Genomic DNA, 57,671 nt, shown 5'->3' on the forward strand with positions numbered 1-57,671 from the left:
AACAAGAGCCCTTAGTAGTGATGCTAAGGGTTTTTTGCGTTTGGCGGATGGAAAAATAAGGAAAGGGCAAACAAGAAGAAAAGGAAAAGTCAAAGTACTGTTGATCGCCCTTTGATGTTGTTGCCGTTAATTTGATAATTCAAGCTCAAAAAAAACCGCACTTCAAACCCAGAAATAAAGGCATGGTATTTTAAATACCGCACTTTGCGCGTTGATCGGCAAAGTGCGGTTGAGATTACTCAATACATCTAAGCATTCAAAATCTGTTTGATTTCCGCGATACTTAAATGGAATTGGCGCGGGCATTTGTGCCAGACGTCCAGCATTTTGCTGTATTTGTCCCACATTGGGGTTTGGGCATCGCAGCCGTTCGGGCAGTGGATCAGCTCACGGTATTTTTTATCGTTTTCGGCGATAAAGCCTAAATAATTCAGGTATTTTTTCTCACGGATACCGCAATAGCCTAAGAATTTCAAACGGTGCGGCGTTAAATCTTCGGTGTTATGCAGGTTGTTATATGACACTTGCAGTGCTTGATACATTTCTAGCGTATTGATGACGGTTTTGCACTCATCTTCGCTTAGGTCGCTGAATTGGCCGTATAACTCTTTTAATTCCAGTTTGTAGCCGCCCTTGATAATGCTTTGATAACGGTGATATTTGGCGGCATTGTCTTTGTCGAGTAATGCCATCAATTCATATTGATTCACCAGAATCAGGCGCTGGGTCAGGGTCATTTCCATGTTGTATTCCTTCTTAAATGATTAATCGATCTCTTTTAGTTCATCTTCGGATAAGGTTTCTTTAATTTCTGAGCCTTGTTTACCGTCGCTGACTTTAAATTCCAGATTTTGGAAATAGGCCTCGCGCACGGTGAGATAGCTGTCTTGCGATTGTTCTAACAGTGCATCTTGACTGAGCAGGTTGGCGCGTTTATCCACCGCTTGCAGTCCGCTTTTTACCAATGTCCAAGGACCGAGCAAGGATAATACCGGGTAAGTCTGATCGACCAAGCCGCCCAGATCTTGCCGTGGCGTTGCCGGGCCATACAACGGCACCATCACATAAGCACCGGTGCCGACCCCGTAGCTGCCGAGCATATCGCCGAACGAACGCGATCCGTCGGTTTGCAAGCCGTCGATCGCACTGGCAATATCCATGAAACCGGCTAAACCGAATACCGAGTTGATCCAGAAGCGGTTAAAATGCACCATTGCTTTGTTGAACTCACCTTCAAGCAGGCGGTTGACGAAGCTGGCGGGCTCGTCCAAATTGTTGGCGGCGTTGATCAGTGCGGTTTTTGCCGGTTGCGGCACATACTCTTTCCAGCCGGTGGCGACCGGTTTCAACACATAGGGATCGGCGACGTTATAGTTAAAATCCCACATGGTACGGTTGAAACCTTCAAGCGGATCTTGCCGTTGCCCCGTGGTTTCGTCGATACTTGAGCAGGCGCTTAACGCCGTTACCAGCAGCAGGGGCAACCATAATTTCGCGGAAATGGATTTTTTCATGTTATTGTCCTGTTTTCAGATTTAACGGTTTCATTTTAACAACTTTAAAATCAAAGCATAGTATTATTTATTGCAATTTTGAGCTGGGTCAACTTGCTCGAAAGTGAATTTTTATGCATAATATTGCATTATTTTTCAAAAATAACGCATCATGCCAATTATTGGGCTTGAATTGTCGTAGTGGCTCAATTACAATAATTTGCTCATTTCTGCTACACTTCCGATACGATTCCGTACAGGGCTATTCGTGAATAGAGTAACGAGCAACATATTGGCAAGCCCGATATTTAACCCAAGATTGAACATAAACAGGATTATCCCGGGAGCAATTCATGTTTGAACCAGCCATCTTAGTCTTAGCTGACGGCTCAGTTTTCCACGGCACTTCCATTGGTTATCAAGGCCATACCATCGGCGAAGTGGTTTTTAATACCTCTATGACGGGCTATCAAGAAATTCTGACCGATCCGTCCTACACTAAACAAATTGTCACCCTCACCTATCCGCATATCGGCAACACCGGTGTGAATCAAGAAGACTGCGAATCGGATAAAATCTATGTTTCCGGTTTGGTTATTCGCGATTTACCGTTAATTCACAGCAATTTTCGCAGCGAACAAAACCTCACTGATTATTTAACCGCCAATAAAATCGTGGCGATTGCCGATATTGATACCCGCCGTTTGACCCGCTTGTTGCGTGATAAAGGCGCGCAAGCCGGCTGCATTATGGCAGGGGAAATTGACGAGGCCAAAGCGCTGGAACTGGCGAAAAGCTTCGGCAGCATGGCGGGCAAGGATTTAGCGCAGGAAGTGACGTGCGATAAAGTCTATCGCTGGGAACAAGGCGAATGGAAATTGGGACAAGGCTTCAGCCAGAAAACCAACGGACGTTATCACGTTGTCGCCTATGATTTCGGGGTAAAGCATAATATTTTACGCATGCTTGCCGAGCGCGGCTGCCAAATCACCGTTGTTCCGGCGAAAACCAGTGCGCAAGAGGTGTTGGCGTTAAATCCGGACGGGATTTTCCTCTCCAACGGGCCGGGCGATCCGGAACCGTGTGATTATGCTATCACAGCTATCCAGCAATTATTAGCCAGTAAAAAACCGATTTTCGGCATCTGTTTGGGACACCAACTGCTGGGCTTGGCGGTGGGCGGCAAAACCAAAAAAATGACTTTCGGACATCACGGCGCCAACCATCCGGTGCAAAATCTTGCCACTGAGCAGGTGTATATCACTAGCCAAAATCACGGTTTTGAAGTGGACGAAGCCAGTTTGCCGGACAATGTGACCGTGACGCACCGCTCTTTGTTCGACAATTCGGTGCAGGGCATCGAACTGACTACCCAATCGGCGTTTTCTTTCCAAGGCCACCCTGAAGCCAGCCCCGGACCGCACGATGTTGCCGAACTGTTCGACAAATTTGTGCATGAAATGGAAGTGGTGCGCCACACCCATACGCCGCAGGTTGTGGTTTAAGCAGGAATATAACCATGAAAACCTATGCTTATCAGTTGGTTAATGTGTTTGCCGAAAGCCATTTCGACGGCAATCCGTTGGCGGTTTTCCCGCAAGCGGACGGGCTGAATCAGCAGCAAATGCAACTGATTGCCCGTCAATTTAATTTGTCGGAAACGGTATTTATACAACCCAGCGATAGGCAAAGTGCGGTCAGAAAACTGAAGATTTTTACCCCTGAGTATGAAATGCCGTTTGCCGGACACCCGACCATCGGCGCGGCATTTGTGTTACAACAGCAGCTGGAATTGTCTGGCAACTATCAGCTACAAACCGAGGCGGGCTTAGTCAGGCTGCAACATCAAACCGATAACATCACTTTTGCTTTAAGTAACGGTGCGCAGTTAAAGCCGTCGGCATTAGACAAAGCCGACTGTGCCGAGATGTTAGGCTTGCAACAGAATGATATTGCCGCCGAACCGGTTTGGGTGAATACCGGCACGGAACAACTGCTGTTGCGATTAAATTCGGCGCAAGCGGTGGCAAATTGCCGTATCAATACCGCACTTTTCCTGCAAAAAGCCGTATCGCAAAGTGGGGAAGCGCAGTTGTACGTGTGGTTTGAACAGCAGAATAAAGTCAAAGTGCGGTTGTTCTTCTCCGCACACGGCGAAGTGCGTGAAGATCCGGGCACAGGCTCTGCCGCCGCCAATTTAGGCGGTTGGGCGCTTCACAACCAACGCACGCCGTTAAGTTGGCAGATCATGCAAGGCGATGAAATCGGACGACCGAACCGGCTGAGTTTAACTGTGGACGAACAACAGACGATTTATGTCGGCGGCAAGGTAATCCCCGTCGGACAAGGTGAATTTTGGGTTCCTGAAGATTAACGAGAATATTAGCAAGAGAAAAACTATGCCAAAACGTACCGATATAGATATGTCTAATGGCGCTTATATCAACGATATTAAATATATTCTTGCAACGGCTCGTCAGCAGACTTATATCGCCATTAATTCCGCAATGGTCGATGCCTATTGGCAAATCGGCCAACGGATCGTGCAAGAAGAACAGCGTGGACAAGCACGAGCAGATTATGGCAAAGAAGTGATTAAGCAAGTTTCCCAAGTGCTGAGCCAAGAGTTTGGTAGAGGATTTGGGGAACGAAATATTCGTAATTTTCGCCAATTCTATTTGATGTTTTCGGATTTGGACATTTGGAAATCAGTGATTTCCAAATTAACGTGGACCCATATTCAGCGGGTATTAAAAATTCAGAATGAGCAGGCTAGACGTTATTATTTAATTGAAGCCGCTGAAAACCATTGGTCGGTCAGAGTGTTGGATCGAAATATTTCAACGCTCTACTATGAACGTTTACTTGCTAGCGCAGATAAAGAACCCGTGCATACGGAAATGCAACAGAAAAGTGCGGTGTTACAGCCTTACGATTTTATTAAAAATCCGACCGTTTTAGAATTTCTTCAATTACCGACGCATTATAGCCATACCGAAGCGGAACTGGAAAAGGCATTAATCGATAATGTACAGCAGTTTATGTTGGAGCTCGGTAAAGGGTTTGCGTTTGTGGCGCGACAACAGCATATTCGGACAGAAAACAGCGATTTTTTTATTGATTTGGTTTTTTATAATTATCTGATTAAGTGTTTTGTGATTGTAGAGTTAAAAACCGATAAGCTGACACACCAAGATATTGGGCAATTAGATATGTACGTCCGAATGTACGATGATTTGAAAAAACAACAAAATGATAACCCGACAATCGGATTATTGCTTTGCACTGAAACGGATAGCATTGTGGCGAAATATTCAGTCTTAAAAGACAACGCTCAACTTTTTGCCAGTAAATATATCCCTTATTTACCTACGGAAGATGAATTGGTACGTGAAATTGAACAACAAAAATTACTGCTGGAATTACAACGTTAGCGAATACGGATTTAGGGAAGAATTTTAAAGAGCGGTTAAATTTATAATTAAGCGTTTTCAGAAACAGATTTAAAACAAAGAGAGAGAGCTATGCCAAAACGTACAGACATAAACACGATTTTGATTATTGGCGCAGGTCCGATTGTGATCGGGCAGGCGTGTGAGTTTGACTATTCCGGTGCGCAGGCGTGTAAGGCGTTGCGGGAAGAGGGTTACAAAGTGGTGTTGGTGAACTCCAATCCGGCAACGATTATGACTGATCCGAATATGGCGGACGTGACCTATATCGAACCGATTCACTGGCAAACGGTGGAAAAAATTATTGCCAAAGAGCGGCCGGACGCAATTCTGCCGACCATGGGCGGACAGACCGCACTTAACTGTGCGCTGGATTTGTCCAAACATGGGGTGTTGGCAAAATATAACGTTGAACTAATCGGTGCGAAAGAAGATGCGATTGATAAAGCCGAAGATCGCGGGCGTTTTAAAGACGCCATGACCAAAATCGGCTTGAATACGCCGAAATCGTTTGTCTGCCACAGCTTTGAAGAGGCATTGAAAGCACAAGCGGAAGTCGGCTTTCCGACCTTGATCCGTCCGTCGTTTACCATGGGCGGTTCCGGCGGCGGGATTGCGTATAACAAAGATGAATTTAATGCGATTTGCGAACGCGGTTTTGATGCTTCCCCGACCCATGAATTGCTGATTGAGCAATCGGTGCTGGGCTGGAAAGAGTATGAAATGGAAGTGGTGCGCGATAAAGCGGACAACTGCATTATCATCTGTTCGATTGAAAACTTCGACCCGATGGGCGTGCATACCGGCGACTCGATCACCGTTGCCCCGGCGCAAACCCTGACCGATAAAGAGTATCAAATTATGCGTAACGCCTCGTTGGCGGTGTTGCGTGAAATCGGCGTGGATACCGGCGGTTCGAACGTACAATTTGCGATCAATCCTGAAAACGGTGAGATGATCGTGATTGAAATGAATCCGCGCGTCAGCCGTTCTTCGGCGCTGGCTTCGAAAGCGACCGGTTTCCCGATTGCCAAAGTGGCGGCGAAACTGGCGGTCGGTTACACCTTAAACGAACTGCGCAACGACATCACCGGCGGTTTAATTCCGGCTTCATTTGAGCCGTCGATCGACTATGTGGTGACCAAAGTACCGCGCTTTGCCTTTGAAAAATTCCCGAAAGCGGACAACCGCTTAACCACCCAGATGAAATCGGTGGGCGAAGTGATGGCGATGGGGCGCACCTTCCAAGAATCGTTGCAAAAAGCCCTGCGCGGTTTGGAAACCGGCATTTGCGGTTTCAACTTAAAAACCGAAGACATGGAAAAATTGCGTACCGAAATTTCCAATCCGGGGCCTGAACGGATTCTGTATGTCGCCGATGCGTTCGGTATCGGTTGGAGTTTGGAAGAGGTGTACCACTATTCCAAAATTGACCCGTGGTTTTTGGTGCAAATCCGCGATTTGGTGCAAGAAGAACTGGCATTGGAGAAGAAAACGCTGGCGGATTTGGATTATGCCGAACTGCGCCGCCTGAAACGCAAAGGCTTTGCCGACCGTCGTATCGCCCAATTGGTGAAAAGCACCGAAAAAGAAGTGCGCGATTTACGCCATCAGCTCAACTTGCACCCAGTGTATAAACGCGTTGATACTTGTGCTGCCGAGTTTGCTTCCGATACCGCTTATCTCTATTCCTGCTATGAAGAGGAGTGCGAAGCCAACCCGACTGACCACAAGAAAATCATAATTTTAGGCGGCGGGCCAAACCGCATCGGACAAGGGATCGAATTCGATTATTGTTGCGTTCATGCTGCCCTTGCCTTGCGTGAATCGGGCTTTGAAACCATTATGGTCAACTGTAATCCGGAAACCGTTTCCACCGATTTCGACACCTCTGACCGCCTGTATTTCGAGCCGCTGACGCTGGAAGAGGTGCTGGAAATTATTCACGTTGAAAAACCGTACGGCGTGATTGTGCATTACGGCGGACAAACCCCGTTGAAACTGGCGAATGCGCTGCACGAAAACGGCGTGCATATTATTGGTACATCGGCGGATAGCATTGATGCCGCCGAAGACCGCGAGCGTTTCCAACAAGTGCTGCACAAACTGAATCTGAAACAGCCGCCGAACCGCACCGCGCGTAACAGTGAAGAAGCGCTCACATTGGCGAACGAAGTCGGTTATCCGCTGGTGGTGCGCCCATCGTATGTGTTGGGTGGACGTGCAATGCAAATTGTGTATAACGATGAAGAGCTGCAAACCTATATGCGCGAAGCGGTGCGTGTCTCCGACGACAGCCCGATTCTGCTTGATCACTTCCTCAACGACGCGATTGAAGTCGATGTCGATTGTATTTGCGATGGTGAAGACGTGGTGATCGGCGGCATTATGCAGCATATCGAACAAGCCGGTATCCACAGCGGCGACTCGGCGTGTTCCCTGCCACCGTATTCTCTAAGTGCGGAAATCCAAGATGAAATCCGTCGTCAAACCGCAGCAATGGCGTTCGAACTGAAAGTGGTCGGCTTGATGAATGTCCAGTTTGCAGTACAAAAAGACACGATTTATGTGTTGGAGGTCAATCCGCGCGCCTCGCGTACCGTACCGTTCGTGAGCAAAGCCACCGGCGTACCGTTGGCGAAAATCGCCGCACGGGTGATGGCGGGCATCAGCTTGAAACAGCAGGGCGTGAGCAAAGAAGTGATCCCGAATCTGTATTCGGTGAAAGAAGCGGTGTTCCCGTTTATCAAATTCCCGGGAGTAGACACGATTTTAGGACCGGAAATGCGCTCGACCGGTGAAGTGATGGGCGTGGGTAAAACCTTCTCCGAAGCGTTTTTGAAAGCGCAAATCGGTGCAGGCGAGCGTTTACCGAAACTGGGCAAAATCTTCTTATCGGTCGAAAATGCCGATAAACCGAAATTGGTGAACATCGCCAAACGCCTGCAAGATCTGGGCTACGGCTTATGTTCGACATTGGGAACGGCAAAATTCCTGCGTGAACACGGCATTGGCGTGCAGATCGTAAACAAAGTGCGCGAAGGCCGTCCGCATATCGTCGATGCGATCAAAAACGGTGAAATTGCCATGGTGATCAACACCGTCGGCAGCATGCCGGAATCGGTCTCCGACAGCCATTCGATCCGCAGCAGTTCGCTTCAGCAACGCATTCCGGTGTACACCACCATCGCCGGCGCAGAAGCGATCAGCCAAGGGCTCAAAAGTCTGAACGATACCGAAGTTTATCGTTTGCAAGAGATGAATTAATCGGTTGAAGAAAAGCAAAGAGCGGTTCTGCTATTTAGTAGAACCGCTCTTTTGATCTCTTCTTACTTTTAAAAAAGTGAAACAGTACCATGAAAAAAGCCGCTTAAATGGGAGTAAGCGGCTTTTTAAGCAAAATGAAATATTAAATAATCCGTGAAAACTGCTGTCTTTTCGCCAACTGGCGCGAGTAGGTGTCGAAGCAGAGGCAGATGTTGCGGATCAGTAAGCGGCCTTTGGCGGAAACAATAAGTGCGGTGTCGCCAATTGTTAGCAACCCGTCTTCTGCCAACGGTTTCAGTAGCGCCAGATCTTCGGCAAAATGGGTTTTGAAATCAATGCCGTATTGCTGTTCCAATGGTGCGTAATCTAAGCGGAAGTTACAGATTAAGGCTTTGATTACATCGCGGCGCAGGCAGTCTTCTTGGCTCATGGCGAAGCCTTTGTGCAGGGCGTTGCCGTGATCTTCCACATCGGCGTAATATTGTTTCAATTCTTTCTGGTTTTGTGCGTAATGATCGCCCATTAAGCTGATCGCGGAAACGCCTAAGCCGAGCAGATCCGCCTCTTCCTGCGTGGTGTAGCCCTGAAAATTGCGGTGCAGCACGCCGTTTTGTTGTGCAATTGCCAGTTCGTCGTCCGGTTTGGCGAAGTGATCCATGCCGATAAAGCGGTAGCCGGCGCCGGTCAGGGTTTCAATGGTTTTTTGCAAAATAGTCAATTTGCTGTTTGGCGGCGGCAAGGTGGCGTCTTTGATTTTGTGCTGGCCGGCAAAGCGCGACGGCAAATGCGCATAATTGAACACGCTCATGCGATCCGGATTAAGTTCGCTGACCCGTTGTAAGGTCGCCATAAAGCTGTCGACGGTTTGGAACGGCAAGCCGTAAATCAAGTCGATATTGGTCGAGGTGAAGCCCAGTTCGCGCGCTTTTTTCATCAGCGAGAAGATAAATTCTTCATCTTGAATGCGGTTGATTGCCGCCTGCACGTCTTTGTTAAAATCTTGAATTCCCATGCTGATACGATTAAAACCGATTTTACGCAGGTGATCGAGCATCGATAGTTCGATTTCGCGCGGATCCATTTCAATGCTGATTTCCGCCTCCGGCGAAATGCGGAAATTGTCGCGCAACATCTGCATTAAACGGGAAGATTGCGCTTCACTTAAATAGGTTGGTGTGCCGCCGCCCCAGTGAATTTGAGTCACTGTACGCTCGCGGAATAAGGTGGCGCGCGCTTTGACCTCTTTTTCCAAATAATCCAGATAAATATCCGCTTTGTGTTGATGACGGGTGATAACCTTGTTGCAGGCGCAGAAATAGCACAGTTTATGGCAAAATGGGATATGCACATACAGCGACAACGGACGCTCAGGGTAGCGGTTCGCTGCCTGTAAAAAATCCTGCTCGCTATAGGCATCGTTAAATTCAAGTGCGGTCGGATAGGAGGTGTAGCGCGGTCCGGACTGGTTATATTTTTGAATTAAATTCAGATCCCACTCAATTTCTGACATCTTGTTTCCTATTATCTATTTCAATATCACTCAACAATTGGCGTAGTTCCAATTTAATTTTTTGTTCTAATTCCACTTCGCTGCTCTCGCGGGTTAAATCCAAGCGCATGCGCTGGTTTTTCGGCAAGGCACGACGCGCTTCGTGGGTCGGCATCTCCATCACCACCTGATACAGCTGTTGCATGGCGTGGTATTTATCCAGCGCCTGCGGTTTTAAGCCGGGCAATAATGCGTTTAAACGAATCACGCCTTCGGACAAATTGCAGTCGCCGTTTAACATCGCTTTGGCGATAATTTGCACGCTGTCAAAGGTGAAATTTTTGCATTTTTGCCGTGCGGCGGCAATTTTTTGTTTCTGCTTGCGTAACGCCAACAGTAGCCAAGCGGCATAACTTGCCAAACCCACGACAATGGCGATGGCGGCAAGCAGTAAAATAAACGACCAGTTCATTAGCGGAATTTATTAATATCAATAGTGTTGAAAGTGCGGTACAGCGCGTCGTCGCTGTCCTCGTCTTCTTCCTCGCTCAAGCCCAATTCCTGCATCAGCTGCTCAATGCGGCTTAAACACTCGTCAACAAATTGTTGATCTTCGGCGGAAAGGGTTTTGCCGGCGTCCAATTGATCCAGCAAATCGTTCAAACATTCGTTGTTTTCCAACTGTTCCAGTTCCAACATCGGGTCGATTTTTTTGACTTCCACTGTTTCAGCCAGCGTTTCAGGTTTGATCGGGGTGATGATTTTGCCTTTTTCCGGTTTATTCACCATTTCGATCATTAACGGAATTTTTTTACGGCTACCGACGCGCGGATCGCCTTTGACCGCACTTTGCTTCTGATTATTGCTTTCCGCGGCACTGTGGCGCGAACCGGCGCTTAAGCCTTTGCGTTTTTTCTTGCGTTTCTCTTCGCGTGCCAACACGTCCAGCTCATAACGGGTCGGCTTGCGGCCTTTTTTACTTTTTACTGTTGCCAGCGGCGGTGCTTTGTCGGTTTTGCGCACCGGCATCACGTCGCTGATTTTACGGGTTTTCTTTTGGCGAGCCATGTTGTTCTCATTTGATCAAATAAAATAATGGCGAATTGTACCATTCATAGCGATTTTTCACACGGAATTAAACCGGCTAAATGCAGAAATTGTCGCGGACTATTGATTGGGGGGAAAAGACATAAAACCGCACTTTACCTGCCGAAAACAGCGGAAAAGTGCGGTTGGTTGTCAAAGTGCGGTGAGGTTATAACAAAATGCTGCCGATACAGGCGATGGCAAAACCGACGAAGCCGATGAGGGTTTCCATTACCGTCCAAGTTTTCAAGGTGGTTTTGGTATCCATTTCCAAGAAACGGCTGACCAACCAGAAGCCGGAATCGTTGACATGGGAGAATGCGGTTGCGCCGGAAGCAATGGCGATGACGATAAAACATAAATCGAAAGCGCTTAAGCCGGTGGTTGCCGCTACAGTCGGCGCAATCAGCGCAGACGCGGTGGTTAAGGCAACTGTCGCCGAACCTTGCGCTACGCGCAATGCCAACGAAATGATAAAGGCGGCAACAATTACCGGCATACCGGTATCCGACAACATGCCTGCCAAGACATCGCCGATACCGCTGGCACGCAACACACCGCCGAACATACCGCCGGCACCGGTGACTAAAATAATCGCACAAATCGGACCGAGCGCATTGTCACAAATTTTTTCGATTTGTTCATAGCTGCGTTGCCCTTTCAGTTGGACAATTGCAACAAGCAATGTGATTAATAAGGCAATCGGGGTTTTGCCGAAGAAGCGTAGCGTTTCTACCCAAATTTGCGAACCGTCAATCACCTTGGCCACGCTTAAGGTGTTCAACACCGTGTCTAACATAATCAGCACTAACGGTAACAGCAAAATTGTTAATACTTTTCTGAAACTCGGCGGATTTTGCGCTGCGGTTTCGCTGATGGCGTTGGCGTTTAAAAAGGCTTTCGGCAGATCCAAGTGCATTTTTTTGCCCAAGAACGTACCGTATAAATAGGCGGCGATATACCACGTCGGAATCGCACAAATCAAGCCGACAATCACTAACAGACCGATATTCGCCCCCAATAGATCACCGGAAGCAACCGGACCCGGATGCGGCGGTAGAAAAGCGTGCATAACCGCAAACGCACCGGCTGCCGGAAACGCATAGCGGAACAGAGAGCCGCCGAACTGTTTTGCCACACTGAAAATGATCGGCAACATCACCACCAAACCGGCATCGAAGAAAATCGGAAAGCCGAACAGCAGCGAGGCGATACCTAATGCTAACGGCGCTCTTTTCTCGCCGAATTTATTGATTAACGTATCTGCCAGAACTTTTGCGCCGCCGGTGATTTCAAGCAAACGTCCGATCATCGCGCCCAAACCAACGAGCAAAGCAACGGAAGCCAGCGTGCCGCCGAAGCCGCCCAGCAGCGTCGGCAGAATTTTATCGACCGGAATGCCGGTGGCAAGTGCGGTCAGCAGGCTGACGATTAAAAGTGCGACAAAAGCATGGACTTTGAATTTGATGATCATAACCAGTAATAACAAAATGGCTACGAGCAGGGTTAAAATTAACATAATGCGATCCTTTTAAAAAAGTGCGGTTAAACAGCCGCTAACATACCGCCATCGACAAACAGCAGATGGCCATTGACAAAATCAGAGGCTTTGGAAGATAAGAAGACGGCTGCACCAATCAACTCTTCCGGATTTCCCCAGCGCGCCGCCGGAGTACGTTTACATAACCAACTGCTAAATTCTTGATTTTCGACCAGCGGTTTGGTTAATTCGGTTTTAAAGTAGCCGGGGGCAATGCCGTTTACTTGAATGTTATATCGCGCCAATTCAACGCACATTCCGCGCGTCAGCATTTTTACCGCACCTTTGGAGGCGGCGTACGGCGTGATGGTGTCGCGCCCCAATTCGCTTTGCATTGAGCCGATATTGATGATTTTCCCGCGTTGGCGCGCAACCATATATTTGGCAACTGCCTGCGAAATAATGAACACGGCTTTTTGATTGACGCTCATAATGTCGTCATAATCTTTTTCCGGAAACTCACAGAACGGGTGGCGGCGTTGGATTCCGGCGTTGTTGACCAAGACATCGATTGCGCCGATGGTGTTTTCAATCAAATCAATCGCATTACGCACGGCTTGCGAGTCGGTCACGTCAAACGCCAGCGCATGGGTGTTGAAGCCCTTCGCTTGCAGCCGGTCGGCGATAGCTTGCGCTTTATCTTGCTGCGTGCCGTGTATAATGATTTCCGCACCGTGTTCCGCTAACCCTTGGGCTAACAGTAAACCGATGCCGCGTGTTGAGCCGGTGACCAGAACCCGCCGGTTGCGGAGGGAAAATAAATCGCTCATGATCTTGTCCTTTATTACCAATGTTTGTCTCTATTCAAATGTGATTTGCACTTTTGAAATTTCATTTTTATTGCCGGCGGTTTCCAACGCTTGCTGCAATTGCTGAAACGGAAATGTGGCGGAAAGCAGGGGCAGCGGATCGATTTTGCCGCTGCTGAGCCAGTCAACGGCGGTGTTGAACTCTTCGACAAAACGGAATGAACCGACGAATTTGATCTCTTTGGCAATTAACGTCATCACCGGAAAATCAGGGATATTGCCGCCCATTCCGACCTGAACGACAGTGCCGCGCGCTTTGGTTACGCCTAAGCAACGCTCAATGGACGAAGGGTGTCCGGAGACTTCGAAAGAAACGTCGAATTCGCCTTTATGGGCTAAGTATGCGGAAAAGTCGTCTTGCGCGTGCAACGTTTTGTCAGCGCCCATTTTCGTGGCGAGATCCAAGCAGCGCTGGCTGATGTCGGCGCAAATAATCTCTTGTGCGCCTAAGGCTTTCACCGCCGCCGTAATCAAGCAGCCGATAGGCCCCACGCCTGAAACAAAAACCCGTTTACCGTTCAGATCACCCGCCTGTTTCGCGGCATGAATCGCAACCGCCAACGGTTCGGCGAAAACCATCACCTCATCGCTGAGTTGTTGTGGATAGGCAATGCATTGGCTGGTGTCGACGACTTTATATTGCGTGAACCCGCCGTCGACGTGCGGATTATACATCGCACTGCCGAAGAAGCGCATGTGCTCGCATTGGTTGGTGTCGCCGTCCAAACAGTATTTGCAGCTCAGGCAAGGTTTGCTGGGATTAATCGCCACTTTTTGCCCGATCTGGAGCGTGTCGGAGTCGGTTTTCACAATTTTCCCGATCACCTCATGCCCCAAAATCATCGGGTGCTGAATGGCAAAATTGCCCACTTTACCGTGTTGGTAATAATGCAAATCAGAGCCGCAAATTCCGCCGCGTGTGATCTGAATCAGCGTTGTGCCCGAATTTTCAACAAACCGCACTTGTTGCGGAATAACATCAACATCTTTTTTACCTTTCACGACACAAGATAGGGTTTTCATTTCCATAGCAGCTCCTTGTTGGCTTAAAGATGAATTGTTAAACAATGAGAAGTTACCGATAACATACTTTTTATTGTTTATCGGGTAAAGGAGTATTTGTGATGAGAATGTAAAATTGAGATCTAGTTCAAATAATCAATGGAAAAGCGGTTGATTTAATTTTTTAAGCGAAATAAATTTGTGATCAAGTTCACTATATTGTTTGTTATCGGTAACTATTTTCTTGGTTTTACGCTATGGTAATAGAAAAATCATAACAGAATCGAGGAGAACGCAATGGAACGGACAAAAGGCAAAAGTTTTATTTTAATGGGCGTGTCCAGCACCGGAAAAACATCAATCGGCACCGCGCTTGCGCAACGCTTGCAGATCAAATTAATCGACGGCGATGATCTGCACCCGCGTGCCAACATCATCAAAATGGGATCGGGACAGCCGTTAAACGACAATGACCGCGCCCCTTGGCTGGAGCGGATCCGCGATGCGGCGTTCAGTTTGGAGCAGAAAAGTGAAATCGGCATTATCGTTTGCTCTGCCTTGAAAAAACAGTACCGCGATCTGATTCGTGACGGCAATGACAATGTGAAGTTTTTATTTCTGGAAGGCAGTTTCGAGCTGGTGCTGGAAAGAATGAAACAGCGCAAAGGGCATTACATGAAAACCGAGATGCTGAAAAGCCAGTTTGATACGCTGGAAGTGCCGCAACAAGACGAACCCGACGTGATCCATATCGATATCGACGGCTCGTTTGAGGAAGTGGTGGGGCGATGTGAGACGGCATTGAAGCCGTATTTGTAGGATATAATCAAAGTGCGGGGGAAACCGCACTTTGAAAACATTTGAAATTATATACTTTTTATATACATTTCATATAACACGGAATCACTAAAATCAAAGTCATCTAAGCTAAATATAGATCCTTTCTTGATATCTCGAATTAGCTTTTTATTAGACATTAGATAAAATGGTGCAAAATGTTTTGAATTTATATCAGTATTCATGAGTAACGGTCTGATATCTTTGATAACATGATGATGTCCTCCCATTGTAAGAGTTTCACCTTTATTAAAATCTCGCTCAGCCTTTCCAATCATAATTGCAGCGCTTTTTTGATTAGGGTTACCACTAGCTCTATTGTGTAATACGGCAGAGAAAATTGAAATTGGCGATTCGACACCCATTAAGTGATAGGGGAGGATTATTGCTGCATATTTATTGTTTTTGCTGACAATATGTCCTTTTTCTTTTAAGGTATTCCATACAGATTCATTGTGACATTTAACAATTACAAACTCACCACCGGCAAAACTGAGTTCGTCCTCTTTTCTTAGACAGTTGAATACGTCAACCACACCGGTATTGGATAAAATCCCTCCATCTTCTTTAGGAATAAATATATCGGCTAATTCTGTTATTTTACAGATTGGATAATGTAGCTCGGGTTTATCCACTGATAAATTCAAAGAGTTTGCAACTACATTCATTTCACAGTAATCTGGTGTTGCATATTGGGGCAATGAATTTAATAAGGTAGACCGATTCTTTAATATTTCTTCTGTGTTGTTTAAACTAGTCCAATAATTTTTAAATTCTGGAACAATAACTTCATTAGCCAAATATTTAATAGAATCTTTTTCAGGATCCCATATGTAGTCATATTCGCTGGATTTTCCGGCGGCAATGATTTCTAAGCCTAAAGCTTCAATCCATGTGTATAAGTGAATTAAATTACTCGGTTGATCACCATCAACAGTTGTATAGACTACTCCATTTTCTTTGGCAATATTCGCTAAATACGGACCAATGACAGATTCTGTTTCTTTTGATACCATTCCCACATGTTGCCGGTTAATTAATGCTCTTTCCGCAATTTTTGCGCCTAGTTCTGGATTGCCCGTAGATTCAATTAACATATCAACAGGACAATATGGCAATAGAGCAGGATCGCTAATGATCGCGGTTCCATTTTTAGATATGATTCTTTCGATATCATCTAAATTTGAACAGATTAATAAATTGTTAGAATCCCATCCTAATCCTTCTAATATTCTTTTAGTAGCATTAGCATCAATATCACAAACAACACTAACTGATAATTTATCAATTAATTTACATTGTGCTAATAAAGAATAGCCAAAGCCACCATTCGCTCCTAAAATAGAAATTCGGATTGTCCTATCAATATTAAATAATTCTTTATAATACATAACTATTCTCCTTTTAAATTAAATTACTTATTTCTAGAATTACAACGATAAATCCTGATACTAAACCGCTGATTGCGGTTGCGCCGCCCACGGATTTTAACCCTTGAGCTAAATCCATATTTGATAAACTTACAGTTACCCAAAAGCCACTGGAGTTCGAGTGTTTAAAAATTTGTGCTCCTGTAGCACAAGCTAAATAGGCCGCTAGAGGTGAGATATCAAGATTATTTAGCATGGGTTGTATTATTGCTGCGCCGGTTAAAACACCTAATGTATTAGAACCTGTAATGGTATTTACTAAGGCGGCTATAATAAATGGAATAAGAATTGGAGGAATACTGATTTGTGAAATACTGTTAGCGATACTTTCGGCAACTTTTGTATCTTTAATAATTAAGGCTAAACTCCCACCCAAACCGGTAACGATAATTGGCATTGCTGATAATCGAAGTCCTGTTTCTACCCAATCATTTAATACCTCTTTACTTTTCCATTTGGTTCCGGTTAGCGTTAGTGAATAGGCAACGGCAATTAGCATAGCAACAATAGGGTTTCCCAACGTCATAATGAATTCTTTGATTGTTGAGTTCATATCGACATTTCTAAAAAAAGAACTGATCATAATTAATAGGATAGGCAATATGATCGGTGCCATAGATTGAAATAAAGACAATTTACTTACTTCAACATTTTTGGATAAAAATTCCTCTTTAGGTAAAACATCAATTTTTAAATATTTGCAGTATAAAGTCCCTGCAAATATTCCGGGAATAGAGATTATTATTCCCCATATGATAGCCTGAGATAAATCCAGATTTAGGAAAGCTGCAGCAGCTAACGGACCCGGAGTAGGAGGGACGGCAGAAGCGGTTACATATGCACCTAAGTATAAGACAGTGCCATATTGAGCCATTGAGGCGCCGGTTTGGATAGCTAAATTAGATATGATTGGCATTAAGACAATGACGATTGTATCGGCTAAGATGGGAATGCCCAATATGGCTGAAGCGACTGCAATAGCCCAAATTGCTCTTTTCTTACCAAAAACTTTATACATAAAGTTAGTAATTTTTATTGCCGCCCCAGTTCTTTCCAGTAACTTGCCTAATACACAGCCTAGGAAAAATAATAACCCAACTTTGCCGATAGTATCTCCAAATCCTTTTGTTAAGAGCGTCATAGTTTGTTCGCCACTTAGACCTATGGATAGCCCCAGTGCGATTACAACTAACAATAGTGTTATTGCAGGGTGGACATTCCATTTTGATATCATTAATATCATGATTGCGATTGCAATGACAAAGATTGCTAATATATAAATATTATTCATATTGATCTCCTCATATGTTGTGAATTAACTTTATAGATAAGTCATTAAATTATTTTCCTCTGTTTTAAGATCATTTATTTCATCGTCATTCAGGTAAAGCACCGGCTGTTTTTCCAGTTATTGATTACTTGGAACAGCTCACCGCCGTATATGACTGCAGTATGATTGGTCAGTCGTAAGATGTTGACCCAACTGTTATTGCGTTATATGTTCATGAATATTTTCTCCCTCCTAGCTTGATGTTTCTGCTAAAACCGTAACTTGCGCGCTGTCAATCCCTTTTACCAGCAGCGGCAGGGCAAAAATCCGCCGTAGATTTTGGGCGTTAAGTGCGGCTAATTTCATATCCTCGATAATGCAAATGAAGTTTTCACTGAACATACCGAGCATAATTTGATGTGCTTTAATGCCGTGTTCCGGGTTGGCTGGGGAAGCCAGCGAGATAAAATCAAAGCCGATAGCTTTCAGATTTGGGGTCTGGTCAATCAAATATTGAGCGGCGGCGATGCTGACGGCGCAACCTTGTGCGGCGTACTGCTGCGGGTGTTCAGACCGCACTTTTTCTAATCCGGTACGGATAATCAAAAAATCTGCTTGTCGGATTTGGGGTAAATGGGGTTTTAAGTCATCTGGTTCAATTAAACCGGCTTTCTCTTTCGGAATATCGATCAACAGTGGTTTTTCATAGATAAATTGTTCCAATGGCAATTCAGAGATGGTTTTACCACTCGGGTTAAAGTGATTGGGCGCATCAAAATGAGTACCAAAGTGATTAAATAAGTGAATTTTTGAACTGTTGTAAACATCACCGTTGTTTATATTCGTACAGGTTTCCAGCGTGAGCGTCGGTTCTCCGGGAAATCCTGGATCATGAATATCCAGCGGGTGAGATAATAATTGGTATGGCATAAATAGCTCCTTTAATGAATTTGAACCGTAATTTTCTGCTGCAAAAGCCAAAGGTTTACTTCCAGGCTATTAAATACGGCGTCCCATGTGTTGTGGGGATTGTTATTCAAAATACCGTTATCTCCAGCTTGATTAAAACTGAATTCGGTATAACGGACATTCGGATTTTTGAGTTGATCATGGAGTATTTGATAATTGATACGAGAACCGGCAACCGGGGAGACTTTGTCCTCTTTGCTGTGAAAGAACCAAATGGGCGTGTCGGCTAGCGGAGCTAAATTTTCTTGGGTTGCGTTGCCGTCGATCCATTCGACGGAATAGGCTTCTCGCCCGCTCATTAATAATGCGGCGGCAAAAAAGTGCGGTCTGTCGAGCAGCAGATAGAGTGCGCCTTCAGCACCGCGTGATAAACCGACCAGATAAATGCGCGCAGGGTCAATTTGCGGATTTTCTTGTAGCGTTTTATCAATCATTGCCAGTAATAATGTTCGGCGGTTTTCGGTCTGCCAATGAACGCCGCCGCGTTGTCCTTTCTGTATGTCATCAAAGGGATCAAATACGCTGGCGTATTGCGGCGCGAGCACAAAGCCGTCTTCGTATTTTAAGGTTGAAATTGCCCCGGTGCTGGATAGCAGATGCGCCATATTATCCGCTCCCAACTGCCCGGAGCCATGCAGAAAAATCGTCAATGGGTGTTTTTTCAGATCAGATTTTTGCTGCGGGGAATAAAGGCGATAATGCAGGCTATTTTTAGGGTCGTTTAAATACACTTGATTGGCGGCGAATTGATCGATAAGACGATTGTTAACATTTTGTGGTTCAGCTGTGACGCTGATTGTTTCAGGCGCAAGGGTTTTGCCGTTGCTTAATTTGAGCAAACCTTGCCGTTGAATCACATATTCCAACCGCTCTTGATAAAATTGCGGTACGCGGTTGCTTTGTACGATTTCACGTTGTGTGATTTCTTGTTTTTCATTTTTGGCGCGGAATAACATCGGTTCGCTATTTTCAGTTTTCAGCGAATATAAATCGGCATTTTTATCCCATTTATTCAGCTCAAGAATCAGATATTTTCCGGCATTGGGAATAGGCGAGGGTTCCGGTTTATTGTTGCTATAGGCTCTTAAGATTTGCCGAGTTCCTTGAGTTTGGCTATCTAACCGCACTTCGACTTGATAAAGATCTTGTAATTCATCACCGCTCAGTAAGTTATCTTCATATTCCAAGCTAATCGCACTAATTTTTTGTCCTTTGGCGCTAACCTCCGTGATCAAAGTCGCCTGAGCGGATTTAGCTTGTTGTGGTTGATCAGGTGTGGTGTCAGCGCTGATATAGGGCGAAATGATGAGAGAACATACCGCAATAAAAAGAGATTTCAACATGGGAGCCGTCCTAATAAGAGATTAAAAACGAAAACGGGCAATCAGATGATTACCCGTTTAAATCGTTGCTTAAAGTTTCCGGTTTTGCGTTTGAACATAGACGAGAATCAGTGCCAGAACGCCGAGCGGGAATATTAAGTCGAAGATTGAACCGTCTTGTCCCCAAACTAAGTTGGATAAAATCACGGCAGTTCCGCCAATTGCCCAAGCAATGGTGGTCGGGATAGACCAGACAATCATTTGTTTTTTCACATCGTTGATGCCCATCATGCGGTTGACCACCCAGAACAGACTGTCGTTGAAGTAACCGAAGAATAGGGAACCCATGGTGGCGGCTTGGGCGGCAAGCAACATATTAACCCCCGGAATTTCCATTAAGATCGGAGCGGAAATCGAGGCGGCGGTGATCATCGCAACCGTACCCGAGCCTTGGATAAAGCGGACTAAAGTCGAAACGATGAACGGAATTAAAATAGGCGAGATGGGTAAATTAGCCACTTGTTCCGCTAATTGCTGCCCTGCGCCACTATCGCGTAATACCGCACCCAATGCGCCGCCGGCACCGGTCACCAGTAAAATAATCCCTGCGGTTTTCACCCCTTCTTCCAAGTGAAGTGCGGTGGTATTTTTGTCGGCATTCGGTAATAACGCATAGATTGAGACCAACACGCTCAGGGCTAAGGCGATGATTGGGCTACCGACAAAGGCGATCACTTGATAAAGGGTTGAATCTAAAATCCAAGCAAACTGAGCTTGTTTTGCCATTAAATCGACAATCGCTTTAATAAAGATCAATACGATAGGTAACACGATCGGTAGCATGGAAATGCCTAACCCGGGTAGGTTTTTCTTCTCTCTGCTTTCGATATAGCTGTCGTATTTTTCTTTCAGCTCTTCATCAGTGAAAGCCTGTTGATTGAAATCAGGGTATTTTTTATCCAACCACTTGGCATACAGGACGATACCGATAACCGCCGGAATAGCAAATGCCATGCCGATTAGCAGCATTGCGCCAATATCCACACCGAATAATCCGGCAACACCTAACGGACCGGGTGTCGGTGGTACGGTATGGTGCGTGACGACTAAGCCGCCGGCTAGAGCGACCCCTAAGGTTAACAGGGAACGCTTGCCGTTTTTCGCGAGCGCCTTGGCTACCGGGTATAAAATGACGAAAGCGGAGTCAACGAAAATCGGAATGCTGACCACATAACCGGTAATGGCTAATGCCCATTCTTCTTTTTTCTTGCCTAAGAATTTAATAAAGCTGTATGCCATTTTTTCGGCGGCGCCGGAGACTTCTAAAATACTGCCCATCATCACGCCGAGACCAATCACGATCCCGATACTGCCGAGCGTACCGCCAAAACCTTTGGAAATCACCGCCAACGTTTCGGTGGCATTCAACCCGCCGACAATCCCGGCAATCGCGGAGGCAATCAGCATCGCGATAAAGGCGTGGACACGGGTTTTTAAGACTAAATAGACCAGTACGGCAACGGCAACAATAAGACCAATAATGGGAATCGGTAATCCGAACATAGGGTTATCTCCTATAAGTCATGCTGAATAAATTGATGGATAACATCACTAAAATTGTTATCGACATAAAAGCCCAGCTTTGCCGCTTGGCTGCAATCAATGCGCGCCGGCCAACTGGCGACAATATCATTAATTTTTTTATCAAACCGGAATTCGATTTTTTCTAAAATGGCTTCTCCTTTAATCGTAGCAAGATCGCGTAACATAGACTCAACACTGACGGTAAAACCCGGTAGATTGATGACATGCCAGTCTCGTGAGGTCAATGAGGGTAACGTCAGGGCATGGATAAAATTGCGGATCACGGTATTCGGGCTTGAAATCCACAGTAATAATTCTTTTGCTACCGGACAAACGGACGGCTTATTGTTCAATGGCTCGCGGATAATGCCACTGACAAAAGACGAGGCGGCTTTATTCGGTTTGCCCGGGCGGATACAAATCGTTGGCAAGCGTACTGCAATCCCATCAACAAAGCCTTTGCGGCTATAATCGTTAATGAGTAATTCACACATCGATTTTTGGGTACCGTAAGTGGATTGCGGTGTGACGGCGGTACTGTTGCTGATCACGTCGGGCAAATCGCCGCCGTAAACCGCCAAAGAGCTGGAGAATATAAAACGGATTTTCGGATTAACCCTGCGGCAGGCTTCCAACAGATTTTTGGTGGCGAGGAAATTGATTTCATAGCCTAAATCCGGATCTTCTTCGGCATGGCTGCTGACAATCGCTGCCAAGTGGAAAACCGCACTTGTGTCTTGGGTAATGATTTCATTTAACCCGTCAGGGTGGCGCAAGTCCATTTTAATGCTGCGAACGCGGCTGTCATTATTGGGAATAATAGGTTCGATCACATCAAGTAAAATCAACTCTTTAATCTGAATATCCTGTTGTCGCAACAATGTGTTGGCAAGGCGTTGTCCTAAAAAGCCTTGGCCACCGGTAATCACGATTTTCATTTCGGCATCTCCATTATTTATATTGTTCGAACCAACCTAAACCCTCGGAAGTTTCGCCTCTCGGGTTATATTCGCAGCCGATCCAGCCGTCGTAACCGATTTCGTCCAGTTTGGCAAAGATGTGTTGGTAGTTGATTTCGCCTTCGTCAGGTTCATGGCGGTCGGGCACGGAAGCGATTTGCACATGGGCGAATTTGCCTTTTAAGGCGTCGGTCAGGCGGGACAAATTGCCGTCTACGTTTTGGGCATGGAAGTAATCCAATTGCACAAATACGTTGTCGCGATCAATCAACTCAACCAGTTCCAAGGTCTGAAATTGACTGGCGGTCAGGTAGTTCGGTTTGACTTGCGGACTGAGCGCTTCCAACAAAATTTTGACGCCGTGCGGTTTAAATTTGTCGGCGGCATAGCGCACGTTGACGATAAAGGTTTGTTTATATTTGGCATAATTTTCGCCCGGCGGCACGACGCCGGACATAATATGCACATTCGGGCAGCCGAGTGCCAGCGCGTATTCCAATGCCAGATCAATATCGTGGTGGCTGTCGGCTTCGCGCCCCGGAATGGCGGAAACGCCCCATTCGCCGGCTTGCACGTTACCTGCGGCGGTGTTGAACAACACTTGTTGCAAGCCGTTTTCTTGCAGTTTGGCTTTCAGTACCTCTTTCGGATAATCATAGGGGAAAAGGTATTCCACATAGTTGAAACCGGCTTTTGCCGCCGCCTCGAAACGATCGAGAAACGGCAGTTCGGTAAACATCATTGATAAATTTGCAGCAAACTTAGGCATCTTATTTCCCTCTGTTTTTCAAATCATTGACTTCATCATCAGTCAGATAACGGATATTTTGTCCTTTTAGCAGGAACAGCAATTTAGCGGTTTCTTCCAATTCTTCGGTGTTATCCACCGCATCGAATAAATCTTCACCGCAGACCACCACGCCGTGATTGGCAAGTAAGAACGCCTTGCCGTCCAGCGCTCTTGCGCTTAATTCGCGTGCGATGTCCGGCGAACCGGGGCGGTAGTAAGGAATCACAGCCAGCTTGCCGACCCGCATCACATAGTAGGGCGTGAAGGCTTTGATGGCGTTGTCCGTATCTAAACCGTCCAAGCAGGAAAGTGCGGTCAGATAGGTGGAATGCAGGTGCACAATGGCGTTGCATTTAGGGTTGCGTTGGTACATCGCCAAATGGAACACCGATTCTTTCGACGGTTTTTTGCCTTCCAGCAAGTTGCCGTCGCTATCCAGCACGGATAAATCTTCCGCCCTTAAACGCCCCAATGACGAACCGGTCGGGGTAACCAAAAAGCGGTTGCCGCTCAGACGCACGGAAATATTGCCGGCACCGCCGACGCTATAACCGCGTTCATAGAATGAACGTGCCAGTTGCACCAAATCCTGTTTTAATTGTTGTTCAGATGAAAGTGCGGTCATACAAACATCTCCTGTGCATAAGCAAAAAAGTTTTCACTGCCGAAATTGCCGGATTTCAACGCCAAGAAGACGTCTTCATCGAGGGCTTTTAACCACGGCACGCCAGGGGCTATTTGTTTGCCGATATGGAAGCCGTCAAAGCCTAATTCCTGTACCACAATGCTGGAGGTTTCGCCGCCGGCGGTAATGAAATTTTTAACCCCATGTTGTTTTAATTTGTGTGCCAACTGGGCGAAAGTTTGCTCAATTGCGTGGCTGGCGTTGTCCGCACCGAATTGTTGTTGAATCGCTTTCAATTCTTGCGGCGGCACAGTTGCATAAACCATTGGCGCATTTGCATCGTCTAAATGCGCAAGCACCCATTGGCATAACTCATCGGCATAGTTCGGATTGTTCAAACTCTGTTCAACGTCTAACAAACGGTGAGCCGCCTGTGACTGATAGGCGGCAACCTGTTTATTGGTCATCACAGAGCAAGAGCCGGATAGAATCACACTTTTGGCTTTAGTGGGTAAAAGTGCGGTTTTTGCCGCTTGTGCCGTATTGCTTTGGCTTTTGTACGCCGCCATATATGCTGCCAAGCCAGATCCGCCGGTCACCAGTTTGAAATCGTCAATTGCCTCCGCCAACACCGCCAGCTGTGAATTGTCCGCCGCATCGACCACCGCATAACGGCAGCCTTGCTGTTTGAGTTGTTCAAAACAACGCTTGACGTTATCTGCCCCTTGAATGACATCGGCATAGCTGACCAAGCCGGTTTTACCGCTGGCTTGTCCGTCCATCAAACGCACTAAATTAGCATCGGTCATCGGCGTAATCGGGTGGTTTTGCATTCCCGATTCGTTTAGCAGACTTTGCCCGACAAACAGGTAGCCGTTGAAAATCGTTCTGCCGTTGATCGGCAGTGCCGGACTGATCACGGTAAAATCGGTATCTAACGCATTTAATAACGCATCGGTGACCGGTCCGATATTGCCTTTGGCGGTGCTGTCAAAGGTGGAGCAATATTTAAAATAGAACTGGGTCGCACCGTTATTTTGTAGCCAAGTCAGCGCTTGTAACGACTGCTGTACCGCCTCGCTCGCCGGATTGGAGCGGGATTTGAGGCTGATAACCACCGCATCGACCGCACTTTCTAATGAGCGATCGGGAACACCATTCATTTGTACCGTACGCAGTCCGTTTTCCACTAAAAAACTGGCGATGTCGCTTGCGCCGGTGAAATCATCTGCAATAACACCCAACATGATTATTTCTCCTCTTTTTGCGGCAAGGTGATACCGTCGAAAATTTTGATGACGGCGCTGTCGTCCTCTTTGCCGTAACCGGCGTTGCTGGCGGAGGTGAACATATTAAATGCGGTGCTGGCAAGCGGCAGCGGGAAGCGCAGCGATTTGGCGGTGTCGGTCACCAAGCCCAAATCCTTGACGAAAATATCCACCATCGAAAGCGGGCTATAATCTCCGTCGACCACATGTTTCATACGGTTTTCAAACATCCATGAATTGCCGGCGGCGTTGGTGACCACGTCATACATCAAATCCAACGGAATTCCGGCGCGAGCCGCCAACGCCATCGCTTCCGCACCGGCGGCGATATGCACGCCGGCAAGCAATTGGTGAATGATTTTCACCGTTGCGCCCAAGCCGATTTCTTCGCCGATGTTATACACTTTGCCTGCAACCGCACTTAGCACCGGTTGCAGCTTCTCAAAGGCTTGCGCCGAACCTGACGCCATCACCGTCATTTCACCCTGTGCCGCTTTGGCTGCGCCGCCGGAGACAGGCGCATCTAACATGATTAAGTTTAACTCTGTTAATTTTTGTGAGATCTCTTTGGCATCTTGTGCAGATATGGTAGAGGACACCATCACCGCCGTACCGGCATTGAGTTTGGCGGCGAGCCCGTTTTCACCGAATAGAATCGCTTTGACTTGCGCGGCATTGACCACCAACAACAGCACCGCATCAAGTTTATCGGCAAACGCATCGGCATTGGCCGCCACTTCTTTTGCGCCGGCCTGTTTTAATTTTTCTAATAAAACCGGATTTAAATCAATTCCGTAAGTATCAAGATTGGCTTTTACACAGGAAAGGGCGGCGCCCATGCCCATTGCGCCGAGGCCGACGACTGCAACTGAATAGCTCATAAAAAAATCTCCATTCGATTTAACGTTAATAGTAATTTGGTTAGCGTATAATGCCTGAATTAGGAAAGGAAAACTGCGATAGTGATCACAAATATTCACAATGTGTGTTATTTATTGTGAATTGTTGGTTTTTTTCAAATCAATATTTGGCTTTGTTACCTATAAAGTGTTATTATTTCACGAAAATTCACAATAAATTTAAAGGATTACATATGATTCCGGCAGAAAGACAAAAGCAGATTTTGACCTTGCTGACCGAGCACGATTTGATCAGCATTGCCGAACTGGTCGAGATTATGCAGGTGTCGCATATGACGGTGCGGCGGGATATTCAAAAATTGGAAGAGCAAGGCAAGGTGGTATCGGTTTCCGGCGGGGTGCAGCTGCTGCAACGTTTGTTTATCGAGCCGACCCACGATGATAAATCCCTCTTGTTCCAAGCACAAAAACAAGCTATCGGCGCGGCTGCCACGCAATTAATCGGCGACAGCAAAACGGTGTATTTAGATGCCGGTACGACAACCTTAGAAATTGCACATCATATTGCCAAGCGGAGTGATTTGCTGGTGATTACCAATGATTTTGTGATCGCCAATTTTTTGATTAAAGAGGGCAGCGGCGAACTGATTCACACCGGCGGCTATGTTTGCAAAGACAACTACTCTTCGGTCGGCGAACTGTCGGCGCAATTTCTGCGTAATATTTCGATTGACGTGGCGTTTATTTCGACCTCATCATGGAATTTAAAGGGCTTAACTACGCCTGATGAGAAGAAATTGGCGGTGAAGCGTGCGATTGTGGAATCGAGCAAACAGAATATTTTGGTCACCGATGCGTCGAAATACGGCAAAGTGGCGACCTTTTGGATTTACGGTTTGGAAGTGTTCGATACGATTGTGACCGATCACACCCTGCTGGACAGCGTGCAGAAAAATATTCAGAATTTAAATATTGAGCTGGTGTTGGCATAAAAAATCGCTATCGGTTTTGCTGCCGATAGCGAGGGTTAAACCGCATTTTAAGGCATAGCTCAAAGGCATAGCTCAAAGGTATGGCTCAGTGGTGGTTTAGCTACCAATCAAACGATACAGATCGGTGTCTTTGCGATCCAAATAGTGGAACGATTGAATGCGGCGAATGGTGCGTGAGCGACCGCGAATCAATAGGGTTTCGGTGGTGGCGAGGTTGCCTTTGCGGTGAATGCCTTTCAGCAGATCGCCGTTGGTGATGCCGGTGGCGGAGAAAATCAGGTTATCGTCGCGCACGATCTCTTCCAATTGCAGCACTTTGTTCACTTCCACGCCCATCTGTTGACAGCGCGCGATCTCTTGTGCGGCAATGGCGCGGTTTTCTTCGCTGTCGCCTTTGACTTGGTTGCGCGGCAACAACCGCACTTGCATTTCGCCGCCTAGCGCACGAATCGCAGCGCCGGCGACCACGCCTTCCGGCGCACCGCCGATGGCGTAGAGCATATCGACATTGTTATCCGGCAAGCAGCATAAAATCGATGCGGCGACATCGCCGTCGGGAATGGCCAACACTTTCACGCCCAGTTGTTGCATTTTGGCGATGGTTTCGTGGTGGCGCGGTTTGTCGAGGGTGATGACGGTCAGCTGCGACAGCAATTTACCTAACTTGGAGGCGACACGGCGCAGGTTTTGTTCCAACGGCAGATTGAGATCGACCATGCCTTTCACTTCCGGCCCGACCACCAGTTTTTCCATATACATATCAGGCGCTTGCAGGAAAGTTTCCGGCCCGCCGGCAGCAAGCACCGATAGGGCGTTGGCTTGTCCCATCGCGGTCATGCGCGTTCCCTCGATCGGATCGACGGCAATCGAAATGGCGTCGCCGCTGCCGTTACCGACTTTTTCGCCGATATACAACATCGGGGCGTCGTCGATTTCGCCTTCGCCGATCACAATTTCACCATTGATGTCAATTTGGTTGAGCATAATGCGCATGGCTTTTACGGCGGCTTCGTCGGCGGCGTCTTTGTTGCCGCGCCCTAACCAGGCAAATCCTGCCAGAGCGGCAGCTTCGGTAACGCGGGAGAATTCAATTGCGAGGGATCTTTTCATTTTGTGTGACCTGTTCCTTAAGTTGAGGATTGATAAAGTAGCCTATGGATTTGCTATCCACACAAAACCGTAGTTTAGCATAGTATCGGCGGCGATTGCGCAAATAGTGTGAAAAAATCGACCGCACTTTTCAATTTCTATGTGAAATCTAAGCGTAACTAGGCTAGAATAAGTTTTGTTTTCTTTTAGGACTATTATTGAGGATTGATTATTATGTCTTTTGAGCTTCTTGAACAATTAGATGAAAAAATTAAACAAGCCGTTGAAACCATTCAATTACAACAGTTGGAAATTGAAGAATTGAAAGGCAAGCATGAACAAGTGCAAAACGAGCTGAATCATCTGCGCGGCGAACGTGATGCACTGGCAGGTGAAAATGATCATCTGAAAAATGAACACAACAACTGGCAAGAAAGACTGCGTTCTTTATTGGGCAAAATCGATAACGTGTAATTGATTTTTCCACCGGCTTTTTATCCGCCCGACAAACCGAGTGTGACCGCACTCGGTTTTTTATCGCCTTCTTTTTTATTTGCCGATTGAACACTCCATCACGAGCATTTATTTAATATCATAAAATAATGTGATCTATCCCTTGCTTTTTAACTTTTCCGATTGAATCTTATTCAGGCTTGTGCCAATCTTACACAATAGGCACATTAAACACGTTAAAGTATAAAAAAGATAACATAACGTTATATTTTTTACTTAAATGTTAAATTCATTTGAAATTTCTTTCTTGGTATTAAGTAAATGATTTGATATTTCAGATAATCGAAATGGAGATAGATATGAGTGTTTTGGCAAATTCGGCAGCCGTAGATATGGCAACGATAGAAGCATTATTGGGTGGCAGACATTCCGATCCCTTTGCGGTATTGGGCATGCACGAAACGGACAACGGTATTGAAGTGCGGGTGCTAATGCCGGATGCGTCGCGAGTTTCGATTATTGATAAAGAAAGCCAGCAAGAAATCGTTGAAATGGAGTGCTTGCATGAGGACGGTTTTTTTGCCGCCGTGATGCCGGACAGACATGATTTCTTTACTTATCAATTGAACGTATTGTGGGGACACGAGAATCAAATTTTAGAAGATCCGTACCGCTTCCGCCCGATTTTGTCCGATTTGGACAATTGGCTGCTGGCGGAGGGAACCCACTACCGCCCTTATGAAAAATTGGGTGCACATTTCACCGAAATCGACGGCGTTGCCGGAGTGAATTTTATTTTGTGGGCGCCGAATGCCAAACGGGTTTCGGTGGTCGGTGATTTTAACTTCTGGGACGGGCGGCGCCACCCGATGCGTTTTCACCCTGAAAACGGCTTGTGGGAAATCTTTATTCCGAAAGTGACATTGGGCAGCCTATATAAATACGAATTGCTTGATGCCAACGAAACCTTACGTTTGAAAGCCGATCCTTATGCTTTCGCTTCTCAGCTCCGTCCGGACACCGCTTCGCAAATCAGCCCGTTGCCGGAGATTGTCGAGATGACCGAAGCGCGCAAAAAAGCCAATGCCTTTGACGCGCCGATTTCGATTTATGAGGTGCATTTGGGGTCATGGCGGCGTAATCTGGAAAATAATTTCTGGCTTAACTATGATGAAATTGCCGAGCAATTGATTCCTTATGTCAAAGCAATGGGCTTCACCCATATCGAGCTGATGCCGATTAACGAATTCCCGTTTGACGGCTCGTGGGGTTATCAACCGCTGGGACTTTATTCGCCGACCAGCCGTTTCGGCAATCCGCAGCAACTGCGTTCCTTTATTCAAAAAGCCCATGATGCCGGAATTAATGTGATTTTGGATTGGGTGCCGGGGCATTTCCCAAGCGATACGCACGGGTTGGCGTATTTTGACGGTACCGCACTTTATGAACACGCCGATCCGCGCGAAGGCTATCATCAGGATTGGAACACGCTGATCTACAACTACGGCCGCAACGAAGTGAAAAACTTCTTGGCAGGCAACGGGTTATATTGGCTGGAACGTTTCGGTATCGATGCGCTGCGGGTCGATGCAGTGGCATCGATGATCTACCGTGACTACAGCCGCAAAGACGGCGAGTGGATTCCGAATCAATACGGCGGCCGTGAAAATTTGGAAGCGATCGACTTTTTAAAACACACCAACTATATCATCGGTAACGAAGTGGACGGCTGCATAGCGATTGCAGAAGAGTCGACCGCATTCCCGGGCATTACCAATCCGCCGGAAATGGGCGGTTTGGGCTTCCATTATAAATGGAATATGGGCTGGATGAACGACACGCTGGCGTATATGAAACTCGATCCGGTTTACCGCCAACACCACCATAATCAACTCACTTTCGGTATGTTGTATAACTACACCGAGAACTTTATTTTACCGCTTTCCCATGATGAAGTGGTGCACGGCAAAGGTTCGTTGTTGGATAAAATGCCGGGCGATGCGTGGCAGAAATTCGCTAACTTGCGTGCCTACTACGGTTACATGTGGGGGCATCCGGGCAAAAAACTGTTGTTTATGGGGGCGGAATTTGCGCAAGGGCGCGAATGGGATTATCAGGAAAGTCTGGACTGGTTCCTGCTGGACGACAATAACGGCGGCGGCTGGCATAGCGGCGTGCAGAACTTGGTCAAAGATTTGAACCATTTTTATCAACGTACGCCTGCCATGCACCAGTTGGATTTTGATCCGCAAGGCTTTGAATGGTTGGTGGTCGATGATTATCAAAATTCAGTGTTTGCCTTTGCGCGTAAAGACAGGGAAGGCAATGAAGTGGTGGTGATCAGTAATTTTACTCCGGTGCCGCGCGAAAATTACCGTATCGGTGTCAATCACGCCGGCGTTTATGCCGAAGTGCTAAATACCGATTCGGAATACTATCGCGGTTCGAATGTCGGCAACGGTGGTGTGATTATGACGGAAGAGATTGTCTGCCATAACAAAGCGCAGTCGCTGGTATTAACCATTCCGCCACTGGCAACGATTTATTTGCAACGCCAAGCATCATAGGATTTTTGTAGTTAAGGCGGATTGTATTTAAAGAAAGGTTGTCGGTAGTATGATTGGTAGAGTGAGAAGCGGAATGACACAGCCATTGGGAGCCTCGATCGCTGAAATTGACGGGGTAAGCGGAGTGAATTTTGCCGTGTTTTCCGAACACGCCGCATTGATAGAGCTGTGCTTGTTTTCTTACAGCGGCAAAGAGCACCGTTTCAAAATGGTGAAAGGGCAAGATCATATCTGGACCTTGTGGTTGGCAGGTGTCGAAGCCGGCATTAAATACGGGTTCCGTGCGCACGGCGCAAGTAAACCGCACTTGGGTATCCATTTTAATCCGCACAAACTGATGTTGGATCCCTACGCCAAAGCGGTGGACGGCAAACCAAGCTACCAAACGGATCAACAGTTGATGATGTTTGATTTCGGCAATGATCTCGATAACCATGCGTTGGCGCCGAAAGCCATCGTGACGGCAGACGATTTTGATTGGCAAGACGATCAAGCGCCGAACTACAGCTGGGCGCAAACCATTATTTACGAATTGCACGTTAAAGGCTTCAGCCAGCTTAATCCGGCGATTCCGCCGCAACTGCGCGGCAGCTACGCCGCGCTATCGCACCCTGCTTCGCTGGATTACCTGAAACAATTGGGCGTGACCGCACTTGAGCTGATGCCGGTGGCGTTTCATGCCGACGAGCTGCATTTGCAGCGGCGCGGACTGTCAAACTATTGGGGCTACAACCTGTTAGCGCCGTTTGCGGTGGATAACCGCTATTGGTCGGGACGGGCAGGCACTACGCCGGCAAGCGAATTTAAGCAAACCGTCAAAACGCTGCACCAAGCCGGATTCGAAGTGATTTTGGACGTGGTTTTCAACCACACCGCCGATTCGGATCTGAGCCAACCGACGCTCAGTCTGCGCGGACTGGACAATGCAAACTATTATTGGCTGACTGAAAATGGCGAATATCACAATTGGAGCGGCTGTGGCAACGCACTAAACCTGAGCAATGGCAATACCTTGCAGTGGGTGCACGACTGCCTGCGTTATTGGGTGCAAGAATTTCATGTGGACGGTTTCCGCTTTGATCTGGCGACCATTATCGGGCGTGAACCGCACTTTAACCGCCATGCGCAAATTTTCCAACGCATTGCCGCCGATCCGCTGTTAAAAGATAAAAAATATATCGCCGAACCTTGGGACATCGGTTGGGGCGGCTATCAATTAGGCAATTTCCCCGACTATTTCGCCGAATGGAATGACCGTTTCCGTGATGATATGCGCCGTTTTTGGTTGCATTATCAAGGCAATATGGGGCTGTTTGCCCAGCGTTTCAGTGCCTCGGCGGCAATTTTTCAGCATGATCAAAAACGCCCGAGCGCATCGATTAATTATATCTGTTCCCATGACGGATTCACCTTGCATGATCTGCTGACCTATCAGCACAAACATAATCAGGCGAACGGCGAGGACAATCGTGACGGACACGGGGAAAATTACAACAACAATTTCGGCATCGAAGGCGAAACCGAACAACCCGAGGTGACACGGCAGCGCCACGCCGCCGCACGCGCGCTGTTGGCGACCGCACTTTTGGCGAAAGGTACGCCGATGCTGCTGGCAGGCGACGAATTCGGGCATTCCCAACGGGGAAATAATAATGCCTATTGTCAGGACAATGAAATAACGTGGATAGATTGGACACAACAAGATCAGCAACTATTGGCTTATAGCCGGGCAATTATCCAGATACGCAAACAGATTACCGCACTTTCCGTGCACGATGATTGGTGGAATGAAGATCATGTGCAGTGGTTAAATCAGCAAGGACAGGCGATGAATATCGCCGATTGGGAAGACGGCGGCAGCGCCGGTTTCCAAATTTTGTTGGATAAACAGTGGCTGCTGTTGGTGAACCGCAGTGGGAGTGGACAGGATTTCCAATTGCCGCAAGGCGAATGGAACAGTATTCCGCAACAGGACGTTGTATCGGACGGTAAATATTTGAAGGTCGAAAAAACAGGTCTTTATATCTTTTATCGCTAGGGTCTACCGCCTGCGTTTATTGCTAAGCGCCGGCGGTACGCCTGATGGTATTACATTTTATTTCAGCGTTTACACAAGGGGAAAATTATGGACGAAATTTTAAAAAACTCACCGAGTATGTTGCGGATAACTGATGACACCTTAGTGCTGATCTTAGCCGGCGGGCGTGGTTCCCGACTGTACGAACTGACCGATAAACGGGCGAAACCGGCGGTTTATTTTGGTGGTTCTTGCCGGATTATCGATTTTGCCTTATCCAACTGTATCAATTCCAACCTGAATCGTATCGGCGTGGTGACGCAATATATGGCGCATTCATTATTACGCCATTTGCAGCACAGCTGGTCGTTTCTGCCGCGTGAAAGAAACGAGTTTGTCGATATGTTGCCGGCACGCCAACAGTTGGACGACAGCACTTGGTATCGCGGTACGGCGGATGCGGTTTATCAAAACTGCGATATCATGAAAGGGCATTACAAACCGAAATATGTGTTGATTTTAGCCGGTGATCATATTTATAAAATGAATTATGCGCAAATGTTGCTTGATCACGTTTCCAGCGGCGCGAAATGTACGGTCGGTTGTATCGAAGTGGAAAAAGAAAAAGCCTCCGAATTTGGCGTTATGGCTGTGAACGAAAATTTGCAAGTGACCGATTTTATTGAAAAACCGAAAAATCCGCCGACCATGAAAGGCAAACCGGATACCTCGCTGGCGTCCATGGGGATTTATGTGTTCGATGCGGACTATCTGTATGATATTTTGGATCGGGAATTTGCTAAGCCGGAATCCACCCATGATTTCGGTAAAGACATTATTCCGCAATCGTTGAAAGAGGGCGTGCTGTATGCGCACCCGTTCAGCCGCTCTTGCATGGGGCGCAATCCGCAGGGTGAGATTTACTGGCGTGATGTGGGAACGATTGATGCGTTGTGGGAAGCCAATATTGACTTGGTGACCGAACATCCGCAGCTGGACATTTTCGATCAGCGTTGGCCGATTCGTTCCACGCCGAAGCAGACATTCCCGTCCAAATTCTTCTATAAGTATTTGCGTAAAACCAGAGCGCTGGATAATTCGTTGGTCGGCGGCGGTTGTATTATCACCGATGCGGTGATCAGTAACTCGGTGCTGTTCGATCATGTGGTCGCCAAAGAAGGTTCGCAAGTGGAATATTCGGTGGTGCTGCCGGAGGTGACGATCGGTAAAGATGCCGTGATCAAACGTGCGATTGTCGACCGTCACTGCCAGATTCCGGACGGCATGCAGATCGGTGTGGATCTGGATTTAGATGCCAAACGCTTCAGGGTCAGTAAGGGCGGTGTGGTGTTGGTTACCTCCAGAATGCTGAACGCATTAAAAAAAGAAGCCGAAGAATCAGAGAAGAAAGGCTATAAAGCCGAACCATAACAGTGAATAATCGTTTCTTTCATAATGCGGACAGTATGTCAGAAACGATTTTTTTATGCTGTAGCAAATCAGCTCGAAATCGACTACAGACAGGAACAAATACATAGGAACAATACAATGAAAGTCTTACACGTTTGCGCGGAACTCTATCCTTTATTGAAAACCGGCGGTTTGGCGGATGTTACCGGCGCTTTGCCTTTTGCCCAACAGCAAAACGGTGATGATGTTCGAGTTCTGCTGCCGGCATTTCCGGCAGTGGTCAATGGGTTGCCGCTATCCGCTGTGGTCGGTGTTTTTGATACTTTTGCCGGCAGTGTCACGTTGCGTTACACCGAATATCAGGGCTTGGGTATTTATTTGATTGACGCACCGCACTTGTATCAACGCGAGGGCAATCCTTATCATGATCAGTGGTATAACGACTATGCCGATAACTATCTGCGTTTTGCGCTGTTAGGGTGGTTCGGAGCCGAGCTGGGTGCAGGGCTCGACAGTTGGTGGAAAGCAGACGTGGTGCATGCGCACGATTGGCACGCCGGCTTGGCGTGTGCCTATTTGCAGGCGAAAGGCCGTCCGGCAAAATCGGTGTTCACGATTCACAACTTGGCTTATCAAGGGCAGTTTAATTATCGGCATATGTTTGAAATCGGCTTGCCGCCGGAGATGTTCGCTGTGGACGGTGTTGAACTGAACGGGCAAATTTCTTATTTAAAAGCCGGTTTGTATTACGCCGATCATGTTACGGCGGTCAGCCCGACTTATGCCCAAGAAATCACCACGGCAGAATATGCTTACGGTTTGCAAGGTTTGTTGACCACCTTGCAACAACAGCAAAAGCTCAGCGGCGTTTTAAACGGGGTGGATTATCAAATCTGGAATCCGGAATTGGACGGCCATTTGCCGGCGACCTATAAACTGAAAGGTATGACCGGCAAAAGCAAATGCAAACTGGAATTGCAACAAGCATTTGGTTTGCCGCAAGACAAAAACGCGTTGCTGTTTGTGATGGTGACCCGCTTGACCGCACAAAAAGGCGTTGATTTATTGTTGCAAGCCTTGCCGCAGGTGTTAAAAGAGGGCGTGCAGTTTATTCTGCTCGGTTCCGGCGACAGCCAATACGAACAGGCGTTTTCACAACTGGAATTACAGTATCCGCAGCAAGTGAGTGTCGAAATCGGTTATAACGAAAAATTGTCGCACTTGATCATCGCCGGTGGCGATGTGATTTTGGTGCCGAGCCGTTTTGAACCTTGTGGCTTAACCCAGTTATATGGGTTAAAATACGGCACGCTGCCGTTAGTCCGCGCTACGGGCGGATTGGCGGATACGGTTGTGGACAGTCGTAAAGAAAATCTTAAAGATCGAACGGCAACAGGGTTTGTCTTTAATAATGCGAATGTGGAACAGTTAGTCGCTGCGTTTGAACGGGCCGAAGTACTATGGCGTGCCAAGCCGCAATGGTATAAAGTTCGCATTAATGCCATGGAGGCCGATTTCAGCTGGCGCCTGGCCGCTGAAAAGTATTCAGTTATTTATCAAAGTTTGTTTAACTGAGACGATTTACTCAATGTTAATTAAGGAAATTTGATCTAATGAGCAATACCATTTTGCACCATTCCCCTTTATCGAACGTCGAAGGTGTTAAAAACGCGATTGTACAAAAATTAATTTTTTCAATCGGCCGTGATCCGGGTGTTGCCAGTCAGCGCGACTGGCTGAATGCGACGTTATTGGCGGTTCGTGACCTGGTTTCGGAAAGTTGGCTGAAAACACAAAGAGCGACCCAATCGCAAAACTGCCGTCGTGTCTATTACCTTTCCATGGAGTTTTTAATGGGACGCACCCTGTCCAATGCGATGTTGGCCGAAGGGGTTTATGATGTCGTACATGAAGCCTTGGAGCAATTGGGGCTGGATTTGGAAGAGGTGATTGAAAAAGAGGTCGATCCGGGATTGGGTAACGGTGGTTTGGGGCGTTTGGCTGCCTGTTTTCTGGACTCCATCGCCACGCTGAACTATCCGGGCATGGGTTACGGTATTCGCTATGAGTATGGCATGTTCCGTCAGAAAATCGTTGACGGCCAGCAGGTTGAGCGCCCTGACGCTTGGTTGGAAAAAGGCGTGCCGTGGGAATTTATCCGCCCGACCAAACGTTACAAAGTGGAATTCGGCGGACGGATCTATTTCGAAGGCGACAAATGCCGCTGGGTTGATACTTCGCAAATCGTGGCTTTGGGCTATGATCAAATTATTCCGGGCTATGAAACCAATATGGCAAACAGCCTGCGTTTGTGGTCTGCCCATGCCGGCGATGTGTTCGATTTGAGCCAATTTAACCGTGGCGACTATTTTGCGGCGATGGAGCGTCAAAACAGCTCTGAAAACGTATCGCGCGTGCTCTATCCGGACGATTCGACTTATGCCGGCCGCGAGTTGCGTCTGCGTCAGGAATACTTCTTGGTGTCCGCTTCGTTGCAGGATATTTTGAACCGCCACAGATGGGAACACAAAACCCTGTCCAATCTGGCGGACAAAGTGGCGATTCACTTGAACGATACCCACCCAGTGCTGGCGATTCCGGAACTGATGCGAATCTTGATCGACAAAGAGGAATTCAGCTGGAATAAAGCTTGGGAAATCACACGCAAAGTATTCTCCTACACCAACCACACTTTGATGAGCGAAGCGCTGGAAACTTGGCCGGTCGATATGATGGGGGCGATTTTACCGCGTCATTTACAGCTTATCCTAGAAATTAACGAAAACTTCCTCAACAGTATCAAAGCGTATACGGAGAAAGATCCGGATTTGATTCGCCGTATTTCGTTAATTGACGAAAACGACGGGCGCAAAGTACGCATGGCGTGGCTGGCGGTGGTGGCTTCACACAAAATCAACGGTGTGGCAAAACTGCACTCCGACTTGATGGTGAAATCCATTTTTGCCGATTTTGCCAAAATTTATCCGGAGCGCTTCTGCAACATGACTAACGGTATTACACCGCGCCGTTGGATTGGCGTGGCTAATCCGAGCCTGTCGGCGGTATTCGATAAATATATCGGCAAAGCGTGGCGCAAAGACTTAAGTGATTTGGAACAGCTGAAACAATATGCCGACTTCCCGAAATTCATGCAGGAAGTGCGCGACGTGAAAAAAGCCAACAAAGTCAAATTGGCGAACTACATTGCGCGTAACTTGAATATCGTGGTCAATCCCGATGCGTTGTTTGACGTGCAAATCAAACGTATTCACGAATATAAACGCCAGCATTTGAACTTGTTGCATATTATCAGCCGCTATAATGCTATTCTGCGCAATCCGGAAAAAGACTGGACGCCGCGTGTGTTTATCATCGCCGGTAAAGCCGCTTCTGCGTATTATGCCGCCAAACAGATTATCCGTTTGATCAATGATGTCGCCAAAGTGATCAACAACGATATGCGGGTACACGATAAGCTGAAACTGGTGTTTATTCCGAATTACAGCGTCAGCCTTGCCCAGTTGATTATTCCGGCGGCCGATGTTTCCGAACAGATTTCTTTGGCGGGAACGGAAGCTTCAGGCACCAGTAATATGAAATTTGCGTTGAACGGCGCTCTGACTGTCGGTACGTTGGACGGCGCCAATGTAGAAATTCTGCAAAATGTCGGCGAAGAGAATATTTTTATCTTCGGCAACACGGTGGAACAAGTGGAAGCGCTGCGCCACAAAGGCTATCAGCCGTCGGCATATTACGAAAACGATGCGCAATTGCGTGAAGCGTTACAGCAAATCACCGGCGGCGTGTTTAGTCCGGAAGAGCCGGGACGTTACCAGTCCTTCTCGCCGTTAAGCGATTATTATCAGGCTTTTGCCGACTTCCGCAGCTATGTCGAGGCGCAAAATGAAGTGGATAAGGTTTATAAAGATCAAAATTTATGGGTGGCCAAAGCGATCCAGAATATTGTCAATATGAGCTATTTCTCCTCCGACCGCACGATTAAAGAGTATGCCGAGCAGATCTGGCACTTGGAACCGGTGAAATTGTAATCTTCAATTCGCAAATGGACAACCCGTTATCTGGTGATAACGGGTTTTTTGTTTACTGCTTTTGGTAATAGGCGTTAAACGAGGCTGTGCCGATGGTATGCGCATTCACCAGAAAACCGGCAAGTGCGGTGGTGGTGTTTTGATCGACATCGAGTTTTTCCACATTCAAAGCGTGTACGGTAAAAATATAGCGGTGGGCTGCATCACCGGTAGGCGGACAAACACCGCCCCAGCCGTGATAGCCGTAGTCGGTTCTTAGCTGAAACGCCCCTTGCGGCAAATTGGCGTTATCCGCCGCACCGGCATTCGGCGCTAAACGCTCAACGGTTTGCGGAATGTTGACTACATACCAATGCCAGAAACCGGAACCGGTCGGCGCATCGGGATCATACACTGAAACGGCAAAACTTTTTGTGCCCTGCGGCGCATTTTTCCAGTGCAGTTCCGGCGATTGGTTTTCGCCGTGACAGCCGAAACCGTTAAATTCAAAATAGCTTGCAAGCGTACTTTCCGCCTGAATCTGCGGGCTGGCTAATTGAAAAGTGCGGTTTGCCTGCGCCGCAACTGCGACCACACTTAAGCTGATACCGACTGCCAAGCCGGAGACGATTTGTTTTATATTCATATTAAAACCCTTATATTGCTGAAGAAAGGGGAGTATTGTGCCGCAAGCGAACGGCACGCACTATCCGTTTCAGCTCAAGGTTTAGCTTGATTCGGCCATCTTGCGCGGTTGGCTTTTAATCATCGACGGCGAAATGGCAAAGCGCTGTTTAAAGGCGCTGCTAAAACGGCTTTGCGAACGGTAGCCGCATAATTGGGCGATAGCGGCAAGGCTTTGCGAGCTGCTTAGGATCAGGGAAAGTGCGGTATCCAAACGCAGCGCTTGCAACCAGTGGCGGAAATGGGTGTTTTCACGCAGTAAACGGCGTTTCAAGGTGCTTTCGCTGATATGGAAAGCGGTGGCGATCTCGTGCAGAGTCCAGTGTTTTGCCAAATCGTTTTCCACCAGATACTGCATTTTTTCCGTCCATGTCAGGTTTTGCGGCGGCGGAAAGTAGATGTTCCGTTCCGACAGCAGCAATAACAGCTCCAAAGTGCGGTGCTGTTTGACTTTCTCACTGAGATCGTCGTCTTGTAGGCTCTGCCAAGCGCGCTGAAAACAGTCGCAAAGCGCCTTTGAATGCAGCCTGAGGCAATCTTGGGTTTTAACCGGCGCAATTTGCGGATAGTGCTGGTAAAAAAGCTGTAAGGTCGCGGCGGACAAATTAATGATATGCGAGCAGTAATAAGCCTTGCCCGACGTATGGTTAAAAATATCCCAATGGCTGTCTTTTTGTAAGATAAACAGTTCGTTTTCCTGTATCTGTAACGGCGTTTGATTGCGCAAAAACGTTTTCCGACCGCTCTTGATCAGCCCGATCATCGGGTGGCGGATATGCACATGGCGCATTTTGTGGTTTTTGTCCGATGACAATTGTCGGGCTGAGCTAAAGCCGGTCGCCGCTATCATGTTATTCTCCGCAACGGTTAAGGGAAATTTAAAGCAATTTCACCAAACGGTTTAAATCGCTCTGAATCGCACCGGCAGTCATGGTCGGACCGGAGCTGGGACCGTGAATCACCAGCGGTTTGTCGCGGTACCACATACTGCGGATTAAATACAGGTTTTCGCCCGGCAGGGCTTTGCTGATCGGATCTTCGGGATCCAGTTCTTCCAAGCGAATGGTCGACTGGCCGTTGGCATTAAAGCGCGCCACATAGCGCAAGGTCATACCGTCGTCATGGGCGTTCAGATAGCGGTTTTCCAGTTTTTTATTCAGCGGTTCGAGGCGCTCGAAAAACTCGTTCAGCGATAAGGTATCGGCATCGCGATCCAGTAGCGATTCCACTTTAATTTGTTGCGGATCCAAGTCATAACCGGCGCTGCGGGCGGCGATAACCAGTTTGCGCATCGCGTCCATGCCGCTGAGATCTTCGCGCGGATTACGCTCGCTTAAACCTTGCTGCCATGCCTGTTCAATCAATTCGGCAAAGCTGTGGATATGCTGATCATACTGATAAAACAGCCAGGTCATGGTGTCGGAAAACGTGCCTTCAACTGATAAAATGGTGTCGCCGCTTTCCACCAAATCACGCAAAATGGTATTCAGCGGCAAGCCGCTGCCGATGGTGGCGTTGTAAAACCAGTGGCTGCCGGATTGATTGAAAGCGTTTTGCAACTCATGAAACTGTGTCAAAGGAAAGGAAGCGCCCAAACGGTTGGCGCTGATCACATGAAAACCGTGTTTGGCAAAGGTCAGATAGTGCTTGGCGACTTCCTCGCTAGCGGTCATATCTAAAATCACCAGCTCGTCAAACGGATGTCCGCTCAGCCAGTTGATTAACTGATTCGGCGCCAAGTCTTGCGCGTACTGCTCGAATGCAGCATCGAGCGAAAGCGGTTTTTTGACCAATTGCGGAATCAGCCCCTGATAACTTAACCAACCTTTGGTGCTGGAGACCAAGCCGATTAAGGTGAAATTGAATTTACTGCGCGCCGACAGTTCTTCACGGCGTTGGCGGTACAGCTCAATCCAGGTTTTGGCAAGCGTGCCTTTGCCCAACACCACCAGACCAATGGTTTTATGCGGACGGAACAGATCGTCATGCACATTGCGCAGCAGTTCGCGATTCACTTGCTGGCGTAAAATCGCCACCACACTGATTTGTTGCGGCGATTGCCAGATAAACTCCACCTGTTGGGTTTTCAGCATTTGCAGGAAACGCATCATCTGCAACGAATTGCGGCACACGCCGTAACCGACAATGGCCAATAACGCCATGTCGTAACGGATAAAAGAGGATTCGACGGATAGCGGCAGCTGTTTGAACTGAATATACACGTTATCCAGATATTCGATCGGATAAGCCAGTTTTAACAGCCGTTGCTGCCGATCCACACTGTGTGCCAGCGGCAGCAGTTGTTGCTGTTCAATCCATTGAAGTGCGGTTTTTTGCCATTGATCCAGGTCTTGAGTTGGTGGAATCAGCAACTCAATCAAGCCGATTTGGTTATGATGGGTAACGATTTTGCCGTTTTCGCTGGCGGACAGCGCGTGTTCGATGCGGGTCGAACCGTTTTCCGGTTGTAGGCTACTGCGCAGCAACAGGGTCAACTGGTGGCTTTTGACCGGTTGCAGCGTACGGGCGTGCAATACCGGCGCCGCCAGACGCGACAGTTCGGTGGCTTCGTCCACCCGCAGGAAACTCAGTAGATTGGCATTATTGATTTGGTGCGGATCGGCGCTGTAAACGCCGGCGACATCGCTCCAGATCGTGACTTTTTTGATCTCGGCCAAGGCGGCGATTTGGGTTGCCGAGTAGTCGGAGCCGTTGCGTCCGAGCAAAACGGTTTCTTTGTGCTGATTTTGGCAGATAAAACCGGTGATTATCAGCCGATTACCGTTGCTTTGCGCCAAGTGCGGTGTCAATTTTTGTCGGCTGACGGCAAAATCCACTTGCGGCATAACCGCTCTTTCGGCATGCATAAACAGGCGCGAATCCAAATAGCGGTTGGCGATTCCCGATTGGTTCAGATAAGCGCTGACCAACCTTGCCGTCCAGATTTCACCGTGTCCGACCACTTCGGCATAAATTGCCTCGCTGAGCGGTTTATCCAGTAGCGAGGATAACGACAAAATATCTTCCAAAAACGGCTGTGACACCGCTTCCGGCGCATTCAATAGTTTATTGGCTTGGGTCAGGTAATGGAATTTGATTTTCTGTAATTGTTGATTGGCCGCGACGGGATCGCTTTCCGAGAGTGTTACCCATTGAATCAGATGGTCAGTCATGTTGCCCATGGCTGAAACCACAATCAAATCATCGGCTTGACTATATTTTTTGATTAACTGGGTGACATTGCGGATACGTTCCGCATCGGCCAAACTGCTGCCGCCGAATTTATGCAGTTCTCTTGTCGGATTTATTGCCATCGTGCGCTCCATTACCATCGATTTGACTTCACCAATCCAGGCTATTTTAACAGTTTTCTGTAACAGTCAAAATCAAATGATAAGATTTTTGGCAGTCTTGACGTCCAGATTGTTATTTCTGTGTTTTTTGCTAAAATAGCCAAACTTTCTATGGGGATTTTAAATAACGGGACGAATTATGGCAGAGTGGGACGGCAAATATATCAGCCCTTATGCGGAACACGGCAAAAAAAGCGAACAGGTCAAGAAAATTACGGTATCGATTCCGATCAAAGTGCTGGAAATTTTGACCAACGAGCGCACTCGCCGCCAGATCCGCAACCTGCGTCATGCCACCAACAGCGAGTTGCTGTGTGAGGCGTTTCTGCATGCCTTCACCGGTCAGCCGCTGCCGACCGATCACGATTTGATGAAAGAGCGCAGCGACGAAATTCCGGAAGATGCTAAAGCGCTAATGCGCGAGTGCGGTATCGATCCGGAAACGTGGGAATATTAAGAGTAAATCGTGGCAAATCACATTAAAAAAGCGCGTCAATGGACGCGCTTTTCTTATCAATATTCCCATCAAGATAAGTGATATTACGGCAATTCGCCGCTTTTGCGTTTTTCGATGAAGTCTTTGGTTTCACGCACAATCACGCCGGACAGGAACAACAGCGCAATCAGGTTCGGGATTGCCATTAAACCGTTGAATACGTCTGCTGCCGACCAGACCAAATCCAGTTGCAACACCGCGCCCGCCATCACCGTTGCCACATAGATAATGCGGTACAGATTGACATATTTGTCGCCGAACAGGTAAGCCGCACATTTTTCGCCGTAATAACACCAGCCGAGAATAGTGGAGTAGGCAAAGAAAATTAAGCCGAAGGTGACGATCCAGCCGCCCGGTCCCGGCAGCATTTTATTGAAGGTCAAGGTTGTCAATGCCGCACCGGTTTGCCCGTCGTTATATAAACCACCCATCACGAGCACGATGCCGGTAATGCTGCACACAATAATGGTATCCAAAAAAGTACCGGTCATCGACACCAACGCTTGGCGCACCGGATGATCGGTTTTGGCGGCTGCGGCGGCAATCGGCGCCGATCCCATACCGGCTTCGTTGGAAAATACGCCGCGCGCGACCCCGTAGCGTACCGCATTGCCCAAAATCGCCCCGCCGACGGCGTCCACGCCGAAAGCATGTTCGATGATGGTGGAGAGTGCCGGTATAAACAGTTCGGCATTGACAATGATGATTGCCAAACCGCCGAGAATATAGGAAATCGCCATAAACGGCACGATAATCGACGAGGCGCGGGCGATACTTTTAATGCCGCCCAACACGACAATGGCGGTCAGCAAGGTCAAGACCACGCCGGTCACGCTGGTATTCACCCCGAATGAGGTATGAATCGCATTGGCAACCGAGTTGGATTGCACCGAACTGCCGATGCCGAACGAGGCAATCGTGCCGAACAGAGCAAACAGCAACGCCAGCCACTTTAGCTTCATGCCGCGTTCGATGTAATACATCGGACCGCCGGACATTTCGCCTTTATCGTTGACGATCCGGTATTTAACCGCCAGCACGCCTTCGCCGTATTTGGTCGCCATGCCGAAAATCGCGGTCAACCACATCCAAAACACCGCCCCTGGTCCGCCGCTGACCACTGCGGTGGCAACGCCGGCGATATTACCCGTGCCGATGGTGGCGGAAAGTGCGGTCATTAGTGCGCCGAAATGGGAAATATCGCCGTGATGAGCGCTGCCGTCCTCTTTTTTCGGGTGAGGGGTAAACGCTTGTTTCAAGGCAAACGGCAATAAACGGAACTGTAAAAAAATCAGGCGGAGGCTAAGGTAAACTCCGGTGCCGACCAATAACGCCAGCATATAGGGCCCCCAGACATAATCGCTGAGGGCATTAAAGAAATCTTGAACAGACTGCATAATTGTTTCCGAAAAAATAAAAGATAAAAATAAAAAATTAGCGTAACGGCTGTAATTGTAAGCTTTGCTGCGTTTCAATCACACGGAACAGCAGATCGATATTCGGGTGTTTGCCCGGATTCTGTTCGGCATCGGCAACGTGTTCGGCAAACCAAATCAAGCCCTGTTGCGCCGCCGACGGATTAAGCTGCTGCGCAAATTGCTCTGCCAGTGCGTTGTACAGCCGTAACGAGCCCAATTTGCCGGCAATCGCCGGAATGTGGTGAATCACTTCCCCTTCGGCATTCAGCACGTTTAGCCCGCTTAAATGCTCGACGTTCGGCATGGTTGCCAGATAATCTTGAAATGTCATGAAAGTTCCTTACTAATCAAAATGAAAAAAGAGTTAAAGTGCGGTATCACACTCACGTTTGCGCAGGCAGTGGTCGCACCGAAATTTCACCGATATGAAAGCGCTGTAGTTGCCCGTCGGCGGTTTGCAGCAATAATTCGCCGCTGTCACTATCAATGCCTTGTCCGATGCCGTGTAATTCGCTTTCAGGCAGCAACAGTTTAATCGGTTTTTGGTAGAAATGATCATACTGCCGCCAACGCTGTAAATAAGGTGCAACGCCGTGTTGTTCCACTTGCAATAAAACGTGCTGTAAATTGTTGGCGAGGGTGGCAACCAGTTGGTTGCGCTCGATCCGAACCGCACTTTCGTTTAAATTTGCCCACGCCTGTTCAATCGCCACACCGTCGGCTTGGCGCATACTGAGGTTTAAGCCGATACCAATCACCAATTCTTGTTTTTGCGCTGCAAAGGCGCGGCTTTCGATCAGAATACCGCCCAGTTTGCGCCCGTCGAGATAAATATCATTCGGCCATTTGATACTGATATTCGCTACGCCCAATTCGCTTAACGTGTCGGCAAGGCAGATCCCGACCACTAAACTGAGCGCCTGCAAACGCTCGGCGGACTGCCGGAAGTGCCACAGCAAGGAGAAATAGAGATTCTGCGCAAACGGCGAATGCCATTGCCGTCCGCGTCGTCCGCGTCCGGCGGTTTGCATTTCGGCGGTGCAAATCGTGCCGGACGGCAGGGTTTTATGTTGCAGCAAAAATTCATTGGTGGAATCGACGCTGCGCAGCACCAGCGCCGTACCATAAGCCAAAGTGCGGTTAATCGCGCTTTGATCGAGCAAATTCAACGGTTCGGACAGTTGGTAAATTTGATCCTCCAAACGTTCGACCGTTAAACCCCAAACCTTGAGTTGTTGTAACACCTCTGCCCGTTGCTGCGCCGACATCGGCGGCAGCAAGTGCGGTTTGCCGTCCGCCAGTAAGGTTAAAACCGATTCGAGTTGCGCTTGTTCTGTCATTTAGCGGATCGCCTGCTCGCTGTCGATCTCACCGTCAGCATTGAAAAACCGCACTTCCGGTTGTAATGCCACCGAAAAACGTTGTAATACCTGTTGGCGCACATAACGCGCCAGTGCCAAAATATCCTGCGCTTGAGCGTGATCACGGTTAATCAGCACCAACGCCTGTTGCTGGTGCACTGCCGCTCCGCCGATTTGATAGCCTTTCAAGCCGCATTGGTCAATCAACCAACCTGCCGCCAGTTTGACCGTGCCGTCCGCTTGCGGAAATGCCGGCATATTCGGATAGGCGGCGATCAGTTGTTGATATTGCGTTTGACCAACACTGGGGTTTTTAAAGAAACTGCCGGCATTGCCGAACTCGTTCGGATCGGGCAGTTTACTGCGCCGCACTCGGCACACTTCATCATAAATCTGTTTTGCCGTCACCGTTTGTGGATCAAGCTGCGCAAGCGAGCCGTAGGCTAGCTGTGGCTGCCAGTTTTTCGCGAGTTTCAAACCGATTGCGATAATCGCATAATCCTGATGATAAGGGGCATGTTTGAAAATGCTGTCGCGGTAGCCGAAACGGCATTCTTCACGGCTGAAACGCTGCGTTTGACCGCACTTCAGATCCAACACCTCGACATAATCACACACATCATCGAACTCCACACCGTAAGCCCCGATATTTTGAATCGGCGCAGTGCCGGCACAGCCGGGAATCAACGCCAGATTTTCCAGCCCGTTGTAACCCTGTTCGACGCAAAAAGTGACTAAATCATGCCAATTTTCACCGCCGTTGACGTGTAAATAATGGTATTTCGTGTCTTGGTGATGTTGAATGCCCTTGATTCGGTTCAGGAGAACAGCACCGTTAAAATCGCTCAAAAACAACACGTTACTGCCTTGTCCCAGCAACAGGCGCGGTTGGCCAGCGTGGTTTTGCCAAGCGTGTAGCAATTGCTCGGCAGAACGGATTTCGACAATGGCATGCGCACGCACCGGCAGAGCGAAGGTGTGGAAAGGTTGTAAATTTTGCATAAAATCTCGTTTATCGTTTTGCACAGGAATTTTTTGACGGTGATAATCCGTTTAGTTTACTGATCAAATTACGATGAGCAATCAGAAATTTCAGATAAATGCGGATTGAGTGGTCGCAGGCGTCAAAGGAAGCGATTATAATAATTTGGTTAAGGTTAATGACGGGTTAAAAAACGTGCAAAAATATCGGGGCGAACTGATTCTGCTGGTGGTGACCATTTTGGCGGCCGCAGGTTGGTTGTTTTCAAAATATTCATTATTGCAACTGCCGCCGGCGGGATTTATCAGCGTGCGTTTTCTTGCTGCCGCTTTGTTGTTTCTACCTTTTGCCTATCCGCAACTGCGCCGCTTGTCGCGCGCCCAATTGAAAAGTGCGGTCATCGTCGGCTCTGCTTTCAGCCTCAATCTGTTTTTGTGGGTGCAGGGCATGAGCTACACCGAAAATATGGGCGAGGGGGCGTTTATCGTCAGTCTGTCGATGTTGATTGCGCCGTTGGTCTCTTGGCTGGTATTCAAGCACCGGCCGCAGCGAATGTTCTGGTTTTGCCTGCCGTTAGCTGCCGGCGGACTGTTTTTATTGGCGTCAGGCGGCGGATTACGCCTGTCATTGGGGAATTTGTTGTTTTTATGTTCTTCGCTCGCCGCCGCCACCTCTTTCGTGTTAAATAACCAATTTTCCAAATCCGTACCGGCTCTGCCGCTGACCACTATTCAATTAAGTATGGTCGGACTATTCTGCGGCATCTTTTCCCTGATTTTCGAAACGTGGCCTGAATCGGTTTCGTTTACCACTTGGAATTGGGTCGCCGCCAGCGTGCTAATCGCCACCGGTTTCCGCTTTTTACTACAGGCTATCGGGCAAAAACACAGTCAAATCACCAATGCGGCGATTATTATGATCTTGGAGCCGGTTTGGACATTGTTATTGAGCGTCAGCTTGTTAGGGGAAATCATCACATGGCAAAAAGGCTTGGGTTGCATTCTGATTCTGACCGCCCTTTTTGCCTACCGCCTGCAACCGCAATTGCGTTACCGACTGTTGCTGTGGCGCAAGCAGAGCAGGCGCAAACTGCGCTCGCATGGGCGGTCTAAATAATGCCTGAAGCCGCACTTGGTTGGCAAGTGCGGTTCGGCGCGGCAACTCACTGCTTATGTTGTGTTGTCCGCTTGCTGTTTTAAATGGTATTACCCCATATCCTGTTCCCACGCGCCTTTGGTATCGACGCCGGTTTGTTCCGCCAATTGTTCCAGCATAGCGGTTTCTTCGGCGGTCAGCACAATGGCAGCGGCTTGGGCGGCGTCGGTGACATGATGCGCTTTGGTGGCGCCGATCAGCGGCAGCGTGCCTTTGGCAATTGCCCAGACGATGGCGATTTGTGCGACCGAGGCTTGGTAACGGCTGCCGATTTGCTGCATGGCGGCAGTGAGGGTTTCCAGTTGCGGCAATACCTTGTTGTAGGTTTCGGCGCGGCCGCTGCCTTCGGGCAACGGATTTTTACTGTTGTAACGCCCGCTCAACGCGCCCTGCTCCAGCACCATATAAGCGAAAAAGGTGATGTCGTTGGCCTTGCAATAATCCAGAATGCCGGCATGCTCGGACGCGCGGTACAGCAGGCTGTAGTGGTTTTGCACCGCCGCAATGCGGCAGCCTTCTTTGTCGAGGGTTTCGTTCACCAGTTTGATTTGTTCGAGGTTGTGGTTCGACACGCCGAAACGCTTGATTTTGCCGCTTTTGAGCAGAGGTACAAACTGATTCGTCCAGCGGTTGACATCGGTCGGGTTGTGCACCCAATAAATATCAATCGTATCCGTACCCAAACGCTGACAACTTTCCGCCAGCATTTTTTCAACGGGATCTTCCACCGTTTTATCGGCAATATTCGGGGTGAATTTGGTCGACAGCAACAGGCTGTCGCGGCTGTGCTGTTGCAAATGGCGGCGGATTTGTGCGCCAAGTGCGGTTTCGGAGCTGCCCATGCCGTACACGGCGGCGGTGTCCCACAGGTTTAAACCGGCTGCGACGGCGCTGTCGAATACCATCTGCATTTGCTCGTCGCTCAAGTGGTTGCCGAACACCTGATCGCCGCCGGCAAAACCGGCGCCCCACGACCATGTGCCTAATGCGATTTTGGGTAATGTTTTCATATTGTATTCCTTTTTATAGTGAAAAAACTTAATTTCTACTACGGAATTGCTGCGCCTAGCCGTACTACCTGTACTGTCTGCGGCTTGCTGCCTTGTATTAAAAATTAAGTTTTTCCACTATCAGTGTGATGATGGGTTTCGAGACTGATTGCAGTATACGCCATCGGATTACCGATGATTAGCCGCATTCGGGGCAAAAAATTGTTGCGTAAAAGGAAACAATAAAACGAATGCCGTCTGAACCGCACTTGGCAGGCGTTTCAGACGGCGTTTTATGATATTGAGATTGCAGAAGGCTGCGGTTGCCTTGCAACGGCCGGTTTAAAATCCGCGCTGATATTGGCGCGGCACAAATTGCACGGCGTCGGCATCGGCGGCGGGTTGGTGGTATTGGGCGTTCAGCAGCCAGTGCGGATCGCGCAGCAGGCCGCGGCCGACTGCCACCAAATCGGCGGCGCTGTCGCCCAGCACGAAATCGGCAACGGTGGCATCGTCGAGCATGCCGACGGCAATCACCGGTTTGCCGGTGGCTTGTTTCACCGCACGCGCCATGTGGGTTTGATAGCCTGCTTTGAATACCGGCGTGTGGTCGGGGTGCAAATCGCCGTCGCCGCCTCCGCTCACATGCAGCATGTCGGCACCGGCGGCGGCATAGCGTTCGGCCACATGCAGACCGTGCGCCAAATCGTAACCGTGTTCGCCGTATTCCTGTGCCGACAAACGCACAATCAGCGGCATTTCAGACGGCATCACCGCTTTGGCGGCGGCGATAACCTGCTCGCCGAACAGGGTTTTGTTTTGGCCGTATTCGTCCTCGCGCAGATTGGTTTTCGGGGCGTGGAATTCGTGAATCAGATAGCCGTGCGCAGCATGGATTTCAATCGCGTCGAAACCGGCTTCCAGCGCGCGTTTGACCGCACTTTGATAATCCTGCACCAGCGCCTGCACTTCTGCGGTGGTCGGCGCATACGGAGTTTGGTAGGCGTATTGCTTGGCGCTGTCGTCAACGTCGCTGCCGCCGTAACGCAGTGCCGACGGGGCGATCACGCGCTCGGCACCCAGCGCTTTGCGTCCGGCGTGGCCGATTTGAATGGCGATTTTGGCGCCGTAACTGTGCACCGAATCGACAATGCGTTTGAAGGCATCGCGCTGTTCGTCGTTCCACAGGCCGAGGCAGTAGGGACTGATGCGGCCGTTGGGCGCGATGTTGGTCATCTCCACGATAATCAGCCCCACGCCGCCGATGGCACGGGCGCTGTAATGAATAAAATGCCAATCGTTCGGCACGCCGTCGGTGGCGCTGTAGGTACACATCGGCGGCATCACTACGCGGTTTTTCAAATCAAGGTTTTTCAGGCTGAACGGGGTCAGCAGGTGGCGGAATTTGGCCATGGTTTATGCTCCGGTTGATAAATGTTTGCTTCAGACGGCATTATCGTGAAAGAATTTAATTTGTGGTACGTCGTCAAGCTCACTTGCTGTACTACTTGTACTATCTGCGTTCGCTTTCCTAGTCCCACTTCTTAAATTCTTCCACTATATTTTATGCTTCGCCTTTTCATAAATAAAATTATAAAATGATATACAAACTATAAATTGAAATAATAGTATGGACAACCTGAACAATCTTGATTTAAACCTGCTCAAAGCGCTGAACGCCTTGCTGCAGGAGCGCAACGTCACCCGCGCCGCCGAGCGGCTGGCGCTGACCCAACCTGCCGTCAGCGCCATGCTCAACCGCCTGCGCCACCGCTTTAATGATCCGCTGTTTGTGCGTGCCGGCCACGGCATGATGCCGACCGACCGCGCGCTGGCACTGGCCGCGCCGGTGCGGCGGATTTTGGACGACATCGCCGTGCTGGTGCAGCCAGCCGAATTCAACCCTGCCGAACTGGATCTCACCTTTAAAATCGCCGCCACCACCAACGGCGTGCGCAATACCGGCATTCCTTTTGCGCTGCAATTGCGCACATTGGCGCCGAAAGTGAAAACCGCTTTTGTTTCCATACACGGCCAGGATATTCCGGCGATGCTGGAAAAAGGCGAATGGGACGTGGCGATTACCGGCGAAAACAACCTCCCCGAACGCCTGCACTACCGGCGCTGCAACCGCCAGCGCTACGTTTGCGCGGTGCGCGAAAACCATCCGGTATTGCAGCGGCCGTGGAATCTGGATACGTTTTGCGCGCTGGATTTTGTGCTGGTTTCCTACCACGGCGGACAATTTGCCGGCGCCACCGACGAAGCGCTGGCCAAACTCGGCCGCCGCCGCAACGTGGTGCTGTCGGTAACGGATTTTCTGCTGATCCCCGAAATCCTGCAGCAAAGCGACTGGGCCACCGTGCTGCCCGAAGCGATGCTGCAACAGAGCGACCGCTTGCAAGTGCTCGAACCGCCGCTGCCGATCGAAGGCTATCACAAAGCCATCGCTTGGCACGAACGCAGCCACCACAATCCGGCACAGCAATGGCTGCGGCAGCTTTTGTGGCAGGTGAGCCAACGCTAACGCCGTCTGAATATTATAGTGAAAGAATTGTGTTGTGGTACGTTGTCAAACTCGCTCGCTGTACTATTTGTACTATCTTCGCTCGTTTTCCTAGTACCACTTCTTAACTTCTTCACTATAAAATGTGATGTCAAAGTGCGGTTGGGGGGCTTCGGTGGTTTGTGTGAATGCCGCGCGGCTTATTTCCGCGTAAGCGCATGGCTGTCGTCCACCAGCCCCAAAATCAGCTCGTCGCTCAAACCGCTTTCCAGCAGCACGCTGATCCAGTGTTCCTTGTTCATGTGGTAAGCCGGCAGCACGCCTTTCATGCTGCGCAGCGAGCCGACGAGTTCGGGACGGGCTTTCAGATTGAGCACCTGCAAGATTTCCTTGCCCGCCAAACCCAATTTATCGGCCGACACCGGCAGCAACACCGCAAACCATTTGCGATCGGCGTGGCGGAACACGGCGTAATCGGGGTATTTTTGCCACGGCTAATCCGCCCGCTCTATCCTGATGTTGCGCGCCTGTTTCAGCACCTCGAAATCGCCGTCGAACCTGCCCAAATACACCAACCCGGCGGCGTCGGGGCCGCTGCCGTAAAACAGCGCCAGATTGCCCCACGGCGCATAATAGGTGATGTCGCCCGGCCTGCCGCGATGGCGCGGTTTGGCGGCGGTGTCGAGCTTGGCCGACAGGCGGGCGATTTTTTCGCTGTCGGCGTAGTCTTCCAACGGCAGGCTCAGCGGCAGGCGCTTCATCAGGCTTTGCGTGCTCGGATTGTCCGCCAATGTGGCGTAGCGAACGTGTTGATCCAGCGTGATTTTCACTTTCATCTCTTTGGCCTCTACCGTGGGATACCACAACAATCCGGCCAAACAAAGTGCGGTCAGGCGGGTTTTCATCGCAACTCCCCTTGCTATAGTGAAATAAAATAAGAAAGATACAAGGCGGCGAGCCGAAGACAGTACAAGTAGTACGGCAAGGCGCAGCCAACGCTGTAGATTTCTTATTTTATTTCACTATATTTTATTCATTAATATCAATGGTTTTAACCACTTTGGCAGGCACACCGGCCACCACCGTGTTCGGCGGTACGTCTTTGCTCACCACCGCACCGGCGGCAACAACCGCATTCTCGCCCACCGTCACGCCCGGCAAAACAGTCGCTCCGGCGCCAATCCAGGCATTGCGGCAAATCCGCACCGGACTCAAAATAATACCGCGCCGCCCGGCCGGATTCAACGGGTGATTGACGCTGATGATATTGGCGCGCGGGCCGATTAACACATTGTCTTCCAACGTGATGCCGCCCAAATCGGTAAACATCACGCCGCTGTTGACAAACACGCCCTTGCCGATGCGCAGATGCCGCCCGAAATCGCTGTATAGCGGCAGATTGGCGTGAAAGCTGTCGTCAATCTCACTGCCGGTGATTGTGCCCAACAACGCCCGCACTTGCGCCGCGCTGTGATAGCCGCTGTTCAACTCCGCCAGATAACGCGCGTTTTCAGCGGCAATCAGATGGATTTCCGCAAACGCCGCACTGTCGGGCGCAATGATTTGATTGATGGGAAACGGATTGTGCATTTCAATAACCTGCTGCGTGAAAATAATGGAAATGATACAAGCGGCACGGTTGCGTTGCTATTGCTGATTTCGGATTTGATAATTTCTGAATTTGAAACAGTGGGAATTTGACAGCGTGGAAATTGAATGTGGAAATTTAATATAGTGGAATGGAAAAAGGCCGTCTGAACCCTTGCGCACAGCAAAGTGCGGTTTCAGACGGCCTGCTATGCCCCAAGCGACAGACGGCTTATTCGCTCTCCACCAACACCACTTCGGCATCGGCAAGTGCGGTCACGCGGATCAGGCTTTCGCCGTGAATCGCGGCGCCGTCGCCGGCTTCAATGCGCACGCCGTTGATTTCTACCGTGCCTTGCGCCGGCACCAGATAGCCGTAGCGTTCGGCGTGACCGAAGCGGTATTCCAGCGTGTCGCCCGCCTGAATCGTTGCCCCGACCACACGGGCATCGGTGCGGATCGGCAGGCTGTTGCCGCTTTCCAAATCGGCGGCAAAACCGCTCGCCAAGGTCACAAACCGGCCGTCGCGCCCGCTTTTCGGAAACGGCTGCGTACCCCACGCAGGGTTGTCGGCGGCGTTGTCGTGGGTCGGCAGAATCCAGATTTGAAAAATCTGCGTGGTGTCGTGTTCCAGATTGTATTCGGAGTGGTAAATGCCCGAACCGGCGGACATCACCTGCACGTCGCCTGCCACGGTGCGGCCGCTGTTGCCGAGGCTGTCTTTGTGGCTGATGGCGCCGCGGCGCACATAGGTGATGATTTCCATCGCTTTGTGCGGGTGGGTCGGGAAACCGCTTTGCGGCGCGATGGTGTCGTCGTTCCACACCCGCAGGTTGCCCCAGTGCATGCGGCTTGGGTCGTAATATTCGGCGAATGAAAAATGGTGTTTGGCGTTCAGCCAGCCGTGGTCGGCAGCACCGAGTTGATGGAAGGGGCGGCGTTCGATCATAATCAATTCCTCTTTTAATAATGTGGTGTCGATGAGGGCAGTATAGCCAAATCCGATTGCTTAAAGAATAGAAAATATGGAATACTATCTATTCTTATCATTGCATAATCACGAGAGAAAAATGAGCAGACTGCCCGATTTTGAAGCGTGGGCGATTTTTGCCAAAGTGGTGGAAACCGGCTCGTTCACCCAAACCGCCAACGAATTGATGTTGTCGCAAGCCACCGTATCCAAAGCGGTTTCGCGGCTGGAACAACGGCTGAACACCACGCTGTTCCACCGCACTTCGCGCAAAATGGTGCTGACCGAAAGCGGTGCGGCGGCGGTGGCGCGCGCCAAACGGATTTTGCACGAAGGCGAACAAATCGAAGCGGAAATGGGCGAACAGGTCAACCAATATCAGGGCAAAATCCGCTTTACCGCCCCGATGTCGTTCGGACTGCTGCAAGTCGCGCCGCTGCTGCCCGACTTTCTCGCCGCCTATCCCGCCGTCCGCTTGGACATGAACCTCAGCGACGAAGCCGAAGACCTGCTCGACAACCGCTACGATTTCGCCCTGCGCATCGCCAAACTGGAAGATTCCGCCTTGCTGGTGCGCAAAATCTGCGACGTGCCGATTTTACTGGTCGGCGCACCCGCCTATTTCGCCCGCCACGGCAAACCCAAGCACCCCAAAGACCTCGCCCGCCACAAAGCCCTGCAATACAGCAACGCCAAAAACAGCCACTACTGGCGCTTCAGCTACGGCGGCACACAGGAATACACGCAAGCGATGGACGTGGTGATGCAGGCCAACAACGCCGAAGCCTTCACCCCCGCCCTGGTCGCCGGCCTCGGACTGGCGTTGCAACCGGAATTCATGGTGCGCCGCGAACTGCAAAACGGCAGCCTCGAAACCGCTCTCGACGACTGGCAAACCGCCCCGCTCGGCCTCTACCTGCTCTCCGCCGCCCAACGCCACCGCCCCCTGCGCGTGAATGCGCTGATGGATTTTTTGCTGGAACGCCTGCGCAGAAGATAAGAAAGGCCGTCTGAAAGCCTTACGCCTGTTTGAAAAGGGCAAAGTGCGGTTTAAGACGGCTTTTCTGACTTAAAAATGCCCCAATGCATTTGATGGTCATTGGGGCTGGGGCATGCCGTCTGCACTAAACAATTTGCTTGTTTTCTTGCCGAAATAGCGGAGAAAATGGCATAATTTATACTTGTTTGCAGTATGTTGCGCAATAAAGTTTGCCATACAAACAGCACGCATTTACCGACTGACCAAATAACAAATACACCAAATAACAAAATAATAGGAGCGCTTTAACATGACCGATGCCGATTTTGACAATGCCTTGGACAACCTCGACGAACTGCTGGACACCTTCGACGGTGTGGGCGTGGAAGGCGGCTTTGATGCCGAACAAGAAGACGACGCTTGCGAGGGCGGTGCATGCAAGATTTAGAACACATTAGGCCGTCTGCAAGCAAGCCCCCAAAACAGCCGCACCCTTGTGCTAAGGGGCGGTAATGGATTTCAACACTTGGCTGCTGTTTGTCGGCAGCACCCTGATTATTTCCGCCACGCCCGGCTCGAATATGCTGTTGGCGTTTCAGTTCGGGCTGAACTACGGTTTCAAAAAAACGCTGTACACATTAGCCGGTTTGAGCGCCGGCTTGTTTGTGCTGTTGGCGGTGTCGCTGGCGTTTGTCGGTTGGCTCAGCCAGCAGGCGCCATTGGTGTTTGACGTTTTGAAAATTCTGGCTTCGCTGTATCTGGCATGGCTCGGTTGGGCAAGCTGGCACAAGGCCGCCGCACCGCTCAACGGCAAAGCCGCCTACATCACGCCCGATGCTTGGCAACTATTTCGTGTCGGTGTCGGCGTGTCTTTGTCGAACCCGAAAGCGATTCTGTTTTTCGCCGCCCTGTTTCCCAAATTCTTAAACCCGTCGGCGCCGCTGATGCCGCAATATGTGGTGTTAACGCTGTCGTTTTTTGCCATTGAAACCCTGTGGCAACTGGTCTATACCGGCGGTGGCAAGGCCTTGTCGGCGTGGCTGAAAACCGGCAAACGGCTGCTATACCTCAACCGCCTGTGTGCGGTCATTTTTATCCTGATTGCCGCAGGCATGTTGTGGGAAACGCTGTTTCAGACGGCCTGAGCCTTTTGTTTCAAAAACTGCACAAAAGTTTTAATCACCGCTGATTGGTGGCGGTGCGGCAGGTAGAGGGCGTGCAGGGTGTAGCCGCGTTTGGGGATATCCGCCAACACTTCCACCGCTTGCCCGCTTTGAATCAAACGCTCGGCGCTGTGGTTGGAGAGGCAGGCGATGCCGTGGTGGCTCAGGGTCATGTATTCCAAGGCGGCGTGGTCGCTGCTGGAGAAATACAGCGGCAGCACGGTTTCGTTGTCGGCGAATACGCCTTGCAGCAGCGGTTCGCCCACTCTCGCCCACGATATCAGCGGGTAGTTTTTCAATTCGTCAGCGGTGTGTGGCGTGCCGTGTTGCTGCAAAAATTCGGGGGTGGCGATCAATTTGGCGCAGCTCGTCAGCACGGGGAACGCCACCACGTTGTCAGTGTGCAGCTGCCCGACACGGAATGCCACGTCGATGCCGTCTTGGGTCAAATCCACCACGCGGTCGGTGGCTTGGCAATGCAGCTTGATATTGGGGTAGAGCCGTTGGAATTCCGCCAGCCACGCCCACACCGGCTCGTTGCCGTTAACCATCGAGATACGCAGTCTGCCGTTCAATTGCTCGTTGTCGAGGCCGTATTGCACTTGCAGCAGGCTGTCGATCGGCAACCGCACTTGCTCGTACAGCTGCTGCCCCGTTGCCGTGGCTTTCACCCCCGCTTTGGTGCGGTCGAACAACAGCACGCCGAGCTGCTGCTCCAACTCGCCGATTCTGCGGCTCAAGGTCGGAATCGGGGTGCCGATTTGTTCGCTGGCTTTGGAAAAACTGCCTGCCTGCACCACCGCCACAAACAGGCGCAGGGTGTTCAAATCCGGATTATTTGAGAGGGTCGAGAAATTTAAGGCGTTTTGCGTGGTCATGGTTTTTGTTTCTCATTTTTGAGAGTTTGATAGCCATTTTAGGGAAATTGGTTTTATAAATAAAGCATATCGTCAAATCAATTCATTTTAAGCACAGGAAAACAAACCAAGGCAGTATAAGCCGCACAGCGAGCAGATTTGACGATGTATTACATTGAGTTTAAAAGACGATAAAGTGCGGTTGCATCGGATTCGCACCACGGTTTATGCCGTTTTTCTTTTCAGACGGCCTGCAAGCCGTTTGCCGCATATTCTTGAGCCAATATCTTCGCTAATTCATCAAACACCAACTTCACCCGAGGCAAATCCAGTGTTTGCGGCGGGCGGTAGACATACAGCTGCCACGGATAAGCCGCGTATTCGTCGAGCAAGGAAACCAATTCGCCACGTTTGATGTAGGGCAAGGCGATGTGGTCGGGCAAATGGCTCACCACCTGCCCTGATAAAGTGGCCGCCAGCTCAATATCGGCACGATGGGCGATGAACTTAGGGTTTTGCGGGGTGAACGCGATACCATCTGCAAACTGCCACGGCCACAAATG

Annotated in this window: 51 protein-coding genes and 1 pseudogene (1 of these 52 running past the window's edge); 18 read left to right on the top strand and 34 right to left on the bottom strand. The window is 49.0% G+C overall.

All coding sequences use genetic code 11. The features are described from left to right. Positions 1-248: 248 nt before the first annotated feature. Positions 249-743, bottom strand: coding sequence for a YfbU family protein (locus B8880_RS04300; RefSeq protein ID WP_084256270.1), 495 nt, complete (start codon positions 741-743; stop codon positions 249-251). A 21-nt stretch (positions 744-764) separates the two neighbouring features. Next, positions 765-1,514: an MlaA family lipoprotein gene (locus tag B8880_RS04305; RefSeq protein ID WP_084256272.1), complete on the bottom strand. Its 750-nt coding sequence runs from the start codon at positions 1,512-1,514 to the stop codon at positions 765-767. 332 nt (positions 1,515-1,846) lie between these two features. On the opposite strand from B8880_RS04305, the gene carA reads away from it, so the two are divergent. The 4 genes from carA (at position 1,847) to carB (ending at position 8,212) form a co-directional block, all read left to right on the top strand. After that, a complete protein-coding gene (gene carA, locus B8880_RS04310) occupies positions 1,847-2,998 on the top strand; it encodes a glutamine-hydrolyzing carbamoyl-phosphate synthase small subunit (RefSeq protein ID WP_084256274.1) in 1,152 nt (383 codons plus the stop codon). Positions 2,999-3,012: 14 nt separating this feature from the next. Then, on the top strand, positions 3,013-3,867 hold the full coding sequence (locus tag B8880_RS04315; protein ID WP_084256276.1) for a PhzF family phenazine biosynthesis protein: 855 nt from the start codon (positions 3,013-3,015) through the stop codon (positions 3,865-3,867). Next, on the top strand, positions 3,842-4,927 hold the full coding sequence (locus B8880_RS04320; protein WP_336244932.1) for a PDDEXK nuclease domain-containing protein: 1,086 nt from the start codon (positions 3,842-3,844) through the stop codon (positions 4,925-4,927). Before B8880_RS04315 ends, B8880_RS04320 begins: the two co-directional genes overlap by 26 nt. A gap of 90 nt (positions 4,928-5,017) precedes the next feature. Further along, positions 5,018-8,212: a carbamoyl-phosphate synthase large subunit gene (carB, locus tag B8880_RS04325; RefSeq protein WP_084256278.1), complete on the top strand. Its 3,195-nt coding sequence runs from the start codon at positions 5,018-5,020 to the stop codon at positions 8,210-8,212. 142 nt (positions 8,213-8,354) lie between these two features. Here the strand turns inward: carB and hemN are convergent, their stop codons facing one another. The 6 genes from hemN to idnD form a co-directional block, all read right to left on the bottom strand. Continuing rightward, entirely contained in the window at positions 8,355-9,722 is a 1,368-nt protein-coding gene (hemN, locus tag B8880_RS04330; RefSeq protein WP_084256280.1) for an oxygen-independent coproporphyrinogen III oxidase, read from the bottom strand. Then, positions 9,709-10,173 (bottom strand): DUF2489 domain-containing protein, encoded by a 465-nt coding sequence (locus tag B8880_RS04335; RefSeq protein WP_084256282.1) that lies wholly within the window; start codon positions 10,171-10,173, stop codon positions 9,709-9,711. Before B8880_RS04335 ends, hemN begins: the two co-directional genes overlap by 14 nt. Then, the gene (gene yihI, locus B8880_RS04340) at positions 10,173-10,769 is read right to left on the bottom strand and encodes a Der GTPase-activating protein YihI (protein WP_084256284.1); all 597 of its coding nucleotides are present in this window, start codon (positions 10,767-10,769) and stop codon (positions 10,173-10,175) included. Before yihI ends, B8880_RS04335 begins: the two co-directional genes overlap by 1 nt. A gap of 187 nt (positions 10,770-10,956) precedes the next feature. Further along, positions 10,957-12,306: a GntP family permease gene (locus B8880_RS04345; RefSeq protein ID WP_084256286.1), complete on the bottom strand. Its 1,350-nt coding sequence runs from the start codon at positions 12,304-12,306 to the stop codon at positions 10,957-10,959. A 26-nt stretch (positions 12,307-12,332) separates the two neighbouring features. Next, positions 12,333-13,097 carry a gluconate 5-dehydrogenase gene (gene idnO / locus B8880_RS04350; RefSeq protein WP_084256288.1) on the bottom strand — a complete coding sequence of 255 codons (765 nt, stop codon included), beginning with the start codon at positions 13,095-13,097 and terminating at the stop codon, positions 12,333-12,335. 30 nt (positions 13,098-13,127) lie between these two features. Further along, positions 13,128-14,165 carry an L-idonate 5-dehydrogenase gene (gene idnD / locus B8880_RS04355; protein ID WP_084256290.1) on the bottom strand — a complete coding sequence of 346 codons (1,038 nt, stop codon included), beginning with the start codon at positions 14,163-14,165 and terminating at the stop codon, positions 13,128-13,130. A gap of 270 nt (positions 14,166-14,435) precedes the next feature. Between idnD and B8880_RS04360 the strand changes: the two genes are divergently transcribed. After that, positions 14,436-14,957 carry a gluconokinase gene (locus B8880_RS04360; protein ID WP_084256292.1) on the top strand — a complete coding sequence of 174 codons (522 nt, stop codon included), beginning with the start codon at positions 14,436-14,438 and terminating at the stop codon, positions 14,955-14,957. 47 nt (positions 14,958-15,004) lie between these two features. Here the strand turns inward: B8880_RS04360 and B8880_RS04365 are convergent, their stop codons facing one another. The 10 genes from B8880_RS04365 to ltnD form a co-directional block, all read right to left on the bottom strand. Then, positions 15,005-16,366 (bottom strand): NAD(P)H-dependent oxidoreductase, encoded by a 1,362-nt coding sequence (locus B8880_RS04365; protein ID WP_084256294.1) that lies wholly within the window; start codon positions 16,364-16,366, stop codon positions 15,005-15,007. 13 nt (positions 16,367-16,379) lie between these two features. After that, on the bottom strand, positions 16,380-17,696 hold the full coding sequence (locus B8880_RS04370; protein ID WP_084256296.1) for a GntP family permease: 1,317 nt from the start codon (positions 17,694-17,696) through the stop codon (positions 16,380-16,382). Positions 17,697-17,927: 231 nt separating this feature from the next. Beyond that, positions 17,928-18,605 (bottom strand): cyclase family protein, encoded by a 678-nt coding sequence (locus B8880_RS04375; protein WP_084256298.1) that lies wholly within the window; start codon positions 18,603-18,605, stop codon positions 17,928-17,930. Between the two features lie 11 nt (positions 18,606-18,616). Further along, the gene (locus B8880_RS04380) at positions 18,617-19,987 is read right to left on the bottom strand and encodes an alpha/beta hydrolase-fold protein (protein ID WP_084256300.1); all 1,371 of its coding nucleotides are present in this window, start codon (positions 19,985-19,987) and stop codon (positions 18,617-18,619) included. A 69-nt stretch (positions 19,988-20,056) separates the two neighbouring features. Next, a complete protein-coding gene (locus B8880_RS04385; protein ID WP_084256302.1) occupies positions 20,057-21,529 on the bottom strand; it encodes a GntT/GntP/DsdX family permease in 1,473 nt (490 codons plus the stop codon). Positions 21,530-21,540: 11 nt separating this feature from the next. Then, the gene (gene denD / locus B8880_RS04390; protein WP_084256304.1) at positions 21,541-22,488 is read right to left on the bottom strand and encodes a D-erythronate dehydrogenase; all 948 of its coding nucleotides are present in this window, start codon (positions 22,486-22,488) and stop codon (positions 21,541-21,543) included. A gap of 13 nt (positions 22,489-22,501) precedes the next feature. After that, complete coding sequence (gene otnI / locus B8880_RS04395) at positions 22,502-23,278, bottom strand: 2-oxo-tetronate isomerase (RefSeq protein WP_084256306.1); 777 nt, start codon at positions 23,276-23,278, stop codon at positions 22,502-22,504. 1 nt (position 23,279) lies between these two features. Further along, on the bottom strand, positions 23,280-23,924 hold the full coding sequence (gene otnC, locus B8880_RS04400) for a 3-oxo-tetronate 4-phosphate decarboxylase (RefSeq protein ID WP_084256308.1): 645 nt from the start codon (positions 23,922-23,924) through the stop codon (positions 23,280-23,282). Continuing rightward, complete coding sequence (gene otnK / locus B8880_RS04405; protein ID WP_084256310.1) at positions 23,921-25,171, bottom strand: 3-oxo-tetronate kinase; 1,251 nt, start codon at positions 25,169-25,171, stop codon at positions 23,921-23,923. The genes otnC and otnK overlap by 4 nt, the downstream gene beginning before the upstream one ends. A gap of 2 nt (positions 25,172-25,173) precedes the next feature. Further along, entirely contained in the window at positions 25,174-26,073 is a 900-nt protein-coding gene (gene ltnD / locus B8880_RS04410) for an L-threonate dehydrogenase (RefSeq protein WP_084256312.1), read from the bottom strand. 212 nt (positions 26,074-26,285) lie between these two features. On the opposite strand from ltnD, the gene B8880_RS04415 reads away from it, so the two are divergent. Next, complete coding sequence (locus B8880_RS04415; RefSeq protein ID WP_084256314.1) at positions 26,286-27,044, top strand: DeoR/GlpR family DNA-binding transcription regulator; 759 nt, start codon at positions 26,286-26,288, stop codon at positions 27,042-27,044. Between the two features lie 96 nt (positions 27,045-27,140). On the opposite strand, the gene glpX is transcribed toward B8880_RS04415, so the two are convergent. Further along, complete coding sequence (gene glpX / locus B8880_RS04420; RefSeq protein ID WP_084256316.1) at positions 27,141-28,154, bottom strand: class II fructose-bisphosphatase; 1,014 nt, start codon at positions 28,152-28,154, stop codon at positions 27,141-27,143. Positions 28,155-28,367: 213 nt separating this feature from the next. Between glpX and zapB the strand changes: the two genes are divergently transcribed. From zapB to glgP, 6 genes are all read left to right on the top strand, one after another. After that, positions 28,368-28,607: a cell division protein ZapB gene (gene zapB, locus B8880_RS04425; RefSeq protein ID WP_084256318.1), complete on the top strand. Its 240-nt coding sequence runs from the start codon at positions 28,368-28,370 to the stop codon at positions 28,605-28,607. A gap of 338 nt (positions 28,608-28,945) precedes the next feature. Further along, on the top strand, positions 28,946-31,153 hold the full coding sequence (glgB, locus tag B8880_RS04430) for a 1,4-alpha-glucan branching protein GlgB (RefSeq protein ID WP_418889026.1): 2,208 nt from the start codon (positions 28,946-28,948) through the stop codon (positions 31,151-31,153). 73 nt (positions 31,154-31,226) lie between these two features. Continuing rightward, positions 31,227-33,191 carry a glycogen debranching protein GlgX gene (gene glgX, locus B8880_RS04435; RefSeq protein WP_115306309.1) on the top strand — a complete coding sequence of 655 codons (1,965 nt, stop codon included), beginning with the start codon at positions 31,227-31,229 and terminating at the stop codon, positions 33,189-33,191. 87 nt (positions 33,192-33,278) lie between these two features. After that, the gene (gene glgC, locus B8880_RS04440) at positions 33,279-34,601 is read left to right on the top strand and encodes a glucose-1-phosphate adenylyltransferase (RefSeq protein WP_084256322.1); all 1,323 of its coding nucleotides are present in this window, start codon (positions 33,279-33,281) and stop codon (positions 34,599-34,601) included. A gap of 117 nt (positions 34,602-34,718) precedes the next feature. Continuing rightward, positions 34,719-36,155: a glycogen synthase GlgA gene (glgA, locus tag B8880_RS04445; RefSeq protein ID WP_084256324.1), complete on the top strand. Its 1,437-nt coding sequence runs from the start codon at positions 34,719-34,721 to the stop codon at positions 36,153-36,155. A gap of 38 nt (positions 36,156-36,193) precedes the next feature. After that, entirely contained in the window at positions 36,194-38,629 is a 2,436-nt protein-coding gene (gene glgP, locus B8880_RS04450; protein WP_084256326.1) for a glycogen/starch/alpha-glucan family phosphorylase, read from the top strand. Between the two features lie 52 nt (positions 38,630-38,681). Here glgP and B8880_RS04455 read toward each other — a convergent pair whose 3' ends face one another. The 3 genes from B8880_RS04455 to metL form a co-directional block, all read right to left on the bottom strand. Next, entirely contained in the window at positions 38,682-39,254 is a 573-nt protein-coding gene (locus B8880_RS04455; RefSeq protein ID WP_084256328.1) for a YbhB/YbcL family Raf kinase inhibitor-like protein, read from the bottom strand. Positions 39,255-39,335: 81 nt separating this feature from the next. Further along, on the bottom strand, positions 39,336-40,142 hold the full coding sequence (locus B8880_RS04460) for a helix-turn-helix transcriptional regulator (RefSeq protein WP_084256330.1): 807 nt from the start codon (positions 40,140-40,142) through the stop codon (positions 39,336-39,338). A gap of 28 nt (positions 40,143-40,170) precedes the next feature. Continuing rightward, complete coding sequence (gene metL, locus B8880_RS04465; RefSeq protein ID WP_208610887.1) at positions 40,171-42,606, bottom strand: bifunctional aspartate kinase/homoserine dehydrogenase II; 2,436 nt, start codon at positions 42,604-42,606, stop codon at positions 40,171-40,173. A gap of 178 nt (positions 42,607-42,784) precedes the next feature. On the opposite strand from metL, the gene metJ reads away from it, so the two are divergent. Then, positions 42,785-43,102 carry a met regulon transcriptional regulator MetJ gene (gene metJ / locus B8880_RS04470; RefSeq protein WP_084256334.1) on the top strand — a complete coding sequence of 106 codons (318 nt, stop codon included), beginning with the start codon at positions 42,785-42,787 and terminating at the stop codon, positions 43,100-43,102. A gap of 83 nt (positions 43,103-43,185) precedes the next feature. Here the strand turns inward: metJ and B8880_RS04475 are convergent, their stop codons facing one another. From B8880_RS04475 to murB, 4 genes are read right to left on the bottom strand one after another with little or no spacing between them, the layout of a single operon-like run. Continuing rightward, on the bottom strand, positions 43,186-44,538 hold the full coding sequence (locus tag B8880_RS04475) for an alanine/glycine:cation symporter family protein (protein WP_084256336.1): 1,353 nt from the start codon (positions 44,536-44,538) through the stop codon (positions 43,186-43,188). Between the two features lie 37 nt (positions 44,539-44,575). After that, positions 44,576-44,890 (bottom strand): DUF2322 family protein, encoded by a 315-nt coding sequence (locus B8880_RS04480; RefSeq protein ID WP_084256338.1) that lies wholly within the window; start codon positions 44,888-44,890, stop codon positions 44,576-44,578. 52 nt (positions 44,891-44,942) lie between these two features. Continuing rightward, positions 44,943-45,899, bottom strand: a complete 957-nt coding sequence (birA, locus tag B8880_RS04485; RefSeq protein ID WP_084256340.1) for a bifunctional biotin--[acetyl-CoA-carboxylase] ligase/biotin operon repressor BirA — start codon at positions 45,897-45,899, stop codon at positions 44,943-44,945. Continuing rightward, on the bottom strand, positions 45,900-46,922 hold the full coding sequence (gene murB / locus B8880_RS04490; protein WP_084256342.1) for a UDP-N-acetylmuramate dehydrogenase: 1,023 nt from the start codon (positions 46,920-46,922) through the stop codon (positions 45,900-45,902). 175 nt (positions 46,923-47,097) lie between these two features. On the opposite strand from murB, the gene B8880_RS04495 reads away from it, so the two are divergent. Then, the gene (locus B8880_RS04495; RefSeq protein WP_115306445.1) at positions 47,098-48,018 is read left to right on the top strand and encodes a DMT family transporter; all 921 of its coding nucleotides are present in this window, start codon (positions 47,098-47,100) and stop codon (positions 48,016-48,018) included. Between the two features lie 89 nt (positions 48,019-48,107). On the opposite strand, the gene B8880_RS04500 is transcribed toward B8880_RS04495, so the two are convergent. Both B8880_RS04500 and B8880_RS04505 read right to left on the bottom strand, forming a co-directional pair. Continuing rightward, positions 48,108-49,067, bottom strand: a complete 960-nt coding sequence (locus B8880_RS04500; RefSeq protein ID WP_084256344.1) for an aldo/keto reductase — start codon at positions 49,065-49,067, stop codon at positions 48,108-48,110. A 321-nt stretch (positions 49,068-49,388) separates the two neighbouring features. After that, positions 49,389-50,459 carry an NADH:flavin oxidoreductase/NADH oxidase gene (locus B8880_RS04505; protein WP_084256346.1) on the bottom strand — a complete coding sequence of 357 codons (1,071 nt, stop codon included), beginning with the start codon at positions 50,457-50,459 and terminating at the stop codon, positions 49,389-49,391. Positions 50,460-50,676: 217 nt separating this feature from the next. On the opposite strand from B8880_RS04505, the gene B8880_RS04510 reads away from it, so the two are divergent. Further along, complete coding sequence (locus B8880_RS04510) at positions 50,677-51,573, top strand: LysR family transcriptional regulator (protein WP_084256348.1); 897 nt, start codon at positions 50,677-50,679, stop codon at positions 51,571-51,573. Positions 51,574-51,752: 179 nt separating this feature from the next. Here B8880_RS04510 and B8880_RS14225 read toward each other — a convergent pair. The 4 genes and pseudogenes from B8880_RS14225 to B8880_RS04525 all read right to left on the bottom strand — a co-directional run. After that, a pseudogene (locus B8880_RS14225) lies at positions 51,753-52,034 on the bottom strand (MmcQ/YjbR family DNA-binding protein); the annotation flags it as partial. Between the two features lie 12 nt (positions 52,035-52,046). Continuing rightward, entirely contained in the window at positions 52,047-52,457 is a 411-nt protein-coding gene (locus tag B8880_RS14230; RefSeq protein WP_244165602.1) for a cyclophilin-like fold protein, read from the bottom strand. A gap of 124 nt (positions 52,458-52,581) precedes the next feature. Next, positions 52,582-53,142: a DapH/DapD/GlmU-related protein gene (locus tag B8880_RS04520; protein WP_084256350.1), complete on the bottom strand. Its 561-nt coding sequence runs from the start codon at positions 53,140-53,142 to the stop codon at positions 52,582-52,584. A 229-nt stretch (positions 53,143-53,371) separates the two neighbouring features. After that, positions 53,372-54,088, bottom strand: coding sequence for a pirin family protein (locus B8880_RS04525; RefSeq protein ID WP_084256352.1), 717 nt, complete (start codon positions 54,086-54,088; stop codon positions 53,372-53,374). Between the two features lie 121 nt (positions 54,089-54,209). Between B8880_RS04525 and B8880_RS04530 the strand changes: the two genes are divergently transcribed. The 3 genes from B8880_RS04530 to B8880_RS04535 all read left to right on the top strand — a co-directional run bounded on the left by B8880_RS04530 (position 54,210) and on the right by B8880_RS04535 (position 56,233). Next, positions 54,210-55,109 carry a LysR family transcriptional regulator gene (locus B8880_RS04530; RefSeq protein ID WP_084256354.1) on the top strand — a complete coding sequence of 300 codons (900 nt, stop codon included), beginning with the start codon at positions 54,210-54,212 and terminating at the stop codon, positions 55,107-55,109. Positions 55,110-55,398: 289 nt separating this feature from the next. Continuing rightward, entirely contained in the window at positions 55,399-55,536 is a 138-nt protein-coding gene (locus B8880_RS14510; RefSeq protein WP_167370573.1) for a hypothetical protein, read from the top strand. 64 nt (positions 55,537-55,600) lie between these two features. Beyond that, on the top strand, positions 55,601-56,233 hold the full coding sequence (locus tag B8880_RS04535; protein ID WP_084256356.1) for a LysE family translocator: 633 nt from the start codon (positions 55,601-55,603) through the stop codon (positions 56,231-56,233). Here B8880_RS04535 and B8880_RS04540 read toward each other — a convergent pair. Together B8880_RS04540 and B8880_RS04545 are read right to left on the bottom strand one after the other, a co-directional pair. Further along, on the bottom strand, positions 56,221-57,129 hold the full coding sequence (locus B8880_RS04540; protein WP_084256358.1) for a LysR family transcriptional regulator: 909 nt from the start codon (positions 57,127-57,129) through the stop codon (positions 56,221-56,223). The two genes, B8880_RS04535 and B8880_RS04540, sit on opposite strands and share 13 nt — an antisense overlap. Before the next feature lie 221 nt (positions 57,130-57,350). Next, positions 57,351-57,671: the end of a LysR family transcriptional regulator gene (locus B8880_RS04545; protein ID WP_084256360.1), read on the bottom strand. It continues 597 nt past the right edge of the window; the window shows 321 of its 918 coding nt (coding positions 598-918); the start codon falls outside the window, past its right edge; the stop codon is at positions 57,351-57,353.

Source organism: Pasteurella testudinis DSM 23072, from assembly GCF_900176075.1.
GTDB classification, from domain to species: domain Bacteria; phylum Pseudomonadota; class Gammaproteobacteria; order Enterobacterales; family Pasteurellaceae; genus Chelonobacter; species Chelonobacter testudinis.

What these genes read in the sequence shown, in the direction of transcription:
- B8880_RS04385 (WP_084256302.1), bottom strand. Translation starts at nt 21,529, where the DNA reads ATGTTCGGATTACCGATTCCCATTATTGGTCTTATTGTTGCCGTTGCC.
- B8880_RS04415 (WP_084256314.1), top strand. Translation starts at nt 26,286, where the DNA reads ATGATTCCGGCAGAAAGACAAAAGCAGATTTTGACCTTGCTGACCGAG.
- otnI (WP_084256306.1), bottom strand. Translation starts at nt 23,278, where the DNA reads ATGCCTAAGTTTGCTGCAAATTTATCAATGATGTTTACCGAACTGCCG.
- B8880_RS04365 (WP_084256294.1), bottom strand. Translation starts at nt 16,366, where the DNA reads ATGTATTATAAAGAATTATTTAATATTGATAGGACAATCCGAATTTCT.
- B8880_RS04540 (WP_084256358.1), bottom strand. Translation starts at nt 57,129, where the DNA reads ATGACCACGCAAAACGCCTTAAATTTCTCGACCCTCTCAAATAATCCG.
- B8880_RS14510 (WP_167370573.1), top strand. Translation starts at nt 55,399, where the DNA reads ATGACCGATGCCGATTTTGACAATGCCTTGGACAACCTCGACGAACTG.
- B8880_RS04360 (WP_084256292.1), top strand. Translation starts at nt 14,436, where the DNA reads ATGGAACGGACAAAAGGCAAAAGTTTTATTTTAATGGGCGTGTCCAGC.
- B8880_RS04525 (WP_084256352.1), bottom strand. Translation starts at nt 54,088, where the DNA reads ATGATCGAACGCCGCCCCTTCCATCAACTCGGTGCTGCCGACCACGGC.
- denD (WP_084256304.1), bottom strand. Translation starts at nt 22,488, where the DNA reads ATGAAAATCGTGATTACCGGTGGCCAAGGCTTTTTAGGACAACGCCTT.
- B8880_RS04305 (WP_084256272.1), bottom strand. Translation starts at nt 1,514, where the DNA reads ATGAAAAAATCCATTTCCGCGAAATTATGGTTGCCCCTGCTGCTGGTA.
- B8880_RS04500 (WP_084256344.1), bottom strand. Translation starts at nt 49,067, where the DNA reads ATGAAAACATTACCCAAAATCGCATTAGGCACATGGTCGTGGGGCGCC.
- zapB (WP_084256318.1), top strand. Translation starts at nt 28,368, where the DNA reads ATGTCTTTTGAGCTTCTTGAACAATTAGATGAAAAAATTAAACAAGCC.
- B8880_RS04345 (WP_084256286.1), bottom strand. Translation starts at nt 12,306, where the DNA reads ATGTTAATTTTAACCCTGCTCGTAGCCATTTTGTTATTACTGGTTATG.
- idnD (WP_084256290.1), bottom strand. Translation starts at nt 14,165, where the DNA reads ATGGAAATGAAAACCCTATCTTGTGTCGTGAAAGGTAAAAAAGATGTT.
- B8880_RS04505 (WP_084256346.1), bottom strand. Translation starts at nt 50,459, where the DNA reads ATGGCCAAATTCCGCCACCTGCTGACCCCGTTCAGCCTGAAAAACCTT.
- ltnD (WP_084256312.1), bottom strand. Translation starts at nt 26,073, where the DNA reads ATGAGCTATTCAGTTGCAGTCGTCGGCCTCGGCGCAATGGGCATGGGC.
- B8880_RS04480 (WP_084256338.1), bottom strand. Translation starts at nt 44,890, where the DNA reads ATGACATTTCAAGATTATCTGGCAACCATGCCGAACGTCGAGCATTTA.
- B8880_RS04375 (WP_084256298.1), bottom strand. Translation starts at nt 18,605, where the DNA reads ATGCCATACCAATTATTATCTCACCCGCTGGATATTCATGATCCAGGA.
- B8880_RS04530 (WP_084256354.1), top strand. Translation starts at nt 54,210, where the DNA reads ATGAGCAGACTGCCCGATTTTGAAGCGTGGGCGATTTTTGCCAAAGTG.
- carA (WP_084256274.1), top strand. Translation starts at nt 1,847, where the DNA reads ATGTTTGAACCAGCCATCTTAGTCTTAGCTGACGGCTCAGTTTTCCAC.
- glgX (WP_115306309.1), top strand. Translation starts at nt 31,227, where the DNA reads ATGACACAGCCATTGGGAGCCTCGATCGCTGAAATTGACGGGGTAAGC.
- B8880_RS04315 (WP_084256276.1), top strand. Translation starts at nt 3,013, where the DNA reads ATGAAAACCTATGCTTATCAGTTGGTTAATGTGTTTGCCGAAAGCCAT.
- B8880_RS04535 (WP_084256356.1), top strand. Translation starts at nt 55,601, where the DNA reads ATGGATTTCAACACTTGGCTGCTGTTTGTCGGCAGCACCCTGATTATT.
- B8880_RS04510 (WP_084256348.1), top strand. Translation starts at nt 50,677, where the DNA reads ATGGACAACCTGAACAATCTTGATTTAAACCTGCTCAAAGCGCTGAAC.
- glgA (WP_084256324.1), top strand. Translation starts at nt 34,719, where the DNA reads ATGAAAGTCTTACACGTTTGCGCGGAACTCTATCCTTTATTGAAAACC.
- murB (WP_084256342.1), bottom strand. Translation starts at nt 46,922, where the DNA reads ATGCAAAATTTACAACCTTTCCACACCTTCGCTCTGCCGGTGCGTGCG.
- B8880_RS04380 (WP_084256300.1), bottom strand. Translation starts at nt 19,987, where the DNA reads ATGTTGAAATCTCTTTTTATTGCGGTATGTTCTCTCATCATTTCGCCC.
- B8880_RS04520 (WP_084256350.1), bottom strand. Translation starts at nt 53,142, where the DNA reads ATGCACAATCCGTTTCCCATCAATCAAATCATTGCGCCCGACAGTGCG.
- otnC (WP_084256308.1), bottom strand. Translation starts at nt 23,924, where the DNA reads ATGACCGCACTTTCATCTGAACAACAATTAAAACAGGATTTGGTGCAA.
- idnO (WP_084256288.1), bottom strand. Translation starts at nt 13,097, where the DNA reads ATGAGCGATTTATTTTCCCTCCGCAACCGGCGGGTTCTGGTCACCGGC.
- B8880_RS04370 (WP_084256296.1), bottom strand. Translation starts at nt 17,696, where the DNA reads ATGAATAATATTTATATATTAGCAATCTTTGTCATTGCAATCGCAATC.
- metJ (WP_084256334.1), top strand. Translation starts at nt 42,785, where the DNA reads ATGGCAGAGTGGGACGGCAAATATATCAGCCCTTATGCGGAACACGGC.
- hemN (WP_084256280.1), bottom strand. Translation starts at nt 9,722, where the DNA reads ATGTCAGAAATTGAGTGGGATCTGAATTTAATTCAAAAATATAACCAG.
- birA (WP_084256340.1), bottom strand. Translation starts at nt 45,899, where the DNA reads ATGACAGAACAAGCGCAACTCGAATCGGTTTTAACCTTACTGGCGGAC.
- glgP (WP_084256326.1), top strand. Translation starts at nt 36,194, where the DNA reads ATGAGCAATACCATTTTGCACCATTCCCCTTTATCGAACGTCGAAGGT.
- glgB (WP_418889026.1), top strand. Translation starts at nt 28,946, where the DNA reads ATGAGTGTTTTGGCAAATTCGGCAGCCGTAGATATGGCAACGATAGAA.
- yihI (WP_084256284.1), bottom strand. Translation starts at nt 10,769, where the DNA reads ATGGCTCGCCAAAAGAAAACCCGTAAAATCAGCGACGTGATGCCGGTG.
- otnK (WP_084256310.1), bottom strand. Translation starts at nt 25,171, where the DNA reads ATGTTGGGTGTTATTGCAGATGATTTCACCGGCGCAAGCGACATCGCC.
- B8880_RS04300 (WP_084256270.1), bottom strand. Translation starts at nt 743, where the DNA reads ATGGAAATGACCCTGACCCAGCGCCTGATTCTGGTGAATCAATATGAA.
- metL (WP_208610887.1), bottom strand. Translation starts at nt 42,606, where the DNA reads ATGGCAATAAATCCGACAAGAGAACTGCATAAATTCGGCGGCAGCAGT.
- glpX (WP_084256316.1), bottom strand. Translation starts at nt 28,154, where the DNA reads ATGAAAAGATCCCTCGCAATTGAATTCTCCCGCGTTACCGAAGCTGCC.
- B8880_RS04460 (WP_084256330.1), bottom strand. Translation starts at nt 40,142, where the DNA reads ATGATAGCGGCGACCGGCTTTAGCTCAGCCCGACAATTGTCATCGGAC.
- glgC (WP_084256322.1), top strand. Translation starts at nt 33,279, where the DNA reads ATGGACGAAATTTTAAAAAACTCACCGAGTATGTTGCGGATAACTGAT.
- carB (WP_084256278.1), top strand. Translation starts at nt 5,018, where the DNA reads ATGCCAAAACGTACAGACATAAACACGATTTTGATTATTGGCGCAGGT.
- B8880_RS14230 (WP_244165602.1), bottom strand. Translation starts at nt 52,457, where the DNA reads ATGAAAACCCGCCTGACCGCACTTTGTTTGGCCGGATTGTTGTGGTAT.
- B8880_RS04335 (WP_084256282.1), bottom strand. Translation starts at nt 10,173, where the DNA reads ATGAACTGGTCGTTTATTTTACTGCTTGCCGCCATCGCCATTGTCGTG.
- B8880_RS04455 (WP_084256328.1), bottom strand. Translation starts at nt 39,254, where the DNA reads ATGAATATAAAACAAATCGTCTCCGGCTTGGCAGTCGGTATCAGCTTA.
- B8880_RS04475 (WP_084256336.1), bottom strand. Translation starts at nt 44,538, where the DNA reads ATGCAGTCTGTTCAAGATTTCTTTAATGCCCTCAGCGATTATGTCTGG.